The 57,020-nt window shown below is 61.5% G+C and carries 49 protein-coding genes (2 of these 49 only partly in view); 19 read left to right on the top strand and 30 right to left on the bottom strand.

Annotated features, from left to right (window positions below; all coding sequences use genetic code 11):
* Positions 1 to 1,530, bottom strand: the 5' portion of a protein-coding gene (locus H143_RS0105975; RefSeq protein ID WP_019937324.1) for an aldehyde dehydrogenase family protein. Its footprint begins 51 nt before the window's first position; 1,530 of the gene's 1,581 nt are visible here — the first part of the coding sequence; the start codon lies at positions 1,528 to 1,530; the stop codon falls past the left edge of the window.
* A 162-nt stretch (positions 1,531 to 1,692) separates the two neighbouring features.
* On the opposite strand from H143_RS0105975, the gene H143_RS0105970 reads away from it, so the two are divergent.
* The gene (locus H143_RS0105970; protein WP_019937323.1) at positions 1,693 to 2,742 is read left to right on the top strand and encodes an LLM class flavin-dependent oxidoreductase; all 1,050 of its coding nucleotides are present in this window, start codon (positions 1,693 to 1,695) and stop codon (positions 2,740 to 2,742) included.
* A 47-nt stretch (positions 2,743 to 2,789) separates the two neighbouring features.
* Here the strand turns inward: H143_RS0105970 and H143_RS0105965 are convergent, their stop codons facing one another.
* Complete coding sequence (locus H143_RS0105965; RefSeq protein ID WP_019937322.1) at positions 2,790 to 3,587, bottom strand: fumarylacetoacetate hydrolase family protein; 798 nt, start codon at positions 3,585 to 3,587, stop codon at positions 2,790 to 2,792.
* A gap of 169 nt (positions 3,588 to 3,756) precedes the next feature.
* Between H143_RS0105965 and H143_RS0105955 the strand changes: the two genes are divergently transcribed.
* Positions 3,757 to 4,695, top strand: coding sequence for a glyoxylate/hydroxypyruvate reductase A (locus H143_RS0105955; protein WP_019937320.1), 939 nt, complete (start codon positions 3,757 to 3,759; stop codon positions 4,693 to 4,695).
* A gap of 36 nt (positions 4,696 to 4,731) precedes the next feature.
* On the opposite strand, the gene H143_RS0105950 is transcribed toward H143_RS0105955, so the two are convergent.
* Entirely contained in the window at positions 4,732 to 6,909 is a 2,178-nt protein-coding gene (locus H143_RS0105950; protein ID WP_019937319.1) for a malate synthase G, read from the bottom strand.
* Positions 6,910 to 7,181: 272 nt separating this feature from the next.
* Between H143_RS0105950 and glcC the strand changes: the two genes are divergently transcribed.
* Positions 7,182 to 7,946, top strand: coding sequence for a transcriptional regulator GlcC (gene glcC, locus H143_RS0105945; protein WP_019937318.1), 765 nt, complete (start codon positions 7,182 to 7,184; stop codon positions 7,944 to 7,946).
* A 77-nt stretch (positions 7,947 to 8,023) separates the two neighbouring features.
* Here glcC and H143_RS20070 read toward each other — a convergent pair whose 3' ends face one another.
* The 4 genes from H143_RS20070 to H143_RS0105925 all read right to left on the bottom strand — a co-directional run bounded on the left by H143_RS20070 (position 8,024) and on the right by H143_RS0105925 (position 11,355).
* Complete coding sequence (locus H143_RS20070; RefSeq protein ID WP_019937317.1) at positions 8,024 to 8,455, bottom strand: phosphate-starvation-inducible PsiE family protein; 432 nt, start codon at positions 8,453 to 8,455, stop codon at positions 8,024 to 8,026.
* Positions 8,456 to 9,046 (bottom strand): bifunctional 2-polyprenyl-6-hydroxyphenol methylase/3-demethylubiquinol 3-O-methyltransferase UbiG, encoded by a 591-nt coding sequence (locus H143_RS0105935; protein WP_019937316.1) that lies wholly within the window; start codon positions 9,044 to 9,046, stop codon positions 8,456 to 8,458.
* Between the two features lie 16 nt (positions 9,047 to 9,062).
* Positions 9,063 to 9,989: a 4-hydroxybenzoate octaprenyltransferase gene (gene ubiA, locus H143_RS0105930; RefSeq protein ID WP_019937315.1), complete on the bottom strand. Its 927-nt coding sequence runs from the start codon at positions 9,987 to 9,989 to the stop codon at positions 9,063 to 9,065.
* Between the two features lie 166 nt (positions 9,990 to 10,155).
* Complete coding sequence (locus H143_RS0105925; RefSeq protein WP_019937314.1) at positions 10,156 to 11,355, bottom strand: PLP-dependent aminotransferase family protein; 1,200 nt, start codon at positions 11,353 to 11,355, stop codon at positions 10,156 to 10,158.
* Positions 11,356 to 11,519: 164 nt separating this feature from the next.
* Between H143_RS0105925 and H143_RS0105920 the strand changes: the two genes are divergently transcribed.
* Both H143_RS0105920 and H143_RS0105915 read left to right on the top strand, forming a co-directional pair.
* Positions 11,520 to 13,148 (top strand): GMC family oxidoreductase, encoded by a 1,629-nt coding sequence (locus H143_RS0105920; protein WP_019937313.1) that lies wholly within the window; start codon positions 11,520 to 11,522, stop codon positions 13,146 to 13,148.
* A gap of 5 nt (positions 13,149 to 13,153) precedes the next feature.
* A complete protein-coding gene (locus H143_RS0105915; protein ID WP_019937312.1) occupies positions 13,154 to 14,449 on the top strand; it encodes a putative Na+/H+ antiporter in 1,296 nt (431 codons plus the stop codon).
* A 30-nt stretch (positions 14,450 to 14,479) separates the two neighbouring features.
* Here H143_RS0105915 and H143_RS0105910 read toward each other — a convergent pair whose 3' ends face one another.
* On the bottom strand, positions 14,480 to 14,773 hold the full coding sequence (locus H143_RS0105910) for a DUF1330 domain-containing protein (protein WP_019937311.1): 294 nt from the start codon (positions 14,771 to 14,773) through the stop codon (positions 14,480 to 14,482).
* Positions 14,774 to 14,939: 166 nt separating this feature from the next.
* On the opposite strand from H143_RS0105910, the gene H143_RS0105905 reads away from it, so the two are divergent.
* The 7 genes from H143_RS0105905 to clsB are packed head-to-tail and all read left to right on the top strand — an operon-like array spanning position 14,940 to position 21,514.
* Positions 14,940 to 15,269 carry an FmdB family zinc ribbon protein gene (locus H143_RS0105905; RefSeq protein ID WP_019937310.1) on the top strand — a complete coding sequence of 110 codons (330 nt, stop codon included), beginning with the start codon at positions 14,940 to 14,942 and terminating at the stop codon, positions 15,267 to 15,269.
* Positions 15,270 to 15,285: 16 nt separating this feature from the next.
* On the top strand, positions 15,286 to 15,924 hold the full coding sequence (locus H143_RS0105900) for a DUF502 domain-containing protein (RefSeq protein WP_019937309.1): 639 nt from the start codon (positions 15,286 to 15,288) through the stop codon (positions 15,922 to 15,924).
* Between the two features lie 37 nt (positions 15,925 to 15,961).
* Positions 15,962 to 17,752 carry an aspartate--tRNA ligase gene (gene aspS / locus H143_RS0105895; protein ID WP_019937308.1) on the top strand — a complete coding sequence of 597 codons (1,791 nt, stop codon included), beginning with the start codon at positions 15,962 to 15,964 and terminating at the stop codon, positions 17,750 to 17,752.
* Positions 17,753 to 17,783: 31 nt separating this feature from the next.
* The gene (locus tag H143_RS0105890) at positions 17,784 to 18,503 is read left to right on the top strand and encodes an endonuclease/exonuclease/phosphatase family protein (RefSeq protein ID WP_019937307.1); all 720 of its coding nucleotides are present in this window, start codon (positions 17,784 to 17,786) and stop codon (positions 18,501 to 18,503) included.
* A gap of 53 nt (positions 18,504 to 18,556) precedes the next feature.
* A complete protein-coding gene (locus H143_RS0105885; RefSeq protein ID WP_019937306.1) occupies positions 18,557 to 18,898 on the top strand; it encodes a helix-turn-helix domain-containing protein in 342 nt (113 codons plus the stop codon).
* Positions 18,898 to 20,259 carry a type II toxin-antitoxin system HipA family toxin gene (locus tag H143_RS0105880; RefSeq protein ID WP_019937305.1) on the top strand — a complete coding sequence of 454 codons (1,362 nt, stop codon included), beginning with the start codon at positions 18,898 to 18,900 and terminating at the stop codon, positions 20,257 to 20,259. The genes H143_RS0105885 and H143_RS0105880 overlap by 1 nt, the downstream gene beginning before the upstream one ends.
* The gene (gene clsB / locus H143_RS0105875) at positions 20,252 to 21,514 is read left to right on the top strand and encodes a cardiolipin synthase ClsB (RefSeq protein ID WP_019937304.1); all 1,263 of its coding nucleotides are present in this window, start codon (positions 20,252 to 20,254) and stop codon (positions 21,512 to 21,514) included. Before H143_RS0105880 ends, clsB begins: the two co-directional genes overlap by 8 nt.
* A 2-nt stretch (positions 21,515 to 21,516) precedes the next feature.
* On the opposite strand, the gene H143_RS0105870 is transcribed toward clsB, so the two are convergent.
* Complete coding sequence (locus H143_RS0105870) at positions 21,517 to 22,086, bottom strand: carbon monoxide dehydrogenase subunit G (RefSeq protein WP_019937303.1); 570 nt, start codon at positions 22,084 to 22,086, stop codon at positions 21,517 to 21,519.
* 209 nt (positions 22,087 to 22,295) lie between these two features.
* Here H143_RS0105870 and galE point away from each other — a divergent pair, with 209 nt between their 5' ends.
* The 3 genes from galE to H143_RS21575 all read left to right on the top strand — a co-directional run bounded on the left by galE (position 22,296) and on the right by H143_RS21575 (position 25,917).
* Positions 22,296 to 23,294 carry a UDP-glucose 4-epimerase GalE gene (gene galE / locus H143_RS0105865; protein WP_019937302.1) on the top strand — a complete coding sequence of 333 codons (999 nt, stop codon included), beginning with the start codon at positions 22,296 to 22,298 and terminating at the stop codon, positions 23,292 to 23,294.
* 98 nt (positions 23,295 to 23,392) lie between these two features.
* Entirely contained in the window at positions 23,393 to 24,844 is a 1,452-nt protein-coding gene (locus tag H143_RS0105860) for a mannose-1-phosphate guanylyltransferase/mannose-6-phosphate isomerase (RefSeq protein WP_033365391.1), read from the top strand.
* A gap of 59 nt (positions 24,845 to 24,903) precedes the next feature.
* Positions 24,904 to 25,917 carry a glycosyltransferase family 2 protein gene (locus H143_RS21575; protein WP_196801289.1) on the top strand — a complete coding sequence of 338 codons (1,014 nt, stop codon included), beginning with the start codon at positions 24,904 to 24,906 and terminating at the stop codon, positions 25,915 to 25,917.
* Here H143_RS21575 and H143_RS20060 read toward each other — a convergent pair.
* The 21 genes from H143_RS20060 to H143_RS0105730 form a co-directional block, all read right to left on the bottom strand.
* On the bottom strand, positions 25,879 to 27,021 hold the full coding sequence (locus H143_RS20060; RefSeq protein WP_019937299.1) for a glycosyltransferase: 1,143 nt from the start codon (positions 27,019 to 27,021) through the stop codon (positions 25,879 to 25,881). The genes H143_RS21575 and H143_RS20060 overlap by 39 nt on opposite strands.
* A 43-nt stretch (positions 27,022 to 27,064) precedes the next feature.
* Positions 27,065 to 27,829: a hypothetical protein gene (locus tag H143_RS0105845; protein ID WP_155803333.1), complete on the bottom strand. Its 765-nt coding sequence runs from the start codon at positions 27,827 to 27,829 to the stop codon at positions 27,065 to 27,067.
* Positions 27,830 to 27,942: 113 nt separating this feature from the next.
* Positions 27,943 to 29,220, bottom strand: a complete 1,278-nt coding sequence (locus tag H143_RS0105840; protein WP_019937297.1) for a glycosyltransferase family 4 protein — start codon at positions 29,218 to 29,220, stop codon at positions 27,943 to 27,945.
* Entirely contained in the window at positions 29,217 to 31,127 is a 1,911-nt protein-coding gene (gene asnB / locus H143_RS0105835) for an asparagine synthase (glutamine-hydrolyzing) (RefSeq protein WP_019937296.1), read from the bottom strand. Before asnB (H143_RS0105835) ends, H143_RS0105840 begins: the two co-directional genes overlap by 4 nt.
* Positions 31,128 to 31,143: 16 nt before the next feature.
* The gene (locus H143_RS21965; protein ID WP_081627010.1) at positions 31,144 to 32,325 is read right to left on the bottom strand and encodes an acyltransferase; all 1,182 of its coding nucleotides are present in this window, start codon (positions 32,323 to 32,325) and stop codon (positions 31,144 to 31,146) included.
* Positions 32,322 to 33,305, bottom strand: coding sequence for an SDR family NAD(P)-dependent oxidoreductase (locus tag H143_RS0105825; protein WP_026349774.1), 984 nt, complete (start codon positions 33,303 to 33,305; stop codon positions 32,322 to 32,324). Before H143_RS0105825 ends, H143_RS21965 begins: the two co-directional genes overlap by 4 nt.
* A gap of 37 nt (positions 33,306 to 33,342) precedes the next feature.
* On the bottom strand, positions 33,343 to 35,235 hold the full coding sequence (gene asnB / locus H143_RS0105820; RefSeq protein WP_026349773.1) for an asparagine synthase (glutamine-hydrolyzing): 1,893 nt from the start codon (positions 35,233 to 35,235) through the stop codon (positions 33,343 to 33,345).
* A 169-nt stretch (positions 35,236 to 35,404) separates the two neighbouring features.
* Positions 35,405 to 36,382, bottom strand: a complete 978-nt coding sequence (locus H143_RS0105815) for an IS5 family transposase (RefSeq protein WP_019937292.1) — start codon at positions 36,380 to 36,382, stop codon at positions 35,405 to 35,407.
* A gap of 82 nt (positions 36,383 to 36,464) precedes the next feature.
* Entirely contained in the window at positions 36,465 to 39,284 is a 2,820-nt protein-coding gene (locus H143_RS20055) for a glycosyltransferase (protein WP_081627009.1), read from the bottom strand.
* A gap of 69 nt (positions 39,285 to 39,353) precedes the next feature.
* Entirely contained in the window at positions 39,354 to 41,165 is a 1,812-nt protein-coding gene (locus tag H143_RS21570) for an ABC transporter ATP-binding protein (RefSeq protein WP_019937290.1), read from the bottom strand.
* Complete coding sequence (locus H143_RS0105780) at positions 41,158 to 41,943, bottom strand: ABC transporter permease (protein ID WP_019937289.1); 786 nt, start codon at positions 41,941 to 41,943, stop codon at positions 41,158 to 41,160. Before H143_RS0105780 ends, H143_RS21570 begins: the two co-directional genes overlap by 8 nt.
* A gap of 37 nt (positions 41,944 to 41,980) precedes the next feature.
* Entirely contained in the window at positions 41,981 to 43,891 is a 1,911-nt protein-coding gene (gene asnB, locus H143_RS20045; RefSeq protein ID WP_019937288.1) for an asparagine synthase (glutamine-hydrolyzing), read from the bottom strand.
* A gap of 3 nt (positions 43,892 to 43,894) precedes the next feature.
* Positions 43,895 to 45,178, bottom strand: a complete 1,284-nt coding sequence (locus H143_RS0105770) for a glycosyltransferase (RefSeq protein WP_081627008.1) — start codon at positions 45,176 to 45,178, stop codon at positions 43,895 to 43,897.
* A gap of 28 nt (positions 45,179 to 45,206) precedes the next feature.
* Positions 45,207 to 46,259 (bottom strand): NAD-dependent epimerase/dehydratase family protein, encoded by a 1,053-nt coding sequence (locus tag H143_RS0105765; RefSeq protein WP_019937286.1) that lies wholly within the window; start codon positions 46,257 to 46,259, stop codon positions 45,207 to 45,209.
* Positions 46,260 to 46,276: 17 nt separating this feature from the next.
* Positions 46,277 to 47,212 (bottom strand): NAD-dependent epimerase/dehydratase family protein, encoded by a 936-nt coding sequence (locus H143_RS0105760; RefSeq protein WP_019937285.1) that lies wholly within the window; start codon positions 47,210 to 47,212, stop codon positions 46,277 to 46,279.
* A gap of 3 nt (positions 47,213 to 47,215) precedes the next feature.
* A complete protein-coding gene (locus H143_RS0105755; protein ID WP_019937284.1) occupies positions 47,216 to 48,160 on the bottom strand; it encodes an NAD-dependent epimerase/dehydratase family protein in 945 nt (314 codons plus the stop codon).
* Between the two features lie 30 nt (positions 48,161 to 48,190).
* Positions 48,191 to 49,276: a non-hydrolyzing UDP-N-acetylglucosamine 2-epimerase gene (wecB, locus tag H143_RS0105750; protein WP_019937283.1), complete on the bottom strand. Its 1,086-nt coding sequence runs from the start codon at positions 49,274 to 49,276 to the stop codon at positions 48,191 to 48,193.
* The gene (locus H143_RS0105745; RefSeq protein ID WP_033366115.1) at positions 49,273 to 50,376 is read right to left on the bottom strand and encodes a DegT/DnrJ/EryC1/StrS aminotransferase family protein; all 1,104 of its coding nucleotides are present in this window, start codon (positions 50,374 to 50,376) and stop codon (positions 49,273 to 49,275) included. Before H143_RS0105745 ends, wecB begins: the two co-directional genes overlap by 4 nt.
* Positions 50,377 to 50,378: 2 nt before the next feature.
* Entirely contained in the window at positions 50,379 to 50,960 is a 582-nt protein-coding gene (gene wbpD, locus H143_RS0105740) for a UDP-2-acetamido-3-amino-2,3-dideoxy-D-glucuronate N-acetyltransferase (RefSeq protein WP_019937281.1), read from the bottom strand.
* Positions 50,961 to 50,963: 3 nt separating this feature from the next.
* Positions 50,964 to 52,022 (bottom strand): Gfo/Idh/MocA family protein, encoded by a 1,059-nt coding sequence (locus tag H143_RS0105735; protein ID WP_019937280.1) that lies wholly within the window; start codon positions 52,020 to 52,022, stop codon positions 50,964 to 50,966.
* A 20-nt stretch (positions 52,023 to 52,042) separates the two neighbouring features.
* Positions 52,043 to 53,338, bottom strand: coding sequence for a nucleotide sugar dehydrogenase (locus H143_RS0105730; RefSeq protein WP_026349771.1), 1,296 nt, complete (start codon positions 53,336 to 53,338; stop codon positions 52,043 to 52,045).
* A 252-nt stretch (positions 53,339 to 53,590) separates the two neighbouring features.
* Here H143_RS0105730 and H143_RS0105725 point away from each other — a divergent pair, with 252 nt between their 5' ends.
* The 4 genes in view from H143_RS0105725 to H143_RS0105710 are tightly spaced (at most 4 nt apart) and all read left to right on the top strand, a layout consistent with a single transcriptional unit that may run on beyond the window.
* Positions 53,591 to 54,577 (top strand): glycosyltransferase, encoded by a 987-nt coding sequence (locus H143_RS0105725; RefSeq protein WP_369751077.1) that lies wholly within the window; start codon positions 53,591 to 53,593, stop codon positions 54,575 to 54,577.
* Positions 54,578 to 54,581: 4 nt separating this feature from the next.
* Entirely contained in the window at positions 54,582 to 55,520 is a 939-nt protein-coding gene (locus tag H143_RS0105720; protein WP_019937277.1) for an SDR family oxidoreductase, read from the top strand.
* Entirely contained in the window at positions 55,517 to 56,071 is a 555-nt protein-coding gene (locus tag H143_RS0105715) for a sugar transferase (protein WP_019937276.1), read from the top strand. Before H143_RS0105720 ends, H143_RS0105715 begins: the two co-directional genes overlap by 4 nt.
* Positions 56,068 to 57,020, top strand: the 5' portion of a protein-coding gene (locus H143_RS0105710; protein WP_019937275.1) for a nucleoside-diphosphate sugar epimerase/dehydratase. 880 nt of this gene lie beyond the right edge of the window; the window shows 953 of its 1,833 coding nt (coding positions 1–953); the start codon lies at positions 56,068 to 56,070; its stop codon lies beyond the right edge, outside the window. The genes H143_RS0105715 and H143_RS0105710 overlap by 4 nt, the downstream gene beginning before the upstream one ends.

The following is a 57,020-nucleotide window of genomic DNA, read 5'->3' as shown; positions in this document are numbered from 1 at the left end:
GCCGTCCTGCAATGCCTGCGGCAGCAACTCGGCCGGCAGGTCCTGATAGCAGACCGGGCGCAGGAAGCGCTCGATCGCCAGGGTGCCTACCGAGGTCGTGCGCGAATCCGAGGTGGCCGGGAACGGCCCGCCGTGCACCATCGCGTGGCATACTTCGACGCCGGTCGGATAGCCGTTGGCCAGGATGCGTCCGGCCTTGCGCTCGAGCACGGGCAGCAGGCGCCTGGCCTGCGCCGTGTCGTCGGCCTCCAGGTGCAGCGTGGCCGTCAACTGGCCTTCCAGGCGCTCGGTCAGCGCGATCATCTCGTCCATGTTCTTGCACGTGACGATCAGCGAGGAGGGGCCGAAGATCTCGTCTTCCAGGTGCGCGTCATGCTCGAACGCGGCTTGCGTCGTCGCGAACAGCGCGGGGCGCGCGGCGTTCAGCGCTTCGGTCTGCGCGCCTTGCGCCAGCGTGTTCACGTTGCCCGATGCGGTACGGCTGGCCACGGCATTCGAGTAGGCCGTGGCGATGCCGCGGGTAAGCATGGTTTGCGAGTCCTTCTGTGCCAGCGCGTCCGCGGCCGTTTTGGCGAAGGCCTGTGCGTCCGGGCCGTCGAGCATGACGACCAGGCCGGGGTTGGTGCAGAACTGGCCCACGCCCAGCGTCAGCGACTCGACGAAACCGCGCGCGATCTGGGCGCCGCGCCTGGCCAGTGCGCCGGGCAGCACGAAGAAGGGGTTGATGCTGCTCATCTCGGCATACACCGGGATGGGTTCGCGGCGCTGGGCGGCGATGCCTGCCAGCGCCAGGCCGCCGCCGCGCGAGCCGGTAAAGCCCACCGCCTTGATGGCCGGATGCGCGACCAGCGTTTCGCCGATCAGGTTGCCCGCGCCCACCAGCAGCGAGAACGTGCCCTCGGGCAGGCCGCAGGCCTTGACCGCCTGCTGGATCGCGCGGCCGACCAGCTCCGAGGTGCCCAGGTGCGCCGGGTGCGCCTTGACCACCACCGGACAGCCGGCGGCCAGGGCGGACGCGGTGTCGCCGCCCGCGACCGAGAAGGCGAGCGGGAAGTTGCTCGCGCCGAACACGGCCACCGGACCCAGCGGGATCTTCTGCAGGCGTAGGTCCGAGCGCGGCAGCGGTTTGCGCTCGGGCATGGCGGGATCGAGCGTGGCGGCCAGCCAGCGCCCCTCGCGCACGAAGGAGGCGAACAGCCGCAGCTGCCCGACCGTGCGGCCGCGCTCGCCTTCCAGGCGCGCGACCGGCAGCGCCGATTCCTGGTGCGCGCGCTGGATCAGCGTATCGCCCAATGCCAGGATGTTCTCGGCGATAGTTTCGAGCAAGCGCGCGCGCGTCTCCAGCGGCGCGCAGCGCAAGGGGTCGAATGCCGCCTGGGCCAGCCGGCACGCGTGGTCGACGTCGCCCGCGCTGCCCGAGCCGAACGCGGGCTCCAGGGCGAGGCCGCGCGCCGGATCGAAGGCGTAAAGTGTGCCCTGCGTGCCGCGCACGCACGCGCCGCCTATCAGCATTTCTCCAGTGATCTGCATATTTTCTGCTTGCCTGTTAAGTAGGGGTGTCCAGTTCGACATGACGTATCCTGGCCGCATTGCCGAGCCATATCGCGCGGCGCGCCCAGGATCGAAAACCGCCTCGTCGATGATACGACGGTTCCCGGCCCCGTTCCCTGCGCACCCTTTATAGTTGAGTCCATGACGACAGCTCCCATTCTCGAATTCGGCGTGGACACCTTCGGCGATGTGACCGACGGCGCGCCGGGCACGCCCCTGCCGCACGCGCAGGTTTTGCGCAACCTGATCGAGCAGGCCGTGCTGGCCGACCAGGTCGGCCTGGACTTTATCGGCGTGGGCGAACACCATCGCCCCGATTTCGCGGTGTCCGCGCCCGAGGTGGTGCTGGCGGCGATGGCCGCGCGCACCGAACGCATACGCCTGGGTTCGGCCGTCACGGTGCTCAGCTCGGACGACCCGGTGCGCGTCTTCCAGCGGTTTGCCACGGTCGACGCCCTGTCCAACGGCCGCGCCGAAGTCATACTCGGCCGCGGCTCCTTTACCGAATCCTTTCCGCTGTTCGGCTACGACCTGCAGCAATACGAGGCGCTTTTCGAAGAAAAGCTCGATCTGTTCGCGGCCCTGCTCGAGCAAAAGCCGGTGACTTGGCAGGGGCGGCTGCGTGCCTCGCTGGACCGGCAGTCGGTGTATCCGACCGTCGAACACGGCACGCTCAAGACCTGGGTGGGCGTGGGCGGCAGTCCGCAGTCGGTGGCGCGCGCCGCGCGCTACGACTTTCCGCTGATGCTGGCCATTATCGGCGGCGACCCGCGGCGCTTCGCGCCCTATGTCGATCTCTATCATCGCGCCTTTGCGCAATACGGCCGCCCGGTGCAGCCGGTGGGCGTGCATTCGCCCGGCTACGTGGCCAGGACCGACGCGCAGGCGCGGGAGGAATTCTGGCCGGGCTTCAAGGCCAATCGCGACCGCATCGGCAAGGAGCGCGGCTGGCCGCCGATGCGACGCGAAGAATACGAAAGCGAGATCGAGCACGGTTCGCTTTATGTGGGCTCGCCCGAGACCGTGGCGCGCAAGATCGCGGCCACCGTGCGGGCGCTGCGGGCCAGCCGTTTTCAGCTCAAGTATTCGGCCGGCCCGACGCCGCACGACACTCTGATGCGCGGCATCGAGTTGTATGGCCGCGAGGCGGTGCCGATAGTGCGCGAAATCCTGGCCTCGGACAGCGCCTAGCAGGCTCGGGAGCTTTTGCCGTCGCAACTCCTGCCGCGCCGGGTGGTTTAGCCGGCAAAACGCACGGCCATCGTCCCCAGTTCGCCGTAGCCGATCTGCAAGTCCATGCCCGCGGGCACGTCGATATAGCCGGCGTAGGAGCCGGTAATGACGTGCTGGCCAGCCTTCAGGCCCAGGCCGGCGCCGCGCAGGAACTCCACCAGCCAGTACAGGCCCGCCTTGGGCGCCTTGTTCGGATGCACGCCGGCGTAGCTCTGCGCGGCTTCGTGGCCGGCCTGCACGGTGATGTCCATTTCCACGGGCGCCGCGTCGGGCGAGGCGATGTCCGGACCCAGCACCAGGCCGTGGTTGAACATATGGTCGGCCAGCAGTTCGCTGGCGCTGGCCTCGTCGGGTCGGGCATAGCGGCAGCCCAGTACTTCCAGGGCCAGGCAGGCGCGGCCGATGGCGGCATCGACCTCGGCTTCGCTGTAGGGCAGGGACCGGGCCGGCAGGTCGCGCCCGATCTCGAACGCGATCTCGGGTTCGATGCGCACCTTGCCCTCGACCACGGGCATGCGCAAGGCGCCGGCATCGGCCCGCATGATGGTCGATGCATAAATGGGCGCGGTGCTGGCGCGGTCGGCCGAGGGCAGGGCGCTTTTCCAGGCCAGGGCCGGGTCCTGGTGCTCTTTTTCCAGCAATTGGGCGGTGCGCAGTTGCACGGCAAAGCCCTGGCCCAAATTGCGTGGGCGCAGGTCGGTGGGCAGGCGCTCGCCCGCCACGCCGGCCTGGCGGGCCGTGATCAGCAAGCGGGCCGCTGCGTCGCAGCCGGCGTAGGATTCGGGTTCAATGCGCGCAGTCATGTCGGGTGTTCCTTCAGGTGGCCGCCGCAAGCGGCGATCCGGGAAGAAAGGAAAATATCACGGCGATGGGCGTCAGTCTGTGCCGGCGCTATCGGCCGCTGGCGCGGCGCCCGGAATTTTTCATGGAAAATTCAATCAAAATGCGGCATCAAACTTTGGACGGACAATTATGCGACTGATCGTGAAATCGGGAGGCCCCCAGGCCTATGAGGAATGGCGCAGCCTGTTTGCGGAAATCTCGCCCGGGATCGAAGTCCTGGACTGGTTCAATCCGCCGGCGGACCTGAGCGGCATCGAATATGCCCTGGTCTGGGCGCCCGACGCCGGCCGCCTGGCCGAACTGCCCGACCTCAAGCTCATCGTCAGTTCCGGCGTGGGCGTCGATCACATCCTGGACGATCCGCAACTGCCGGCGCATCTGCCCATCGCGCGCCTGCTGTTGGACGTCACGGCCATCGAAATGGGCGAATACGTGCTGATGTCGGTGATGATGCTGGTGCGCGACATGAAGCGCATGATCATCAACCAGGCAAACCGTCATTGGGAGGATTTCTTCCCGCCGCGGCGTTCGACCACGACGCGTGTGGGCATCATGGGCCTGGGCAGTCTGGGCGCCGTCACGGCCGACCTGCTCGGGCGCGTAGGTTTCAGAGTGTCGGGCTGGTCGCGCCGGCGGGCCGATCTGCCGGGCGTGCGGTGCCATGCGGGCGAGCAGGAACTCGATGCCTTCCTGGCCGAGACCGACATCCTGGTCTGCCTGCTGCCCGCGACCGACGCCACCCGCGGCGTTCTCAACGCCCGGACCTTCGCCGGCCTGCCGCGCGGCGCCTGCCTGGTCAACGCGGCGCGAGGCTCGCACATGGTCCAGGCCGATTTGCTGGCGGCGCTGGACAGCGGCCAGATCCGCCAGGCCGTGCTGGACGTGTTCGAACCCGAGCCCCTGGCCGCCGATTCGCCGCTCTGGACGCATCCGGGCGTGATCGTCACGCCGCATATCGCATCGACGCCCAGCCGGCGCGACCGGGCCGTGCGCGCGGCCGAACTGGTTGGCATGCACCACCGCGGCGAGCCGCTGCCCAATCTGTACGATCGGGCAAGAGGCTACTGACGCGCGTCAGGTCGGGCCGCGCCAGGCCGGGCCGCGTCAGGCCGCGGCTTTGACCTGCGTGCGGTAGTTGTGCAGCAGCGGCTCGGTGTAGCCGTTGGGCTGCGATTGGCCCTCGAACACCAGCGCGCACGCCGCCTTATAAGCAAGCGAGGTGTCGAAGTTGCCGGCCATGGGCCGGTAGTTCGCGTCGCCCGCGTTCTGCTTGTCCACCACGGCGGCCATGCGCCGGAAGGTTTCCTCGACCTGGGCCCGGGTCACCACGCCGTGGCACAGCCAGTTGGCAATGTGCTGGCTGGAAATGCGCAGCGTGGCGCGGTCTTCCATCAGGCCCACATCGTGGATGTCGGGCACCTTGGAGCAGCCCACGCCCTGGTCGACCCAGCGCACCACATAGCCCAGAATGCCCTGGGCGTTGTTCTCGATTTCGGCGCGGATCTCATCGGCAGTCCATTGCGGCGCAGCGACCACCGGCACGGTCAGCAGGCCTTCCAGCAGTTCGTCGCGCACGCTGGCATAGGACGTCTTTTCCAGTTCCTGCTGCACGGCCTGCACGTCGACCATGTGATAGTGCAGCGCGTGCAGGGTGGCCGCCGTGGGCGAGGGCACCCAGGCCGTGTTGGCGCCGGCCTTGGGATGGGCGATCTTCTGTTCCAGCATCGCGGCCATCAGGTCGGGCATGGCCCACATGCCCTTGCCGATCTGCGCGTGGCCGCGCAGGCCGCAGTCCAGGCCCACCAGCACGTTGTGGCGCTCGTAGGCGGCGATCCAGGCGCTGGACTTCATGTCGCCCTTGCGCATCATGGGGCCGGCCTGCATGGCCGTGTGCATTTCGTCGCCGGTGCGGTCCAGAAAGCCGGTGTTGATGAACGCCACGCGCTCGCTGGCGGCCTGGATGCAGGCCTTGAGATTGACGCTGGTGCGCCGCTCCTCGTCCATGATGCCCATTTTGAGCGTGTTGCGCGGCAGGTCGAGCAGGTCTTCGACGCGCGAGAACAGCTCGTTGGCGAACAGCACCTCGGCCGGACCGTGCATCTTGGGCTTGACGATGTAGATGGACCCCGTGCGCGAGTTGCGCTTGAGCGTGAGATCGCGCATGGCGGCCAGCGAGGTGACCACGGCGTCCAGGATGCCCTCCGGCAGTTCGCGCCCCTGCTCGTCTAGGACGGCCGGAGTGGTCATCAGGTGGCCCACATTGCGGATCAGCATCAGCGAACGCCCGTGCAGGACGAGGTTGCCGCCCTGCGGGGTGACGTAGCTGCGATCGGGGTTCATGCGCCGGGTGATGGTTTTGCCGTTCTTGACCAGGTCTTCGGTCAGCTCGCCCGTGATCAGGCCCAGCCAGTTGCGGTAGAGGTGCACCTTGTCCTGGGCATCGACGGCGGCCACCGAATCTTCGCAGTCCATGATGGTGCTGACGGCGGCTTCGACCAGCACGTCCTTGACGCCGGCCGCGTCGGTCTTGCCGATGGCGTGGCCGCGGTCGATCTGGATCTCGAAATGCAGGCCGTTGTTCACCAGCAGGACGGCCGAGGGCTGCGCCGCCTCGCCTTGGTAGCCGGCGAATTTGCCGGGCGATTGCAGGCCGGTCTCGCCCTGCGCGGTCGCCACGATCAGACTGCCGTCGCGCACCGCGTAGCCGGTGGCCTGGGCGTGCGAGCCCTGGGCCAGCGGCGCCGCCTGATCCAGAAATGCGCGCGCGCGCGCAATGACGGCCTGGCCGCGCTTGGGGTTAAAGCTGCCGGTCGCGGCCAGCTCGCCGCTCTGGGCGATGGCGTCGGTGCCGTAGAGCGCGTCGTACAGGCTGCCCCAGCGCGCATTGGCAGCGTTCAGTGCGTAGCGCGCGTTGGAGATGGGCACCACCAGCTGAGGCCCGGCCTGTACGGCGAATTCGGCATCGACCTTGGCGGTATGGATCCTGACCTGGTCCGGCACGGGCACCAGGTAGCCGATCTTTTCCAGAAAGGCGCGGTAGGACGGATGATCGGTGATCGGACCGGGATGGGCGCGGTGCCAGTCGTCCAACTGCTGCTGGAAGCGGTCGCGCTGGGCCAGCAGTTCGCGGTTGCGCGGCGCCATGTCGTGCACCAGAGCCGCAAAGCCCTTCCAGAACGTGGCGCTGTCCAGTCCGGTGCCGGGCAGGGCTTGTTGTTCGATGAAATCGTACAGGGGCTGGGCCACCTGCAGGCCGTGTTGATTGATGCGGGAGGTCGTCATGGCGCGTTTCGCAAGAGGGAGTCGTGGTGTGGCGCCAGGCATGGTGCCGGCGCGCGTGGGGAACGATACAAATGATGGCCGCGCGGCACAGGCCTGTCTATACCAAAACCGGATGGTCATACCAGTTTTTCCGGCGACGGATTGGGGGGCGCTCGAATTTCCCTTTATATTTCATTGAATTGAAGAATGTCATTTGCCGCGTTTTGGCTCATGCGGATATTGGTCATACCAGCAATGACATTTCCCTCCCACGCCCGATCTTCGGAAAAGCCATGGACATGAAAGCCGTGCAGCCCGCCCGCCTGGTGGCCGACATCGTCGCCGAGCGCATCGAGGGCCTCATCGCCGACGGCGTGCTCAAGAGCGGCCAGATCCTGCCGTCCGAACGCCGTCTGACCGAAAAGCTCGGCGTATCGCGCACCGCGCTGCGCGAGGGCCTGCATCTGCTGCGCGCGCGCGGCATCATCCATACCGAGCAGGGCAGGGGGTCCTACGTGGCCCAGATTGCCAAAGTCGACGCCGAACCCCTGGTGCACCTGTTCCAGTCCCAGCCGCGCACGCTGTACGACCTGCTCGAAGTGCGCGCCCTGCTCGAAGGCGAATCGGCCCGCCTGGCCGCCCTGCGCGGCACCGAGGCCGACTTCATCATGATCCGGCGGCGCTACGAAGCCATGCTGGCCGCGCACGACCGGACCACCGACACGGCCACGCACGCCCATCTGGACCATGCCTTTCACCTGTCGGTCTGCGAGGCCTCGCACAATCCGGTGCTGGTGCACACGCTGCAGGCGCTCAACGACCTGATGCTCGGTTCGGTGTTCGCCTGCGTCAACAACCTCTATCACCGTGAGCCGCTCAAGCGCGAGATCGACCGGCAGCACGCCGAGCTGTTCCAGTCCGTCGTCGGCCGCCAGCCCGAGCAGGCGCACCGCGCCGCGACCGCGCACGTGGACAAGGTGCGCCAGAGCCTGAGCGATATCGAGCAGGAAGAGCAGCGCCTGGTGCGCGCGACGCGGCGCCTGGAGGGATGGGCCTAGCCGGGGGCGCCTAGCCGGGGGCGCCTAGCCGGGGGCGCCGAGCCGGGGGCGCCGAGCCGGGGGCGCCGAGCCCGGGCTCACATCGTTGTCGGCGGCCTGGGCTGAAAATAGTTCGTGAGGGTTCTCGCGATGACCATCACGATCAGCAGCAAGGCCAATACCAGCAGGGTGTTGGCCGGGAAGTTCGCGGCATAGATCTTGATCAGCATGTCCCTGAGAATGAAGACGGCGACCACGTCGATCAGCGCGGACAGGCGGACGCGGTGGTAGCGGACGTAGCCGATGATCGTGCCGAAGAGTTCGATGATGACGAATACATCCAGGACGCTGGTCACCAGTTCACGAAACTCGACGTCGTCCAGGGCGATGCGGGCCAGGCCGGGAGCCAGGTGAACGACATTTGCCGCGACATCAACGAAAGCGAATATAAGCGTTGCAAGCATGACCAGCAGCAGGCCTGCAATGATCACATGGACGATCGTGTCGTAGGTCTTGAAGATTTTTTCCATTCAGAGCCGTTCGGCCACGACGCGGCAGACGCGCTTGCCCGAGGATTGATTGACGGTGTCTTCGGTGAACACAATGCGCGTGCCCGGCAGGTTGCCCAGGACGAGCGCCGAGTCGAAGGCAGTGTACAGCCTGCCGGCCTTGTCCCGCAGATCGGCGCCTTCGGTCACGCGCCAGCTCAGGTAGAGCATGCCGCCCGGCTTGAGGATGGCGGCCAGGCGCCGGCAGGCGGCAGCGATCTGCTCGGGCGGCAGATGCATGATCACGGTCTCGCACAGCACGTTGTCGAAGGCGCCGTCCTCGATGCCGCGCAGCTCGGGCAGCGCGGCGGCCTTGAAAACGCACTGGGCATGGGCTGCCCGCGCCCGCTCGAGCAGGCCTTCGGACGCATCGTAGCCTACCGCCGGATAGCCGTTGGCCTGCAGCCAGGCGGTATCGCGGCCCGCGCCGCAGCCGATGTCGGCGGTCATGCCGCCCGGCTTGAAGAAGCGCCGCAGCCGCTCGTACAGGTCGTCCGGCGCGGGCTGGCCGAGCCATTCGTCGGCGTACTGGCCCGCCGAGGCGCTATAGGTGTCGACGGTCGTCTTGTCCATGTCAGTCGTGCCGGATTTACAGCAACGCGCCGCCCAGCGCCGCGGCGATCAGGACCACGCCCACCCAGAGATTGGCGCGGAACAGCATGAAATTGCGGTCGGGCCGCTTCAGGTCGAACACTGCCAGCTGCCAGCAGAAATGCGCGGCCAGCACGGCCATGCCCGCGTAATAGAACCGGCCCGCGCCCAGGCTGTGCCCCGCCCAGGTCCACAGCAGCAGCGTGGCCAGATAGAAGCCGCCTATCCACGTCTTGCCCTGCTCGGCGAAACGCAGGGCCGTGGAATGCAGATTCAGGCGCTGGTCGTCGCGCACGTCGACATACGCGTAGATGCTGTCGTAGCCGATCTGCCACAGCACCGCGCCCAGCCACATCGCCACGCCGGCCAGGGGCAGCGCGCCGCGCGTGTCCGACCAGGCCATCAGCATGCCCCAGTTAAAGCAGATGCCCAGCACGGCCTGCGGCCAGTAGGTCACGCGCTTGCAGAACGGGTAGATGAAGACGAAGGGCAGCACCGCCAGCGCCAGCCAGCGGCTATGGCCGTTGATGAAAAACAGCAGGCAGGCACAGACCGCCAATTGCCCGACGAGAAAAGCCACCGCCTGCCGCATGCCGAGCTGCCCGCTGGTCAACGGCCGGAAACGCGTACGCTCGACGTGCTTGTCGATGTCGCGGTCCCACATGTCGTTGACGGTACAGCCGATGCCGCGCATGAGCAGCGCGCCCAGCGAGAACACGATCAGGCGTTTTAACGAAGGGAAGCCGCCCGCCGACTGCACCAGCGCCGCAATGCAGGGCAGCAGCGTCAGCCACGTGCCGATGGGCCTATCCAGCCGGCACAGCCGCGCATAAGGCCGCCACGGCCGCGGCAGCCAACGCTCGACCCAGTCGTCAAAGACGATGTCGTTCAGGTCAGGGGAGGGCGTGGACGCCGAGGAAGTCATGGTCGGAATGGCATTTACTTGATAAGTCCCCTTGCGCGTGGGGTAGAGAGTCCGGGTTTCCTGCGTTTGGGTTCTTGAGCCGTCTGCGGGCCGCCCTCGCGCCAAGGTCCAGGCAGGCATGGCCGGACACCCCGCAGACTCGCCGCTTCGTCTGTGCAGCCGGCGCTCAAACCTTCTGCTTGAGCAACTTCCCCAACACCGCGATCCCCGCCCGGATCTTTTCTTCCGGCACCGTCGCAAAACTCAGGCGCAGGGTGTTGTGCTGCGGCTTGCCGGCAAAGAACGGCCCGCCCGGCACGAAGGCCACGTTCTGCTCCACCGCCTCGGCCAGCAGCTGCTGCGTGTCGATGTGTCCGGGCACCGTCACCCACAGGAACATGCCGCCCTCGGGCTGGGTCCAGGTGACGCCGGCCGGGAACTCGCGTTCGAGCGCTTCCAGCATGCAGTGGCCCTGCTTGCGGTAGATCTCGCGCACATGAGGCAGGTGCTCGGCCAGGAAGCCGTCCTTGACCGTCTCGTATACCGCCATCTGCGTGAGCGTGGGCGTGTGCAGATCGGTGGCCTGCTTGGCCTGCACCAGCTTGTGGATGATCTTGCTGTGCGCGGCGATATAGCCCAGGCGCAGACCGGGCGCCAGCACCTTGGAGAAGGTGCCCAGGCGGATCACGTTGGCGCCGACCTCGGTGCCCAGTGCCAAGAGGCCCGGCTGGGGCTCGCCGGCATAGCGCAGCTCGCCGTAGGGGTCGTCCTCGATGATGGGGAACTTCAGGCTGGCGGCCTTTTGCACCAGCGTCTCGCGGCGCGCGCGGTTCAGCGTGCGGCCGGTGGGGTTCTGGAAATTGGGCAGGGCGTACAGAAAGCGCGCGCCGGCAGCCAGCTCGGGCGTGATGGCCTCGGGGACCAGGCCGCCCTCGTCGGTGGGCACCGTGGCGTAGGCGGGCTGGTACTGGCTGAACGACTGCAGGGCGCCCAGGTAGGTCGGGTCTTCCACCAGCACCTTGCTGCCCTTGTCGATCAGGATCTTGCCCAGCAGGTCCAGCGCCTGCTGCGAGCCGGACACGATCAGGATGTTGTCCAGGGTCAGGTTCGCGCCGGCCTTGTTCAGGTCTTGCGCCACCCACTCGCGCAGCGGCTTGTAGCCTTCGGTGGGGCCGTACTGCAGGGCGACCTTGCCGTTCTCGGCCAATACCTTGTCGAACGTCTCGCGCATCTTTTCCACCGGGAAGCCCGCGGGGGCGGGCAGGCCGCCGGCAAAGGAAATGACCTCGGGCCGTTCGGTGACCTTGAGGATTTCGCGGATGGCGGAGCTGGTGAGCTGATTGGCGCGTTCCGAAAAAACGCACTCGGGTTCGTAAGGTTTGTCCATGAGAAGCCTTGACCGGAAAAGAGCTGAAAAAACGGCGCGAAATACGTCGGCCGCATCGTGTCCATTGTCCCATACAGCCTGCGGGACGCCACGCCGGTTGGCCGATCACCCGGCACGAATTGCGCCAGTACGGTTACATTCACGCCATATCAGGAGACACGCACATGACGGACTCAAACACCTCCGCGCCCCTTTACGACTACGTCATTGTCGGCGCCGGCACCGCCGGCTGCCTGCTGGCCAATCGGCTGTCGGCCGATCCGGCCGTCAAGGTGCTGCTGCTCGAAGCCGGCGGCCAGGACGACTGGCGCTGGCTGCACATTCCGGTCGGCTACCTGTACTGCATCGGCAACCCGCGCACCGACTGGTGCTACCGCACCGAGCCCGACCCCGGCATCGCCGGCCGCAGCCTGGGTTATCCGCGCGGGCGCGTCCTGGGCGGCTGCTCCTCGATCAACGGCATGATCTACATGCGCGGACAGAAGGCCGACTACGACGGCTGGGCGGCGCTGGGCAACAGCGGCTGGAGCTGGGACGAGGTGCTGCCGCTGTTCAAGGCCGTCGAAGACCACCATGCCGGAGGCAGCGACTTCCATGGCGCGGGCGGCGAGTGGCGCGTCGAGCGCCAGCGCCTGTCCTGGTCGCTGCTCGATGCCTTTCGCGACGCCGCGGCGCAGGCCGGCATCGCCAAGGTGCAAGACTTCAACCGCGGCGACAATGAAGGCTGCAACTACTTCGAAGTCAACCAGCGCCAGGGCGTGCGCTGGAGCGCCTCCAAGGCCTTTCTGCATCCGGTGCGCCAGCGCCCCAATCTGCATGTGATCACCGGCGCGCAGGCGGCCGGCCTGGTATGGGAGGGTCCGCGCGCGCAGGGCGTGCGCTATCGCCTGGCGGACGGCACCGAGCGTGTTGCCCGCGCCGGGTGCGAGGTGGTGCTGGCGGCGGGCGCCATCGGTTCGGCGCAGTTGCTGCAGGTGTCGGGCATCGGGCCGCAGGCGCTGCTGCAGTCCCTGGGCGTGCCGGTGCTGCACGACCTGCCCGGAGTGGGCGGCAATCTGCAGGACCACTTGCAGCTGCGCCTGATCTACAAGGTCGGGGGCAATGCCCGCACGCTCAACACCATGGCCAACTCGCTGTGGGGCAAGGCCATGATGGGCCTGCAATACGCGCTGTTCAAGCGCGGGCCGCTGACCATGGCGCCCTCGCAGCTGGGCGCCTTCGCGCGCAGCAGCCCCGACTACGCGCGCGCCAACGTCCAATACCACGTGCAGCCCTTGTCCCTGGAGAAATTCGGCGATTCCCTGCACGACTTTCCGGCCTTCACCGCGTCGGTCTGCAACCTGCGGCCCGGCAGCCGCGGCACTGTGCGCATTACCTCTGCGGACGCACGCACCGCGCCCCAGATCCTGTGCAACTACCTGTCCACGGACGAGGACTGCAAGGTGGCGGCCGACAGCGTGCGCCTGACGCGGCGCATCGTGTCCCAACCCGCGCTGGCCCAATACCGCCCCGAGGAATACAAGCCGGGCGCGGCCGTGCAGACCGAGGCGCAACTGGTCGCCGCCGCGCGCGAGATCGGCACCACCATCTTTCACCCGGTGGGCACCTGCAAGATGGGCGCGGACCCGCTGGCCGTGGTCGATGATCAGTTGCGCGTGCGCGGCGTCCAGGGCCTGCGCGTAATCGATGCATCCGTCATGCCCACCATCACCTCGGGCAACACCAACTCTCCCACCCTGATGATCGCGGAAAAAGGCGCGCGCCTGCTGCTCGCCGCCCGCCGACAAGGTTAAAGCGCATGTCCGCCGCCATCGAAATCACCGCAACCCTGTGCTTCGCGCTGGCCGTGCTGCACACGTTCTCCGTGTCGATCTTCGCGCGGCTTGCGCACCGCGGCGGTCCGCACGCCGGGACATGGCATCTGCTGGCCGAGGTCGAGGTGGTGTTCGGCGCCTGGGCCTTCGTGCTGCTGTTGGCCATGGCCGCGCTGACCGACGTGCCCACGGCCGTGAAGTACCTGGACGACAGCAACTTCACCGAGCCGCTGTTTGTCTTTGCCATCATGGTGGTGGCCGCCAGTCGGCCCGTGCTGGAACTGGCGCGCCTGCTGCTGCAGGGCGCCGTGCGGCTGCTGCCGGTGCGGCGCGAGTTGGGCATGTTCTTGCTGATCATGGCGCTGGTGCCGCTGGTCGGTTCCCTCATCACCGAACCGGCGGCCATGACGCTGGCCGCCATCCTGCTGCGCGACGGCTACTTCCGCGCGGGCAGCGCGCGTTTCAAATACCTCACGCTGGGCGTGCTGTTCGTCAACGTGTCCATAGGCGGGGTGCTGACGGCCTATGCCGCGCCGCCGGTGCTGATGGTGGCCTCGGCCTTCAATTGGGATACCGCCTATATGCTCGCCCATTTCGGCGGCCGGGCCGCGGCGGCGGTGCTTGTCAACGCCGTCGCGCTGACCTGGATCTGCCGCGCGGACGCGATCGCCGCGGCCGCGGCGGGCCGGCCGTCCAGGCAGGAGCCGGGCGAACCAGGCGCTGCCGGCGGCCATACCGCCCGCCCGCCCGTGCCGGCCTGGGTCATGGCCGTGCATCTTCTCTTTCTGGCCGGCGTGGTGCTCGGCGCGCACCATCCGCCAGTGTTCCTGGGCCTGCTCATGCTCTTCATCGGTTTTTGCAGCGCCTACAAGCGCTACCAGAGCCGCCTGCTGATCAAGGAAGGCCTGTTGGTGGGCTTCTTCCTGGCGGGGCTGGTGGTGCTGGGCGGTCTGCAGCAGTGGTGGCTGCAGGACCTGCTGGGCGGCCTGCCGCCGCTGGTGCTGTATTGGGGCGCCGCGGCGCTCACCGCATTGACCGACAACGCCGCGCTCACCTACCTGGGCTCGCTGGTCCACGGCACCGGCGAGGCCTGGCGCGTCATGCTGGTGGCCGGCGCCGTCACCGGCGGCGGACTCACCGTCATCGCCAACGCGCCCAACCCGGCCGGTTTTGCCCTGCTCAAGGGCTCATTTCCCGGGGAGTCCATCTCCGCCGGCAAACTGCTGCTGGCCGCGCTGGCGCCCACCCTGGTCGCGGCGGCGGCGTTCCTGCTGCCTTAGGCCCCGGTGGCACGCCTTAACACCGGCGCATCATTCGGTGCCTTGCACGATGCGGAAATCCCGCTCCACGGCGTCGCCCAGCGCTTCGAGCGCGCGCCGGTAGGCTTGCCCCTCCCGGCAGGCGACGGCTTTTTCCGCGCTGTCGAACTCGACCACGGTGGTGCGCTGCAGCGCACCCAGTTCGTAGGCCTTTAGCGCCACGCCGCGGGCAACGAAGCGCCCGCCGCCCTCGGCCACGGCCGGACCCGCGAGCTGCGCGTAGGCCTCCAGCTTCTGCTGGTCCTTGATCTTGCGGTACGAGACAACCCAATACGCTTTCGCCATTTTCATCCTCTAGCGGTGATCCCACGTTAACAGGTCTAGAGTAACTGCATCGGGTGCCCGGCGGGGGGGCGCCGGCCGCCGTCCCGGCATTTGCGCCGGTTCGAGCTAAAATTGCCCGTTTTCCTCACATTTCCCGGCGCCCCGATTCGCGGGCGCATGGATCGACATGCCTATCTACGCCTACAAGTGCAGCGCCTGCGGCCATGCCGCCGACGTGCTGCAGAAAATATCCGATGCCCCCCTGACGGTCTGCCCCAGCTGCGGCCAGGCCGCCTATTCCAAGCAGGTCACCGCGGCGGGCTTTCAGCTCAAAGGCTCGGGCTGGTACGTCACCGACTTTCGCGGCAACGGCTCGGGCGGCAAGGCCGCGGCCAAGCCGACTGGCGAGTCCGATGCGGCCGCGCCGTCCGAAGCAGCCAAGCCGTCCACCGAAAGCGCCGCGCCCGCCGCCGCGCCGGCGCCGGCGCCGGCCGCCCCCCCTTCTTCGTCCACCTGATACAAGGCCGGGCCCCGTGCTCAAAAAATTCTTCATTACCGGGCTTTTGGTCTGGATCCCGCTGGTGATCACCATCTGGGTGATCGGCCTGATCGTCAACACGCTCAGCGGCGTCGTGCCCGACTTCCTCTCGTCGCAGTCGCTCTTTCACCGGCATATTCCCGGCTTCGGCTTCGTGCTGGTGATCGCGGTGATCCTGGGCACGGGCATGGTCACGGCCAATTTCCTGGGCCGTCGCCTGTTCGACCTGTGGGAGCGCCTGCTCAACCAGATCCCGCTGGTGCGTTCGATCTACAGCTCGGTCAAGCAGGTCAGCGATACCGTGTTGGCGCCCAATGGCCGGGCCTTTCGCCAGGCGGTACTGATCGAATACCCGCGCAAGGGCTCGTGGACCATCGCCTTTCTCACGGGCGAGCCCAGAGGCGAAGTGGCCGGCCACCTGCCGGGTGAGCACCTGAGCGTGTACGTGCCCACCACGCCCAACCCCACGTCGGGATTTTTTCTCATCGTGCCGCGCGCCGAGGTCATCGAGCTGCACATGTCGGTCGACGCCGCGCTCAAGTACATCGTCTCGATGGGTGTCGTGGCGCCGCCCGCGCCCATCACGCCTGCCGCCATGCCCGAGGCGTCCGACGCGCGCCTGGGCGCGCGCTGAACCCTCTTCACGTCTATACCCTATACGGAGTTTTTCCATGAGTCGCACCTGCTACACCGGTCAAGTTTGCCGCGATCATCTCGGCCAGACTGTCACCCTGTACGGCTGGGTGAATCGGCGCCGCGACCATGGCGGCGTCATCTTCATCGATATGCGCGATCGCGCCGGCCTGGCCCAGATCGTGTTCGACCCCGACAATGCCGCAGCCTTCAAGATCGCCGAGAGCCTGCGCAACGAGTTCTGCATCCGCATCACCGGCCTGGTGCGCAAGCGCCCCGAGGGCACGACCAACGCCGAGCTGGCCTCGGGCGAGGTCGAGATCCTCTGCCGTGAAATCGAAGTGCTGAACCCCTCGGTCACGCCGCCCTTCCACCTGGATGACGACAACCTGTCGGAAACCACGCGCCTGACGCACCGCGTGCTGGACCTGCGCCGCATGCAGATGCAGCGCAACCTGATGCTGCGCTATCGCGTGTCCATCGAGGTGCGCAAGTACCTCGACGCCCTGGGTTTCATCGACATCGAAACGCCCATGCTCACCAAGAGCACGCCTGAAGGCGCACGCGACTATCTGGTGCCCTCGCGCGTGAACGCGGGCCATTTCTTCGCGCTGCCCCAGTCGCCCCAGCTGTTCAAGCAGATGCTGATGGTCGCCGGCTTCGACCGCTACTACCAGATCACCAAGTGCTTTCGCGACGAAGATCTGCGCGCCGACCGTCAGCCCGAATTCACGCAGATCGACTGCGAAACCTCCTTCCTGAACGAAGTCGAGATCCGCGACATCTTCGAAGGCATGATCCGCCACGTGTTCAAGGTGGTGCAGGACGTGGACCTGCCGGCTTTCCCGCAGATGACCTGGACCGAGGCCATCAAGCGCTACGGTTCGGACAAGCCCGACCTGCGCGTGCAGCTCGAGTTCACCGACGTCACCGACGTGATGCGCGATGTGGACTTCAAGGTCTTTTCCTCGGCGGCCAATATGGACGGCGGCCGCGTGGTGGCCCTGTGCGTGCCCGGCGGCGGCGAAATGCCGCGCAGCGAGATCGACGCCTACACTCAGTTCGTGGGCATCTACGGCGCCAAGGGCCTGGCCTACATCAAGGTCAACGAACAGGCCAAGGGCCGCGAGGGCCTGCAGTCGCCCATCGTCAAGAACCTGCATGACGCTTCTATTGCCGAGCTGCTCAAGCGCACCGGCGCCAAGGACGGCGACATTATTTTCTTCGGCGCCGACAGCGCCAAGGTGGTCAATGACGCCATCGGCGCGCTGCGCGTGAAAATCGGCCACAGCGAATTCGGCAAGAAGACGGGCCTGTTCAACAGCGGCTGGCGGCCGCTGTGGGTCATCGACTTTCCCATGTTCGAGTACGACGAGCAAGAAGGCCGCTACACCGCCGCCCACCACCCCTTCACCAGCCCCAAGGACGGCCACGAGGACTACCTCGAGACCGATCCGGGCAAGGCCTTCGCCAAGGCCTACGACATGGTGCTCAACGGTTGGGAAATCGGCGGCGGCTCGGTGCGCATCCATCGCGAAGAGGTGCAGAGCAAGGTGTTCCGCGCCCTGAAGATCGGCGCCGAAGAGGCCCGCCAGAAGTTCGGCTTCCTGCTCGATGCGCTGCAGTACGGCGCCCCCCCGCACGGCGGCCTGGCCTTCGGCCTGGACCGCATCGTCACCATGATGACCGGCGCCGAATCGATCCGCGACGTGATCGCCTTCCCCAAGACCCAGCGTGCCCAATGCCTGCTGACCCAGGCCCCGTCCGAGGTCGACGAGAAGCAGCTGCGCGAACTGCACATTCGCCTGCGCAACACCGAAGTCAAATAGGCAAGGGTTTCACAAAAGAAAGGAGCGGGTGATGGCCAGGCTGCGCGTCGTCACCTACAACATCCACAAGGGCCGCTCGCCGCTGGGGCTGCGCGAGTCGCTCAACGGCTTGCGGCCGGCCTTGCACGGCCTGCGTCCAGATCTGGTCTTCCTGCAGGAAGTGCAGGGCCGCAACGAAAGCGTGATCCAGCTCGACGCGCAGCACGAATCCCTGGCCACCGCCCTGGACCTGAACATGGTCTACGGGCGCAACGCCGTGCGGCAACGCACCGATCACGGCAACGCATTCCTGTCGCGGCACGCCATCGTGCGCCACGAAAACCAGGACATCTCCGACCACCGTCTCGAGCAGCGCGGCCTGCTGCATGTCCTGATCGACCTGGAAGGTATCCCCGTACATTGCTTCGTGGTGCATCTGGGTCTTTTCGCCGGCGGCCGTCAGCGCCAGGCCCAGGCCCTGGCCGAGCGCCTGCGCGCCCACGTGCCCGATGACGCCCCCGTGCTGGTGGCGGGCGACTTCAATGACTGGGGTAACAAGCTCGCGTCCTTCTTCACCCAGGGTCTGGGCCTGACCGACGTCTTCGGCCAGACGCCGCGCACCTTTCCGTCGCTGTTCCCGTGGTTTCGCCTGGACCGCATCTACCAGCGCGGCTTCGACGTGCACGAGGCCCGCGTCCTGCGCGGCCCGCAGTGGGCGCGGCTCTCGGACCACGCGCCGCTGCTGGCCGAGCTCGAGCTGAGACTGTCTTGACAAGAATGTCTGTAATTCCGGACAATAAAACAATAAAGACCAGGATTACAGACATGAAGCGTGACGAAACGCCGCTTTTGACCGCGCAACGCCTGACTGAAGCCCGCGACATCGGTGCAAAGCTGGCACGCCTGCGCGTGGCGCGGCGACTGCGCCAGGAAGATGTGGCGCGGCGCGCCGGCATGTCGCGCAGCACGGCCGTCCTGATCGAGCAGGGCGACATCCGGCGCACGCAGGCCCAGCTGCTGCGCTACCTCGATGCAATCGCGCCCGGCCTGGCCTATGTCGACTTCCTCCTCGAAAAAGATCCCGCCTTGATCGCGCTGGCCTCGCGCGAGGCCACGCAGCGCGTGCGGCCCATGAGCGAGAGCGAGCTCAAGAAGCTGGACTTCTGATGTCCCGCGACACCGAACTCTACGTTTTTGCGCACCTGGGGGCGCATGCCCCGGCGTTTGTGCCTGCAGGGCGAGCCCTACTCACCGAGCAGGACGGCCTGGTGGCGGCCAGCGAATTTGCCTACGGCAGCCGCTACCTGGACCGGGCCGAAGCCTTCGACATCGATCCTGTCAGCCTGGGGCTGCGGGACTGGACAGCCCGGGCCGCACTCAAGGGACAGCGCCTACAACCCGTGGCAGGCCTGGCCGAGTTCGGCGGCCTGCGCGATGCTGCGCCCGACGCCTGGGGCCGCCGCGTCATCGAAGCCCGGCTCAAGGCGCCGGTCAATGGCCTGCCCGAGTCGGTCTACCTGCGCGAGGCAGGCAGCGACCGGGTGGGCGCGCTGGATGTGCGCAGCGCGCTGGACAGTCTGCCCCGGCCAGGCGCCAATCCCATTCACGATCTGCCGCACATCCTGCAAGCCGCCGATCTGGTTCAGGCCGGGGAGCCCATTCCCGCGCACCTCATGCATGTGCTCGGGGCGGGCCCCACCGCGGGCGGCGCCCGCCCCAAGGCGTCGGTGCGCGATGCCTACGGCCGGTTGTGGCTCGCCAAGTTTCCAGCTATGGGCGACAGGTTCGATTACGCACGCGCCGAGCTGTGCACGCTGGCGCTGGCCCGCCTGTGCGGCATCGTTGTGCCGGACACGCAACATCACGATGTTGGCGGACAGTCCGTCATGCTCATCCGGCGTTTCGATCGCTATTGGCGAGACCCCCAGGCATCGTTGCCGGCCCAGGGCATGCCGCATGATTATGTCGAGGGGGCGCTCGAGCACCGCTTGCCCTTTGTCAGCGGCCTCACGCTGGTGGGCTGCCAGGAAGAAGAGGCGCGGCTCAAAAGCTACGCAGACCTGGCCAATGCCATGCGCCGCACTTTGCATCCGGCTTGCATCGAACCCGACACCGAATCGCTGTTTGCCCGAATGGCATTCAATATTATCGTGAGCAACGACGATGACCACCTGCGCAATCACGGCTTCGTGCGCGATCCGCGCCTGGGCGGCTGGCGCCTGAGTCCCTTGTACGACGTGGTGCCGCGGCCGGGAATCGCGCGCGACCGTCATCTGCATTTGCAGGTGGGCGTCCAGGGCAAGGCCGCCACCCTGGACAACGCGCTGTCCCACTATGCCGCCTTTTGCGCCAAGCGCGATCGTGCCCTGTCCATCGTGCGCAGGGTATGGGGGCAGGCGCGGCAGTGGAAAAACGTGTTCGAAGACCATGGCGCGGACGGCCGGCTCATCGACCACATGGCAAGCGCCATTCGAGCGCTGGAAGACATCGCCAGTCCCGCCCTCGCCAAGGAAATCCGACATGGGTAGGGAAGCGACGAACCCGGCGCTCGACTTCCTCTCCTGGACCGACGGCAACGCCATCCGCCTGCTGCAAAACGGCGCCGATTTCTTTCCCGCGCTGTGCGCGGCCATCGATGCCGCGCAACGCAGCGTGCACCTGGAGACCTACATCTTCGCCTTCGATCCCGTGGGCGATCGCGTGCTCGATTGTCTCGTGGCGGCGGCCCGCCGGGGGGTGCATGTCTGCCTGGTGCTCGACGGCTTCGGCAGCCATGCCGTCATCGACCGCGTGCGCGGCCGCCTGGCCGCCGTCGATGCGCAGTGCCTGGTCTTTCGCCCCGAGCCGCGCTTTCTGGGCAGGTTCGTTCCCACGCGTAACCGGCTGCGCCGCCTGCATCGCAAGACGGCCGTCGTCGACGCGGCCGTGGCGTTTGTCGGTGGCATCAACATCGAAGACGACTACGACGAGGACAGCACCACGCCGCGGTTCGACTTCGCTGTCCAGATCCGCGGCCCGCTGGTCGCCGACGTGATGTATGCGCAGGATCTGCTGCACGTGCGCCTGAACTGGGCGCGCCTGCGCGGCAGCCTGCCCCGGCCGCAGGTCTGGCACCGCCTGCGGCTGGTCATGCCGCTGCTCAAGCCTCGCCGGGCCGCCATTGCCCAAGCCGTCGACACGGACTTGACGCTGCCCTCGCAATACGACCGCCTGCGCGCCGCGCTGGTCCTGCGCGACAATGTGCGCTACCGGCAGGTATTCGAGCGGGCCTATCTGTGCTGCATCCGCAGCGCCCGGCACGAAATCCTCATCGCCAACGCCTATTTCTTTCCGGGCCGGGATTTTCGCAAAGCCCTGCTCGATGCCGCCGCGCGCGGGGTGCGGGTGCGCATCCTGCTGCAGGGCAAGTCGGATCATCGCCTCCTTTACCACGCCAGCCGCGCGCTGTATGACGCGTTCATCGCCGGCGGCATCGAGATCTACGAATACCGCATCGGCTATCTGCACGCCAAGGCCGCGGTCTTGGACGGCATGGCCACGGTGGGCTCGTCCAACCTGGACCCTTTCAGCCTGCTGCTGGCGCGCGAGGCCAACGTCATTGTCGAGGACACCGCTTTCGCCGCGGACCTGAAGGCTCGCATCGAGCACGGCATGGCGCGCGGCACCCTCATCGCGCAACAGGACCAGCGCCGCCGCGGCTGGCTGCGGCGCGGCATCGAAACGCTGTCGTTCTTCCTGGTGCGGCTGGGCGTGGCGCTGACCGGCAAGGCCGATTCGTTCTGACCCTATTGGTACAGCAGATGAAAGCCCACCAACGCCACCACCACCAGGGCCGCCACGGCCCAGGACCAGGATGAGTTGGCCATGCCCGTGGCCTCGGACTCGGGCGGCGGCGGCGGGGGCGCGGTGCGGGGCTGGCGGGACATATGCTCGACGAAAGCCGCGAAGAACTTGTCCAGGATCTTTTCGCCCGCCTTCAGGATGACCGCCTCGCCCAGCTCGGCCAGCTTGCCGCCGGCCATGCCGGCCACGGTGTAGCTCACGCGCGTGCCGTTCTCTTTTTCGGCCAGCGTCAGCTGGGCTGTGCCGATGGCCAGGCCGGCGGCGGCGCCCATGCCTTCGAAGGCCAGCATGGCCCCGTGGCCCGGGTCCAGGTCCGAGAGCAGGATCTCGCCCTGGTAGTCGTGTTCCAGCCCGCCGATCTTGGTGCGCAGGGTCAGGGCATATTCCGTGGGGCTGAGCTGCCTGACCTCGATGCACCCCGGCAGGCACTTTTGCAGCACCTGCGGGTCGATGAGGGCGTCCCAGGTCTGGTGAGGCGTGGCAGGGATCCACTGGGCATCGGCTATGCGCATGGCTGTCTCCTTATTGGATTTGGTTTCATGCGGCAACGGGCTATGTGTTCATTTTGACTCTGTGATGCCGTTTTCACCAGGGGTGCGGCAGTTTCAAAAATTGACCGTGCCTTGCTGTGAGTTCCACCTGAATCGAAACCTGCGTGCAGACTATACTTTTGCCTCTAAAGCAGCCCGGTTCCCATGGCGGGCATAGGGATCAACGCCTCATGAACATTCTTCTAACGGGCGGAACCGGCTACATCGGTAGTCATACCGCCGTTGCGCTGGGCCAGTCCGGTCACGAAGTGACGCTGCTCGACAATCTGTCCAATAGCGACACCGCTGTTATCGATCGGATCGCCCAGATCATCGGAAAGCGCCCGTCCTTCGTGCATGGCGATGTACGCGACACCGCATTGGTACGGGAGCTGATTAAAGTCCACTCCATTGATGCGGTCGTCCACTTTGCCGGCCTCAAAGCCGTCGGCGAGTCGGTGGCGCACCCCGTCGACTACTACGCAAACAATGTCCAGGGAACGGTAAGTCTGCTGCAGGCCATGCAGGCCGAATCGGTGAAATCGCTGATCTTCAGCAGCAGCGCGACGGTGTATGGGGTCCCGCAATACCTGCCCTATGACGAGGACCACCCGACCCGCGCGATCAATCCCTATGGCCGCACCAAGCTTCACGTCGAAGAAATTCTGCACGACGTCGCGCAGTCGGACGCTTCCTGGCGTGTCGCCTGCCTGCGTTATTTTAATCCTGTGGGAGCCCACGAAAGTGGACTCATCGGCGAAAGCCCCCGTGGGATTCCCAACAATCTGATGCCCTTCATCGCGCAGGTCGCCATTGGCATGCGTAGCGAGCTGCAGGTGTTCGGAGACGATTACCCGACTCCGGACGGTACAGGGGTGCGAGATTACATCCATGTCATGGACCTGGCCGAGGGCCACGTGGCCGCACTCGATTATCTGAACGGGCGTCCCGGCTGGAGCGCCATCAACCTGGGTACGGGGCAGGGCTACAGCGTACTCGAGGTCATGCAGGCGTTCGAGCGGGCCAATGGCTGCGCTATTCCCTATGCGATCGCGCCGCGCCGTTCGGGCGATCTGGCGGCTTACTATGCCAGTGCCGAGCAGGCGCATAAATTGCTGGGATGGTCGGCGAAGCGTTCTCTGGACGAGATGTGCGCTAGCACATGGCGGTACTACCAAACAGGGGTATGAGTCTCCCGTGTCGCCAGCATGCTGTATAGGCTTGCGTCCTGTACTTTTACGTCTGAAACAGTCCGGCCCCGACAGGTAGGCATAATTTGGAGTCTCTCATGGTCGCAGTCTTACCCGTGATTCTTTGCGGCGGTTCAGGTACACGTTTGTGGCCGTTGTCCCGCGCAGGCTTTCCCAAACAGTTTCTTTGCCTGACGGGTGATGAAAGCCTGTTCCAGCAGGCTGCCCGTCGCCTGGCTGGGTTGGACGGCGATGGCCTGACCGTTGCCCCGCCTTATATCGTCAGCAATGAAGAACACCGCTTTCTCGCGATGGAGCAGTTGCGCGAAACGTGCATCGAGCCGGGCGCGGCGCTACTCGAACCGGTCGGACGCAACACGGCCCCGGCGCTGACGCTGGCGGCGCTCGCCGCCCAAGAGAGCAGCAACGACCCCGTGCTCGTTGTGACGCCTGCCGACCAATCTGTAGCAGATACAGTGGCGTTCACGGCGGCGATGCGGCAAGCGGTGCTCGCGGCGGCCGACGGCGCCATCGTCATCCTCGGCATCACACCGGATCGTCCCGAAACAGGCTACGGCTACATCAAGGCCCAAACGTCCAACGACGCGGCAACGGCGGGCATGATCGTCGAACGCTTCGTCGAAAAACCCGACGTGCAAACTGCGCAGGCCTACCTGGCCGAAGGCGGCTACTACTGGAACGCCGGCATGTTCGTGCTCAAGGCCTCGGTGTGGCTGGCCGCGCTGGCGCGCTTTCGTCCCGACATTGTCCAGGCCACGCGCGCCGCCTGGGAAAAACGCAGCACCGACCAGAAGTTCGTGCGCCCCGGCCGCGCCGAGTTCGAGGCCATACCCGGCGAATCGATCGACTACGCGGTCATGGAGCATTGCCCCGGCAGCGACTTTCCCATCCGCATGGTGGCGCTGGACGCCGGCTGGAACGACCTGGGCGCCTGGGAGGCCGTGTGGAACACCCTGCCCAAAGACGGGGCCGGCAACGCGCATCTGGGCGACGTAATCACCACGGGGAGCCGCAACACGCTGGTACAAGCTACCAGCCGCCTGGTCAGCCTGGTGGGCGTGAGCGACCTCGTCGTGATAGAAACACCTGACGCCGTGCTGGTTGCCGACCGCGCCCACAGCCAGGACGTGAAGATCATAGTCAATGCGCTGAGCTCAAGCGGCCGCGAGGAACACGTCCTGCACCGCAAGGTGCACCGCCCCTGGGGCTGGTACGACAGCATCGATGAAGGCAGTCGCTTCAAGGTCAAGCGCATCCAGGTCAAGCCCAAGGCGAGCTTGAGTTTGCAGAAGCATCATCATCGCGCCGAGCACTGGATCGTGGTCAAAGGTACTGCCGAAATTACGCGCGGCAGTGAAACGCTGCTGCTTACCGAAAACCAGTCTACTTATATTCCGTTGGGCGAGGCGCATCGTCTGGCCAATCCTGGCATCATTCCGCTGGAGATCATCGAAGTGCAGTCGGGCAGCTATCTGGGTGAAGATGACATTGTCCGCTTTGAAGACAACTATGGCCGCAGCAAAACATGAGCAAGTGGCCGATTTTCAGCAGCTGAGCAGGACTTAGCAGAAAAATGGGGATTGACGATATGCAAACTCTGCCTCGGCTATTGAATCCCGAGCTGCCTGTGGATACGACCGAGAAGCGGATTTTCATCCTGATGGCCTGCTATAACGGCGCGCGCTATCTCGAAGAGCAGATACGCAGTATCCAAGGCCAACGCTTTGCGAATTGGCGGCTAATCGCCAGGGATGACGGTTCCAAGGATGACACGGTAGAGATAATCGAGCGTTTCGCACGTATGGACTCCCGGATTGCGCTGTTCCAGGATGACTATGGCAATCTTGGTCCTATAGGGAATTTCTCGGCCTTGATCGCCCATGCCCTGCAGGAAAACGCTGGTTATGTTTTCCTCGCCGACCAGGATGACCGGTGGCATGCCGACAAGCTGGGACTCATGCTGGCCGGCATGTTCGAGTTGGAAAGACAGGCATCAGGTAAACCCTGTCTGGTTCACTGTGATCTGGCCGTGGTGGACGCGCAATTGAATGTGACAGCACCCTCGTTCACGAAACATGTGGGGCTTGTGCCTGCCGAGGCGTCACTGGGCATTCTTCTGCGGCAGAACCAGGTCACGGGCTGCGCGTGCCTCGTGAACCGGCAGGCGCTCGAATTGGCTTATCCGGTGCCCCCGGCGGTATTCATGCATGACTGGTGGCTGGCGTTGCTATGTGCGGCCACAGGCAAGATAGGGTATATCGCCCAATCACTCGTGGACTATCGGCAGCACGGGAACAATGTCATGGGCGCCGTTTCTTATTGGCGCCGCCTATTCAGGCTGCTTACCTCGCTCGACCGGTGGCGTTTCCAGGCGCAAACAGTAAAGCGCGGGATCCGCCAGGCTGGAGCGGTCCTGGATCGCATCAAGACAAGCGGGCAGTCGTTTCATCCCGCCGCGATGGAGCAGCTTTCCATTTATGCGACGATCCTGGATGTTTTCCCGGCCAGCCGGCAGCGGGTGCTCGAGCAATATGAACTATGCGATCCCGCGTGGACCGCGAACCTACTCTTCAAAGCCTTGATGCTTTGCATGCGCCGTTGACGGCGCGGCCTGGCACGCCTGCTTCATCAGCGCACGCTGCACGGCGGACACGAACTCCGAACTCTCCGCGACAATCAAGCGCTCGTGCGACGCAATACCTTCCGCGCCGACAGGCGTTGCCACGACCGTGGCCCCGGCGTCTAGCATTTGCAATACTTTGATTTTGACGCCGGCGCCATATCGCAGTGGCGCGATGCACAAGGACGCGGCCTGATAGACAGGAACCGGATCGTCCACCGCGCCGACGACCTCGACGCCGCCGATCAGCCGTGCAAGCCACCGCAAAGATCTGCGGGGAGCCAATCCGAGAACCCAGAGGCGGACATCGGGGCATGCTTTGCGCAGCTTGGGAAAATGGAAAACCAGAAAATGCATCAACGACCAATGATTTTCCGCGCGGCGCATGTTACCGAAGAAAACCAGGTTGTCGCAGGACGAGAACTCGCCGACGATGGATGCGGCTGTGCGTTCGACGTCTACTATTCCGGCTTTGATGTCTTGCGGTGGACATACCTCGACCTTGCCCGCATACCCCGCGGCCAGTAGCAGCGCTTTATCCTTTTCCGATAAGACATGGCATTGATAGCAGCATCGCAGCAATCGCTGCTCGGTAGCGGTTACCCATCCCGACAGCCATGCCAAAGCCGCGCGTCGAGCGATTTTCTGCGCGACGACATCATGGACGAAATAATCGATGGGGAGATTTTTTATGCGCGGAGCAAAACCCAGCGAAGAAGGAAAATCGATCCAGATGCGCGTGAATTTTCCCTCGCGCAGAATGCGCCCTACGGCGTCTAGATTGCGTGGGCTGCTTCGGGTGAAGAACCAGGGGGCAAGCAGGCTTCCCCAGCGCCATCCGCGCAATATGCCGAGCATTGTTTGCCATGTGCTCTGCCCGAACACCCGGTAAGACGCGCAAAGCGCCACGATTTCCGGATTGGCGCGCTGATGCGCTTTTGCAAAGCAGACCACATGCACCGCGTGGCCCGCGGCGACCAGGTCCCGCAGGCTGGCCGCGCTCAAGGATTCGCCCGCCCCGATGAAACCGGACCCGCCGGGATGGGCCGAGGTCAGGAACAGAACCGCGCCGGATTCCGCGCTCATCCTTGCCTCGGACAGTGCGTGCTGGGAGTTTGTCTATGCATTTTCAATGCAAACCGAATTTGCGCTTGAGGAGAACGATCTTCTCCGCGATATAGAGGCGCCACCTGGGCAGCGTCCGTTCGTTGATCGGGATCAGGCATCCCTCCCGGGCAATTTCTCCAGACAGGCGATGCTCCAGATAGATGCACCGCGCTTTGGTCGAAATTAGGCGGTCGTCGACGGCATAGCGCTTCAACCCTGGCCAGACGAACCAGGACTCGCCGTACGCGACAAAAGCGCGGATGAATTCCCGGAAATTCGGCTGTAGGCCAGTGCCCCATCGTGGATCGGTAACGGTGAGACTGCGGTCCAGGCCATCCGCGTCGGCCCAGCGCGATAGCGCGCCCAGGACATCGAACGCCGGGCGGTTAAGCAGAAAGCAGAACGAAGACACATAGAACGGCAAGCCGCTCCAGGGGCTGCGATGGCACATCGCCGCATAAGGGTCCGTCTTCCCGCACAGGGCGGGCACCACCAATTGCCGCACTAAGCCCGCATAGGCAATCACTTCGCGTGCATGGGCATACGCGCTGTGCAGGGTGAACAGGCTGTCGTTGATGAATAGAATCGTGTCGGGCGCTGCGCCGGCTTTTTCCACGCATCGGCTCAGGCCTTCCGCATAGGCCGAAAAATCGTGATCGCTGTTCGAGCCGGAGACATAGGCCCAGCTTTCATCGTCCGGCGGCAGATCGGAGCGCCGGTTATCGACGATGACGCCTTGAAACCGCACGCCCATCTTCCGGGCCAAGGCTTCCAGGCGGGTGCGCAAACCCTGCGCGGGATAGGCATACGCGCAGGCAACGACCCACAGGGCTTGTTCCGTTGAACGAATTTTTTCCATAGTCGAATTCACCCGCTTGATGAACGTGGCTGCATTTTCCGCTATCGGCGAACGACTTCCCGCACGAGTTTCGCCAACTGCGCCATCTGCTCGCTTCGTTCATAGGATTTGATGCGTGCCTTGTCCGGTTGGATAGTCAGGGTCAATTCTTGTGCGATCTGTCGAAGCAATTCGAGAATCTTCTGCGTATCGTCGGGAGCGATGACCCATCCCGCTCTGGTCTCCAGGATGATGGACTCCGCCGCCGTTCCCTGGGTCAATGCCAGTATGGGACGCCCCGAGGCCAGGTATTCGAAAAGCTTACCGGTTGCAATGCTGCGCTGCCCCGTGGCCGTCACGAGCAACAGCACATCCGCATGCTGCTGCAGCGCAAGCGCGTAAGCGCGGGGGACCAGGCCATGAACACGGACGATGCCTTGCTTGACGAACGGCTCGAACGCCTGCAATTCGTCCTGAGTGTATTCGCCGAAGAAATGGAGCAGCAGTCGGCTCCCGGCCGGCTCGCTTCCCAGTGCCGAAAGGGCGTGCAGCAGCGCATCGATGCGCGTGCCCGCCCGGGATCGATCCAGGCGGCCGGTATACACGATATTGATTCGATCCGGGTCGAGTTCGGCCGGCCGTTCTTTGGCGTTTTCGCTGAATTCGGCAGGATCGAACCCATTGGGAATAGTCTCGACCCGAACGACCCCCGCGTTGCGATAGTGCTCGGATATCGGTTCCGATATCGTGACGATCGCCGCCGCGTCGGAAATCACGCGCCGTTCCATCCTATTCAGATAGTTCATGGCGACGGCCGTCCGCTGGGATGCGGGCTCGAGCGGCTCGAAGATCATGCCGTCGCGGAAATCGGCAATCACGGGAATGCCGTGGCGCTGGCCGATATCGAGCGCGACATCGAGGGTCTCGGCAGGCGGGTATGAAGCGATCAGTACATCCGGCCTGCGCAGCGAGATCAATCGTTCGGCATGGCGGATCGCATTGCGCCGCCAAAGCGAATACCGCACGCCGAAGAAAGTCGCAGCGCGCCGGAACAGCCGGTAGGCCACATAGGCGATAAGCGGCAGGCTGTGCCGCGTCGTGGCATCGAATGCGCGCACGACACCGTCCTCGTGCGCTTGCCCGGCGCCGGCCGAAAGCTTGTCGCGGTACGTCAGCAAGGTGACATCCACGCCGTGTTGCGGCAGATAGCGCTTCATGGCGACCGCGCGCTGCACTCCGCCGTTGTTTTCGGGAAGGTAGTGGTATGCGACCAGAAGCGCGTTGAGCCGGCCGCTCTTGCTCGTTTCGCCGGCCTGGGGTGTCGAACTTGTTTGCTTCATGCGTTGCGCAGGGGTTGAAAGACCGAGGCGTGCCAGCGGTAGAAATTGATCCAGCGCCAGGCCTGCCAGGAGAAGGGCGTGCGTCCCGACAAGATGCGCTCGAACTCCTCGACGATGCGGCCCTGGTCGAGGAAGGCGATATCGGCGTATTCCTTGAGCCAGGCCCTGGCCTTGTCCGCCAGGCGGAACAGCCAGTCTTTTTCCGGCGTCGCGAAACCGATCTTGTCGCGCCGGTCCAGGATGGCGTCGGGAACGATGCCGCGCATCGCTGCCCGGAAAATATGCTTGGTCTCGCCCTGATCCGATATCAGGTAGTGCTCGGGCAGCGACAGCAGAAAGTCCGCGAGCCCGGGGGTAAGAAAAGGAACCCGGCTTTCAACAGAAAAACGCATGGAGTTGCGGTCGCCATGGCGCAGCAATCCGGGCAGGCCCCGGCGCGTGCAGCAAAACGCCAATTCAGCCATGAGCCGGCGCCCGCGCAGGTTCTGCGCGGGCCTTTGATGCGGGAAGCGGACATGTACGCCTTGCTCCCGCAACTGATCGGCGTCGATCCAGTTGGGCCGTGCGCGATCATCGCCCGCCAGATCGCGCGCCTTGCGGTACAGCGGGTACCACGGGCCGTCCGCGTACTCGGATATCGATGCCTTGATGCCGGACGACAAGGACCTGCCGGGCCACCGCGCCCAATTCCGAAGAAAATTCCCCGCCTGCAAGAAACCGAGGCTGTCCAGCAGGCTGTGCACTCGCTTGCCCGGATAGCCTTGGTAGCCGGCGAGCAATTCATCGGCGCCCTGGCCATCGAGCGTGACGGTGATTTCGTTGTCCTTGGCCAGCTTGAAGACGCGATATTGCGCGTAGATGCTTGTGCCGCCGAAGGGCTCGCCCTGCGCGAGAATCATGTCGTCCAGATCGGCGGCCAACTCGTCCGGCTCGACAAAGACCTTGTGGACCTGGGCGCCAACGCGGGCGTTCACGACATCCACCCATTCCTCCTCTGATACGGGAGACCCTTTCGCGATGAAGCTGAAAGTATGGATGGGAGCGTCCGGCTCGACGTGGCGCATTGCGCAGACCACCGCCGAAGAGTCGATGCCGCCCGAAAGAGCCGCGCCCAGCGGCACGTCGCTGCGCAAATGCTGGCGGACGCTATCCAGAAAAAGGCCGCGCAGCTGTTCAGCCGCGTCATTGAACGACAAGGTGCTGGTCTCGCGGATATCGGGCGCCCACCAGGTGACCGGGCTTCCCAACGCCCCGGTCCTCATGTCGAGCACGATATATCTGCCAGGCTCCAGCTGCTCTATGCCTGCTACAAAAGTATCGGGGCGGGAATCGTAGTCTCCATGCACCAGGTAGTCATAGCAGCGCTGCAGGTTGAGTTCCGCGCCGGTACCGCGCAGAACCACAGCGGCCGGCAGTTCCGAAGCGAAGCATAGGCCTTGTTCGGTGCGCGCATAGAAGAACGGCTTGATCCCGAACGCATCGCGCACGCAGGTCAGCGTGCCTTTCTCATGATCGGCAATCGCGAAGGCAAACATGCCGACCAGCTTGCGCAGGCAATCGCTGCCCCAGTGCTCCCAAGCGGCCAGCAAGACTTCCGTGTCGGACTGGGTATGAAACGGGACGCCCAGTTGCGCGAGCTCGCCGCGCAGCGCTTCGAAGTTGTAGATTTCGCCGTTGTAGATCAACGAAAAGCGCTTGCCCGCCGAATGCATGGGTTGATGCCCAGCGCTGGATAGATCGATGATGGATAGGCGCCGATGCCCCAGGCCGAGCTCTCCCGCGAAGGCATGCATTCTTTCGCTGCCCTGGTCGTCGGGGCCGCGGCGCGCCATTTTCAGCAAGGCGGCATCGAGGTTCGGATGCCATTTCTCTGATGACTTTGCCCAATAGCCTGCGATTCCGCACATATGGCTTTCTCGATGTTCAACGTAGCCCCGAACTGGCGCTCGACGCGGATGTGGGGTGTATGGCCGATGGCGGATTTTTGCTTGCGAGTCTCTTGCCGAACCTGTCTATTGGATGTTCGAAAATGTGATGCAGAACGAACCCGGCAGCCAATGCAAGAGGCACGGCGAAATGCCACGACAAACCAGCAATCAAACCGAGATATAGAACAGGCGCGTGAAATGCGTAGAGGCTGTAGCCGGCCCGACCGATAACAGCGCCGATCGAGGAAACCTTCCCTTCCTCTGCTGCTTTGATTATGGCAGTGATGAGGATCCCGAACAGAACGGCAAGAACTATTTGCTGGACTTGAGTAATACCGAACGCATGAAGGTGTTTCGTCAGAAAAGAAACAGCTATTACGACCCAGACGATTGCAAGCACGAGCCAGAAACGCCTTGCGATGGTAGATACGCGCTCGCTTACGAATAGCGCACCTATCCACCAGTAGGCCAGGAATGAAGGTAGGCTACCGTTGTTCCACCAGCCTGCCAAATCTGGATGGTTTGAAACCAGAATTGATCCTAGGACGAACATGCCGCCCACGGCGCAGAGAAAGGCGTTGCCATAGCCACGCTTGAAGAATAGGAAAACGGCTATAGCATAGACGACGTATAGCCATATCTCGACCATGACCGTTGTTAGAGGCGCGTTGCCTTCAAAACTGCATTGATGGAGTGTAGGGATGAATGCCGATACGCCGGAAAGCTTGGTAGCCATGCAAGCGAGGGAAATTCTGTCTGTTCCAGACAGCGCGCTTGCCGCGGTAGCATTGACTTTCTCTGACGCCAAGAATGCAATAGCGCCAACAAGACAGGCAAGAATGTACACAGGCCAAATTCTGAAAAATCGGCGTACTGCGTAGGTGCGCAGCTTCCCTCTGGATCGCCTGAATCCACCCAGATGTATGCAATATCCACTCAATACGATAAAACCAACGACCGCTGGATGCGTTTGACCGTTGGATTGAAATAGTGTGGTCAGAAACCCTGCCGTTGCATTCAAGAATTGGGATGGATGACCCAGGTAAATGACCCAGCCTTGTGCATGAGACAAGCATACCCAAATGGCGAGCACGCCTCGAAGTAGGTCTATGCCGTCGGATCGCCGTATGGGTGCGACAGGAAGGTCAATGAGGGTGAGCTTGGAATTGTTATTCATGAGCGTTTCGCGGACATGTCGCTTTTATGTGCAGTGCGCCACTCTATCAGTCGCCTCAGGCCTTCGCGCAGCTCGATCGTGGCGGTAAAGCCTATCTCTTTCCTGGCCTTTATGGGTGAACCAATGCGGTTCCGCACAAGGGTCGCCTCGCTTCGCGCCTCGTATTTGATGGGCTGCCTGCAACCGGTAAGCGCCACGAGAATATCGGCGAGTTCTTTCAGCGATGTACGCTTGCCGGTGCCGACGTTATAGAAACTATCGACCGTTTCCGCTTTCATCGCGTAAACATTGGCAAGGCCGCAATCTTCGACTGCCACGAAGTCGAATGCCTCGGATCCGTCGCCCAGGATGGTGGGGCTGCCGCCATTGTCGATGGCATCCAGCGTTTTCATGATGACGGCGATATAGGCGCCGTGATAGTCCTGGCGGGGGCCATAAACATTCACATAGCGCAAGCCGACATAATTCAGGCCGTAGCGATGGTGGAAGGCGCGCATCATGGCTTCCCCGGCGAGCTTGGTGGCCCCATAGAAATTCTTATTGTTAAACGGATGCTCCTCGTCCATGGACTCGTGGATGGCATCGCCGTAGACGGAGGCAGATGAAGAGTAAATCAGGCGCTTGACGCCTTTGGCTACGCAAGCCTCCATTACGTTGAAGGTGCCGTGCACATTGACGTCGAATGCAGCGCGAGGATATCCATGGCACTGGAGCAGCCACAACGCGGCAAGATGAAATACGCCGTTCGCCCCATCGAAGGCAGATTGCAAAATGTCCGTCTGCAGGATGTCGCCGCCCACATCGTAGATTTTGACGCGCGGATCCTTCAAGGCCTCTTGCAGATTCTCGCGGCTACCGCGGGACATGTTGTCGTAGACGATGATTTCTTCGACATCTTCCTTGACCAGATAATCCACGGTGTGTGAGCCGATCAAGCCCGCGCCACCTACGACTACAACTTTCTTACCCTTTAGATCCATAGTTGGACTCTTTTATGAACTTATGGCGCTGCGGAGTTCAATCGATGAACTGTTGGTGCCACAGCTCCAGGCCGAGCAAAGCCCACAGGTTTCGCCCGTAGATGCTCTGCGTATCCAGCACGGCATCCAAAGACATCCCCGGGTTGAGATACGGCCGCGAGCGCGCCTTGGCCGAACCCAGCAGGTCGCCGATCAGGTCCCGCGCTGGGCCGCCTTTCTTCAGCCACAGATTCAAGGGGACGGGGAATCCCATCTTGTCCTTTCTGTCTCGGATAGCCTGGGGCAGATGGCCGCTGAATACGGATTTCAACAGGCGCTTCAACTCCCCATTTTTGAACTTGATATCGGCCGGGATGGTCGCGGCAAATTCAATGAGCGGGTGATCGAGGAAAGGCACCCGGGATTCGACGCCATGCGCCATGCTCATCCGATCTTCCACTTGCAGCAATGCGGGGAGCAGCGTCTTGAAGTCAAAATGAGTCATCGAATCGAAGTACGATTCCTTGCCTACATTTTCGCCCCAGAAAATACTCTTGAACTCAGCCATGGTCGCGCGCTGATCCATGGCTTCGGTGTTCAAGATGCCGCCAAACGTGTTGGCGCGGTTGACCAATCTCCAGTAGCGGTCGTCTCGCTCTCCAAACAAGCCGCTTGCCCAGAACTCCCGCAGCATGGGTTTGTACTGGCGCAAGGTTTCGAGATTAGAAATGATGGATTCATAGGTGACGAGAAAATTTCCTGAATGCAAAGTCCCTTCGATGGCGCCTTTGATGCACTGCTCGAAGTAGGCCACCAGATAACGGGCATAGCCGCCGAATATCTCGTCGCCGCCCTGTCCGCCCAGTACCACTTTGATATTCTGGCCCACTTGCTTGGATACCATGTACTGCGGGAACGAACCCGGACCCGCGGTAGGCTGGTCCAGATGCCAGATTACTTTTGCGATGTTGTCGACAAAGTCCTGTTCGCCGATATCGGTGACATGTAACTGCATATCCCTTTCATCCGCGAGCGCCTTGGCATATTTCGACTCATCGAAGTCGGGACCATCGGTGAACCGGCCGTTGAAAATCTGAAACCTGCCCTCCGGGCGCTGTTCGCGGGCGAGCGCCGCAAGCAGGCTGGAATCCACGCCGCCACTCACATAGCTGCCGACTTCGACATCGGCGCGCAGATGCATGCGCACCGAGTCCGACATCAGTTCGACCAGACGTTCCCGGAACCAGTGTTCGGTATGGTCGTAATCGATGTTGTAGTGTACATCCCAATAGCGCCTGGGCTGAGGGGATTCTCCAGAACCAACGACAGCGTAATGCGCGGCCGGAATTTGCCGAACACCCTGTATTAAGCTTTTTTCACCCAGACAAAACTGAAAGGTGAAATAGTCCGCCAGCGCGGTATTGTTGACGGCACGCTGATCCAGGAAGGGCAAGAGCGCTTTTATTTCGGATGCGAAGTACAAGCCGCTTTTTGTTTCCGCCCAATAGAGCGGCTTGATGCCGAAACGATCCCGGGCGAGGAAAAGCCTCTGTTCCTGGGCATCCCAGATGGCGATCGCAAACATGCCTCGTAGACGCTCGAGGCAGGCGCTTCCCCATTTCCGATAGGCATGCAGAATGATTTCGGTATCGGACTGGGTCCGGAAGTGTTCAACGCCGAGTTCTTTGCGCAGCTCGATATAGTTGTAGATCTCGCCGTTGAATACGATCGTATAGCGGCCCTCGGAGCTACTCATCGGCTGAGCGCCGGTCTCGATATCGATAATTGCCAGCCGCACATGGCCCAATCCAGCCAAGCCATCCCGGCTGACCCAGACGTCGGAACCATCGGGACCTCGATGGCGTATCCTATCTAGCCCTTTTTCTAGCGTGCTTTTTGCGCTTTCAGAATTTATCGGGGCTTTGGCGATGAAGCCGAAAATACCGCACATGGCTATTTCCCAACGAACAATTTAAGGATGTTCTGATCAAAGCACGCGGCGAGCGGATTTATTCGAATCGACGCGCGTAAGTTTCATCATGCCGAAAGAGGGCTCGAAAACGCCGGCTTATCTGGTGCCCGCACGCCGGATTCGGCCCTTTCCTGGGCCTTTTGGCCCCTCATGGACGCACCTGTACCATTGCGGCCATCACCTGCCCGCGCGCCATCCACAGATTGGCCAGCGCAAACAGCGTCTTGAGCTGCGCGGTGTTCTTGGCCAACCCCCGGTAGCGCACCTTGGTGTAGCCGAACTGGCGCTTGGTCACCCGAAACGGGTGCTCCACCTTAGCCCGCAGGCTCGCCTTGGTGTGTTCGTAAGCCTGCTGCATTGGCTGCACCGACGCGCTCAACTTCTTGCGCAAACTCGGACGCAGCGCAATGTGCCAATCCACCGGACGGCCCTCATGCTCCGCGCGCTTGTCCACCCCCTGGTAGCCCGCATCGCCCAGCACCAGGTTTTCCTGACCATGCAGTAGCTTATCGACCTGCGTCACATCGGCCACGTTCGCCGGCGTACCCACCACCGTGTGCACCAGCCCCGTATGCAAGTCCACGCCGATGTGCGCCTTCATGCCAAAGAAGTAGTTCTTGCCCTTCTTGGTCTGGCGCATCTCGGGGTCGCGCGCGCCCGCTTCGTTCTTGGTCGAACTGGGTGCATCGATGATCGTCGCATCCACAATCGTGCCCTGGCGCACCACCAGACCAAAGGCCTGCAAAAACAGCGTCACGCCCTCGAACATCTCTTCGGCGATGTTGTGCGCTTCGAGCAAATGCCGAAAGTTCAAGATCGTTGTCTCATCGGGCACGCGCCCGCCCGGCAGCTGGGCAAACTGGCGCATCGACAAACTGTCGTACAGCGCTTCCTCCATCGCCGGGTCGCTCAAGGCAAACCACTGCTGCATAAAGTGAATCCGCAGCATCGTCTCGATCGGGTACGGCTGGCGTCCCACCTTGCTCGACAGCGGATAGTGCTTGGCCACCTCGCCTGCCAGGTAGTCCCACGGAATCGTCCTGTCCATCTCGCCCAGAAACTTCTCGCGCCGCGCCTGCTTGCGCTTGCCGACATATTCCGCTTCGCTAAAACTCAGTTGGCTCATGATCTGGTCCGTGGTGAGAGATATGCTTGATTTACGGCAGAACAAGAAAATTATTCAGAGCGTCCTTAAGTGTTCTTCGAATTTAAAGTCTTTTAACAAGAAAAATCAGAATACCGTGCACGCGGCCTCGAAATGCGTTACGGACACGGGTCGGGATCATTCTCCAGATTGCGCGTGCGCCACGCCACACGGGCCCGCTTACAAAAGCGGGCGGCTGGGCTTGCGATTCGGTTTCTTGTTTGAGCGTAATAATAGGAACTGCGGCGCGGATTCTCGAAGGTTCGTTCGCACTGACTCGTTTATCGATATCTTTGCGCGACTCCGCAAGCGCCAGTACGTCTGCATAAAATGTCTTGGCGACGGCGTTCCAGTTGTAATGTGCCGAAAAATGCACACGTGCATTTGCGCCCAATCTTTTGCGTAATGCCGCATCGGCCGTCAGTGTGTTGACACAATGGATCACATCGGCTAGATTCGTAAAATCCACAGCGAAACCACAGTCGCCCTCATGCAGCACTTCCGCAACCGACTCGAGTCGATTGCTCATTATCGGGAGTCCTGCGGCCATATACTGCGAGAGCTTGTTCGGGCCGCAATATCGATTATTGATACTTTTCGGCTCGTAAGGAATAATCCCCACATCGGCGTGAGATGCAGCGGCAACGAGGGCGGACTCCGGCACAGCGGCAGGAAACACAATTCGGGTGTCCAGCGATTCATTCGATCTTGCGCGTTCGATAAGCGACGCTTTGTAGCTCGAATCAGGGCCGCGCAGGAATAGTTTGGCTCGCTTGTCGACTTGGTTCCATATGTCGATCAATATTTCAAACCCGCGGCCTATCGCAAAATTTCCCTGAACGAGGAATGCCACCTGATCTTCCTCGCGCTCAAGTTCGAAGGCGCGATTCGATGAGGCTTGGCTCAATGTATCGACCGCTTCGAGAGGTTCGCAATTCGGCAGCGTGCCGAACTGACGACCATAAAAGCTGGACATGAACGATGCCAGGCCACGTGTAACGGTGACCGCATCGTCGACATAAGGCAAAAGCCGGCGTTCGAATTTTTGCCAAAGCTCGAATTCAGCCGGCATAAATGCATCATTCGAATCAGGCCAGAATTCATGCGCGTCGTACATGACCGGTACGCCGAGCCGGTGTTTGATCAGCGCGGCCGGCAGCAACGTCTCAAGGTCGCATGCAATGATTGCATCGATTCCCCGAATGCGTCCGCCCAAGTCTGCAAGCACGCCGGCAGTATTGAGAAAATAGCGGGCGATATCCCTGGTATTAGCAATGGAATAGATCCTGCTTATCCCATAGGCGTGAGATATATGTTCCGCCGGCATCGATTCCAGCCAACCAAGAAAGAGCGCCTCTTCAAAGGCTGTCCCTTCGGGGCGCTCTTCCGATAGTATGCTGTTCAACGTCAGCAAATGATTGTACGGGCGAGGCGCAACGATCGTGTAACCTATGCTTGCATCGCGCTCGACAATCACCTGATCGCGAGGTCCGCCATCGACACCGAGGACGTGGACCACAATCTCATCGGGCGCATTTTTTTGAAGCCACTTGATGCGCGGATCGCGATCGGGATAATGACTGCACAAAAGCAGAACATTGATGCGATCTTTACGCAAAGGCGCTAGCTGTATGGCCGGCTGCGCCCACGACTTTTTGGCGATCTGCGCTTCAATCCGCTCATCGAATCGAGCGACGAATGTTTCAATCCAGTAGGTCGGAGCTGCAATGATATCGCGCCAAGCAGCCTCGACAATTGCCGTTCTCGCGGCATCGTCTCGGAGAATGGCAACGACCTGTTCGACATTTGAGAAGTCGCGCTTGAGCTCGACATAGTGTTTGCCAGGCACCAGCACGTTCGAATATTCACCCTCAAACAGTATTTGCAGGGTCTTGGCGGCGGCTGCCTCAAGGTGCCTCGGAGAGATGTTGTTGTAGTAGACGTTGCCTTCGAATTGCACGATATGCTGGAGCAACCCTTCGGCGTACTCGCGGCTGGTCTTGTCCAGCGTCGATGTTACGTCGTACTCGGCGATTGCGCGTGCGACATCGCCATCGAGATCAAATATCGACGCTCCTGATTCCACGCCGAGCATAGCCTTGCATCGGCACATGAAGCGTAACCAGTCATCGCCGGAAAATCGATCTTCCCATCGGCTCGAGATATCCATCCGCAATCCCATGCCTTGCGTCGCCGTAAGAAAATCCCAGCCGATCGTTCTCTTTTCGTAGCACAGGCGGCCGAAATCGAGAGGCTGGAGGGACCCTCGATAGCCAACATCGATATCGCGCTCTTCGTTCCCGAAGCGGCTCACCAAATTGTCCCGCAGATCGGGGGTCACATACCCCGTGAGCATGCGAAAAAATTCGACATCGCCGACGACATCGCGCGGATAAACTTTTTCGCGTTCGTTTTCCGGCAAGCAGGTGAAGATCAGGTCGAAACGATTTTCTCCAAGATACCGTGCAGTACCTCGCACCTTGTAGTTCTCGTCTTGTTTGAAAACAACCTTGACGCCTTCATAGTCTTTGAATCGGACGGCAAGATTTTCATCGAGTTCGCGCAGGTTGTCGACGTTATATGCCAGTGAGTTGTGCAATACGATGCCAACATAAGCCGTGAGGTCGAACGACGCGGGCAGACGGAATGGCGCTTCACAGCCTGCGAAGTTGTAAACATCGACTTCGAATTTCGAGGTGCGTTGCAAGAACGAGATGTTCTGGGGCACGGTCGAAATGCCGCGATGGTCGAAATAGCAAAGTAAAAGCAGTCGCTCGGGCCGATCCTTTTCGGAGGTCGGAGTCAGACGAGGGAAGATGGATATACCAGGCATACAGCTCTCACTATAGACAGAATAACGACAACCGGCGTTGGTGTGCGCCATTCGTGCTTAGCCACGCATTTGCTCAAGTCTGTTCACTTGAAGCAGCGCATCCTCCGGGGTCGCTTACGGCTAAGCAGCCGAGGAAAAAGATTGGAGACTGGTGACGATATTTTGACGGGTCGTACCGAGTTCAATTGTGCCGATGTAGTTCTCGTTGACTTTGAAATGTACGCCACGATCGAGATGGCAGATGAAAGGCATGCGGGTGGTCTTTTCCCAGTCGAACCGGAATCCAGGTAGCACATCAATACTTATGGCGTAATCGCCGTGTCTGAGATTGGGAGACTCGATGATGGAGGTCACTTCATGAATGCCGCGCGAGCCACCGTGCTCGAAATGGTGGACATCGAAGCAGACACGCTCGCCTTTGTTATCAAAAACGATCACGGCGTACCAGAATTCGTCAACGGTCTGGCTCAATGCGAATTTTGTGCGAACAACAATATCTTCGCCTAGTGCGAAGATCAGTTTTTCCGTACTTGTATCGCGCGCATAAGTCATGCATTCGACAAACGACCCCACTTCGGTACGCCACCGATCTGTTTTTTGTTGAGGAGAATCTTCGAACGCCCTGGCAACGGCAGTCTCGACGTCCTTGTGTATTTCGAGTTCCTTCGCGTGTGAGTCGGAAAGGCTCCACGTAAGCGTGTCGCTGAGCCATGTCTTGGTATCGACACACTCGCTGAGGTTGCCCAAATGAAATACCTCTTTACCCGATACGAGGTCGACATGAATATGTTCCGATCCCAAACCGCAATGCTGGACCTCGAGTTTTAAGGGATGTTCGCGCCATCCGTATAAACCGTTGAAACAAATTGCCGCTTCGCTGCTCCCGTTAGATGGATTCAATGCACGCACGCGTTGCGAATCGTGCAGTATCGGCACCCCCCACGCGTTGGGGTCGGTTGCAAGATTTACGAGAAAAGCGGGATTCGTAACTTCTTCATCTCCAACTTTGCCGACATCGAGAGCAATGGGGGGTTGCCCCGCGATTTCTACACTGACCTTCCGAATGAGGTGATCGAGCTGCGCTTTAGCCGGCAATCTGAACCGGACATGGATCGTCGCGCCATCGATGGCATGCACTTGCCGCTGGCGTTGTAGAAGACGGGCCGTCTGATTGCGCAGCCGTTGTTCTTCCTGTTCAAGAATCGAGGCATAGTAGGCTTTGCTTATCGAACGAGCGGTATCGTCCATGCGGATCTTGCCTTTGTCGACCCAGATCGCCCTTTCGCAAAGACGCTCGACGGCCGAGATATCGTGGCTCACGAAGAGTACGGTCGCGCCGCTTTCGATGGTTAGCCGTTTCATCCGATCGGTGCTTTTCGCCGAAAAATAGGCATCGCCGGCGCCAAGCACTTCATCCACGATCAGAATATCGGGCTCTACAGCAGTCGATGTCGAAAATGCAAGGCGCGCGTACATGCCGGCCGAGTAGGTTTTAACCTGCTGATCGATGAACGCTTCAAGCTCGGCAAAATCGATGATTTCGTCGAGCATCGCCATTGCTCGCTTACCCGTGACGCCTTGATAAGCGAGCGACGCTAGGACATTTTCCCTGCCCGTGAACTCCGGATGAAAACCCGTGCCGAGTTCCATCAACGCCTGGATGCTGCCGTTTACGCGTACTTTTCCGCTTGTCTGCCGGAGTCGTCCGCAGATGATGCTCAGCAAGGTACTCTTGCCCGCGCCGTTACGGCCGATCAGCGCAAGACGTTCGCCGTGCTTGACTTCGAACGAAATGTCGTCAAGAGCCTGAAATTCATTGTAGCTTCCTTTGGGGGGCTTAAGCCCGAAGAGCTCCAAGGCGCGGTGCCGTGGATGCTGGAAACGCCGGAAGATTCGGCTGACGTTTTCGACTTGGATAGCAATATCAGACATATTCACCAAAAACAGGTTTCAGTCGAGAGAAGACGAAATGGCCCAGATAGAAGATCACGATCGTCATCAATGAAAACGCAGCGATCGATTTCCACGGAATCTGATGAAAAAACAGAATCTGCCGATAGATTTCTATAATGTAGAAAAGCGGGTTCGGATACATGATCGGCAACAGCGATTTCGGTATCATGTCGAGCGTATAACCGATAGGGGATACAAGCATCAGAAATTGGATCACGATGCCTATCATCTGCGCGATGTCACGGAAAAACACCGTCAGCGAAGAAATAAGCCATGCGAGTCCAATGCAAAATAATAATTGCATGACGAAAATAGGAATGATCAGAACATCGAGCAACGATCCTTCGCCAACGGCTGCATAAGCAATCAGCAGTCCAATGAGTCCCACTGCCATCGAAACCGACGACGACAACACACTCTTGATCGGGAGCAATTCAATTGGAAACACCGTATTTTTGATGAGCCCCTTGTTGCTGATGACGGCCGTCGTCGATGCGGAAAGCGCCTCTGAAAACCCGATAAAAGGGATCAGACCCGCGAAAATCATCAGCACATATTCGAACGACGTATGGCCGTTCAGACGCACACGAAAAACGAGCGTGTAGATACAGGCGTAGAGACCCAGATAGAAGAAGGGATAGATGACCGCCCATGCGGCGCCAAGCACCGAGCCGACGTAACGCGCACGGATCTCGTTGCGAGTCGTGGCATACAGCATATGCCGATAGCGATAGATGATTTGTATGGGTTCAAACATTGAAAGGGATATTTGCGAGAGTTTGAATTGAGAGTTTTTAGATCGTCACGCCGAATATCTTGCCCCAGATGCCGACGTTGACGATACGCCAAAGCGTGAAATCCACCTCGCCACGTCCATCGAGCGCATCGTTGACGCGTTGACGCGTACCCTGCGCATTAAGCAGGGTGGGGAAGCGCCGGAGCGTTTCTTCCATGCCGTCGAGAATTGCATTGCGCAGCGGGCCGCGGAACCATTCCTGCTCCGGCGTGGTGAAGCCGAGTTTGTCGCGGCGATCGCAGATCATGTCTGGCATCACTCCTCGCATAGCCCGGCGCAACACCGATTTCGTCTCGCCAGCATACATTTTGTGCTCGTTGCCCAAGCCGAGGTTGAACTCGACCAGGCGGTGGTCGAGAAATGGCACGCGGGCTTCGATGCTGTGCGCCATGCTGTTGCGGTCTTCGTATTTGAGCAGCATGGGCAGATTGGTTGCCTGCACCATCGCCTGACACCAGCTCCCCAGGTCGGTAACGGGCGGCAGGCCATCACGGTCGAGCGCCGTCTGCATTGCGCCTTGGGCCGGCGCAAGCGTGGCGAATGCTTCCGAATCGAGCCAGTTCGGGCCGCTTGCCGGCGTGCCGGCCACCGCCCGCGAGAGCGCGGCGCGAACGATGCGCGGCAGCTTGGGGCCGAACAAGGTCCGCAGCTGATCCTTCATGGGAAGGCCATGGTCACGCTGTCGTTCCTTGACGGTTTTCCAGAGTTCGGCATAGCGACGCTGCGCAAGCAGCATATTCGTATAGAACTGATAGCCGCCGTGATAACCGGCAAGCTGTTCGTCGGCTCCCTGGCCGTCGAGCATGACGGTGATTCCTCGGCTATGCGCCGCGGAGAAAACACTCCATTGCGCAAAAATACTTGTGCTGCCATAGGGCTCGTCTTGATGCCAGGTGATCTGCTCGGCAAGATTGAACGCATCTTCATACCGAGGATATACGTAGTGCGGCTCGCACGACCACCGATCGACGACGGACTCCATGAAAGGACGCTCATCGACGCGCTTTTCCGCGTAGCACGCGCTGATCGTGTGCGTGTGCTTGCCGTCGGCCTCGTTCGCGAGGCGTCGTGATGCCAGGCTCACGATGGCGGAGCTGTCCAGGCCGCCCGACAAGCAGGAGCCAACCGGAACGTCAGACCTCAGGTGCAATCCGATGGAAGTATCGAGAAGTTCGCGGAATCGTTCCGCCGCCGCCTCGGCGCTCAGGTGGATGCTGCCCGGCACTGGCACGCTGTACCACCGTTGCGGCGTAATCGGCTGGCCCGGCCTGTAAGACGCGAGCGACAGCGTCAGCTTTTCGCCGCCGCGCAGCTGGAATACATCGGCGAACAACGTTTCGTCGGTGTGATCGGTCATGCCCGACGAAATGAAGTCGTACAGGCGCGCTATGTTGCCGCGACGCGCCAATCCCGGCAATTCCAACAGCTGCTTGATTTCCGAGGCAAACGCCACGCCTTCATGCGTGCATGCATAGTAAAGCGGCTTGATGCCGAAACGATCACGCGCAAGAAACAGCTTCTGCGTTTCGCGGTCAAAAATGGCAAACGCGAACATGCCGAGAAAACGGTCCAAGCAGGCTTCGCCCCATTCGGAGTAGGCCGCCAACAATACTTCGCTATCGGAGTGCGTGCGAAAAACGTGCCCTTTCGCCGCGAGCTCATCGCGCAGTTCCCGGTAGTTGTAGATTTCGCCATTGAAAACGAGCCAATAGCGCTTTTCGGCGAATGCCATCGGCTGCAGGCCGGCATCGGAGATATCGATGATCGCCAGGCGACGATGCCCTAGCTCGACGGGTCCGGCAGGTGAATTGAAAACCTCCAGGCCATGTCCGTCAGGCCCGCGATGGCTGATGATATCGAGATATTTTTCCGATGGCTGGGGACCGACCGAAATCCAGATTCCGCACATGATTCAGCTCACAGTCGCGTCGTTATAAAGCTTGAGCATCCGCTCAGCTTCGTTGTCCCAGCACAAATCCTTCGATGCGAGCACCGCTTTGCGCTTCATCGCATCGATGACATCGCGAGTCAAACCATTGACGGTGTCGGCAATGTCTTGGGGATCGAGCCCCTTGAAAACCACGCCGTGTCCATACTGGCGGCACAAACGCGTCATCTCGGATAGATCGCTCACACACAATGCTAGCCCTGCCATCGTGTATTCGAAGAATTTATTCGGCAATACGTAATGATTTTGCAGCGAGTGCCCTTTCAGAGCAAAAAACCCAATATCGAATTCCCGCGCGGAAGCCACCAGTTCGATCATCGGCACGGGTGGCAACATTAATATCCTGTCCGCCAGATCCAGCGATTGGATTTGATCTCTTAGCGACTGCAGGTATTTTTCATCGCCAGGTCCGCGTATATGCAGCGAATATTCCGGCCGCCACAAGGGGACGCTCGCAATGGCTTCCTCCAATCCTCGTCCCGGCGCCACGATGCCGTGATACAGCAGGCGGATGGCTTCGCCGGTCGGACGAAAATCTGATTCCGAATACCGAGGCGCATTGCGGATCACGATCGGCTTCGTAGATAGCGAATACATACGCTCGAGGGCATCGGCAATGCCGGAAGACACCGTGGAGACAACCTTGGCACCTGCGATGTAGCGTCGCTCCAGCGCCTTGATGATGGGACGATTGAACAAACGCCAGCGCCATATTTGAGAATATTCATTGACCGCGAATTCGTGAGAGTCGTATACGAAGACCCCTTTTTCACGTTCCGCCATCCGCGCGGCAATAGGCAACGCTGTCCAGTCGTTGGCGAGCCATAGATCGGCTTTGACGGTTCCCGCGGCCTCCGCCATCTGGCGAATATTCGGCAAGGACCAATATATAGACTCACCATAGTCCGGAGCGAAATGGAGCTTGAAAATATGTTTCGCCCAACGCGCTTTTGCCAGCAACCTTAGCGTAGGTATCTTCTTCAGCGTCTTCTTTATTTGCTGGAGAACTCTTCTTGCTCCAGATGTTTGTGCTTCTGTGCTTTCGTTGCGCGTGCTTGTGCCTTCGGCGCGCACGAGGATCGGCCACCGGACTGTCGGATCCTGCGTGCCGGGTATGCCGACTGCGATCACATTCCAACCCGCGTCAAATAAAGCATCGCACTGACGACGCACCCGAGGATCGTTCGGAATATCGGAAAGTGCGATTACACAAGCAGTAGCTGCAGGTTTCGATGAGAAATCTGACATTGGAATATTTTTTCAATGGATAATTCGCTCAAGATTGCGACATCATCTTGTCGTGCTTAGTGATACTGCGTCTGATCAAATTAGCATTGGCTTTGGTCCATTCGACAGTGCGTCGGATCCCTTCGCTGATATCCACTTGTGCTGTAAATCCGAGTTTCGCCTGCGCTTTTTCAGTGGAAGCGAAACGTTTACCGGATCGGTCCCAGTCGCGGGCCGGCTTCAGATCCAATGGCGTGGAATTGCCCGTGAATTCATTGATCATCTTCGCTAGATCAAGGATGGTGGTTTCCTTGCCCGTAGCCAGGTTGTAGACCTCACCGATTTCACCCTTAAGAGCGCACGCCATCAGGCCGCAACCCATGTCTTCGACGAAGATGAAGTCGCGGCTGGCGTTGCCGCCGTTGTCCAGCGGCAGAGCCTCTCCGTGGAGCGCGCGCCAAATAAAAGTCGGCGTGACGTTGCGCCAGACAGTGTGGACGGTGCCGCGCCACTGGCCGGCCCCGAGAATTTCGCGAGGGCCGTAGGCGTTGGAAAAGCGCGCCTTGACGAAAGGTAGTTGGTGACGCTGGAAGTAGTAGTTCCCGTAAAGCTCGCCGATGATCTTGGAGATCGAATAGGGGCTGTCGTGATACAGGGTGACGGGCTGGTCTTCGGTGGTCGCGGTCGGTTGGTCGTAGGTTTTTTCCGCGACGGCGCAGGCTGCCGCGGCATAAACGACCTTCTTCAGGTTCTTGATGTCCTTGAGCCGATCGAACAGTTTGAGCGAGGTGTAGGTATTGTTGTCGTGGTCGACGAAGGGGTCCGCAATCGACGACTGGTTGCCGTGGAAGCAGGCCAGGTGAAACGCATAATCGAGGTCTTGCGGTAAATCCGCAAGAATCTTGTCGCTGGTAATCGGGCCGAATACGAATTTCACGCGCGGATCGCCTGGGATGTTGGCAACATCCGATGAAAGCAAGTTGTCGACGATGATGATTTGCTTAGGATCCTGGGCCAGGATCTGATGAACCAGATTGCTGCCGATGAAACCGGCTCCGCCGACGACGAGAACCTTGCTACCTTGAAAGCCGCCGTTGCTCATATCTATCTCCCTTCTCGTCACTTATTGGCCGAGGGGGCTTTGAGGTGGGAATACACGTCGGTGATTCCGTATTTGTCGTACCACGCCATTTGACGCTTGACGGTGTCGGAGAAACTAACCTTCGGCTTCCAGCCAAAGGCCTTCAGAGTTTCGCTGGCATCGAGCGCGACAATGGGCACATCGTCGGCTGCAGGTGGGGTGATCGGCACTTCCTGGCGACCAAGTCCCAGATAGTCCGTTACGATGTCGAAGATTTCCTTGATCGTATGGGCTTCGCCACTCGAGATATTGAACACACCCGTGGGCGCGTCTTCCTTGATGGCCAGATCCATGAAGGCAATGAAGTCGGACATGTCCAGGAAGTCGCGCGCCGTGTCGGAGCAGAAACAGCCTTGCCCGGCCTTCAGCCGTTTGTAGAACGTCGGGATGGGGCCAATGGCCAGGCGAGGGCCGGTGACATTGGCAAGTCGCAGCGACAGCGTGGGCACGCCGGAAAGCAGCATGTACTGTTCTCCCGCGGTCTTGGATATGCCGTAGCTGGTGAACGGTGCGCTGGGATGGCTGACCGGAATGGGCAGTTGAGTCGGGAGGCCGTAGTTCAGCGCAGTCTGAAAATTGATCAGGCGTTTTACGCCATGCGTCTTGGCGGCTTTGGCGATATAGGCGCTGCCAATTACATTGGTCCGGGCATCTTCGACCCAGTCGTCAGGATCTTTATAAGCCGCGGCGGAGTGTACGACGAGTTCAGGCTTGAGCTGCGCGAAGCAGGCTTCCACTAGTGCCGGGTCGGCAATATCCCCTTCCTGGACTGTCAGCCCGGGGACTTCCGGCACGACTTCGCGCTTGCCGGTGGCAAAGTTGTCGATGACGAAAATTTCATGGCCTTGGGGCAGCCAGTGTTCGATCAGGTTGGAACCAAGGCAACCTGCGCCGCCGGTGATCAGGATACGCATGGCTTACTTCTTGTCTTGCAGGCGCAGGTGGGTATATTCACCCAGCGTACCGTGTTGTTTGTAGTAGTTGATGGCGTCGGATACCGTCTCTTGCATCGGTGTGAACTTGATATCGCCGAAATCCGCGAACGTGCGACTGGGATCGAGCAAGATGGAAAAGACATCATCTGGCCCCAGCGCTTTGACTTCGGCCTGGGGCTTGTTGTCGCCGGTGAAACCCATGGCGTTTACGACAGCGTTGTAGAGTTCCTGGATGGTCACGTCCTTGCCGGACGAGAAGTGATAGGCGCCATGGCCGACACCGTCCAGGGCCTTGAGGACCACGCGGGCCAGATCCTTGACATACACGAAGTCGCGGCGGGCTTCGGTGACGAAGCATTGTTTGCCGTCTTTCAGGCGCTGATAGAAGATCGGCAGAGGGCCGGCGACATTGCGCGGGCCGACAACGTTGGCCAGGCGGAAAGTGACGAAATCGACGCCCGACAGCTCGATATAGTATTCATTGGTCGTCTTGGAAATGGCGTAGCTACTGCCGACCGGGTTGCGTGGATGGTCGAGCCGGATCGGCGACTGGCTGGGCTTGAGGCCATAGCACAGTGCGGTCTGGAAGTAGACGAAGCGCTTGACACCGAACTTCTTGGCGGCGTCGACCATGTTGGAGCCGCCGACGCAGTTGGTCAGCGTATCGTTGTACCAATCGTCGGGGTCTTTGTAGGAAGCGGCTGTGTGGACGATGGCCTCGGGACGGAATTCGCCGACCAGCTTTTCGACCAGTTCCTTGTTGGCAATCGTGTCGATGACAAGCTTGAGGTTTGGGTGGTCGCTCAGGTGCTCGCGTCGTCCGGTTGCCAGGTTGTCGATGGCAACGACCTGATCGCCGCGCTCAAGCAGCATCTCGACCACATGGGAGCCGATTTGTCCCAGACCGCCAGTAACCAATACCTTCATTTTTACCCTCTACTTAAATGTTGAATATGATTAATGCTGAGCAATCAGGTTAGCAATCCTGACCGCCGCATCGCCTTGACCGTATGGCATGGCCTTGATGTTGGGTTGGCCTTGGCGCATGGCAATTTCGAATGCGTTCAATATGGCATCGCGCGATGCGCCAACCAGTTGATTGGCTCCGGCTTCCACCGTTTCCACCCATTCCGTTTCTTCGCGCATGGTGATGCAGGGAACCCCGTAGAAAAAAGCTTCCTTTTGCACGCCGCCCGAGTCGGTAAGGACGAGGCGAGCCGCTTGCTCCAAGGCCACCATGTCGAGGAATGGCAGCGGATCGGTAAGCCGGATGCCGCCAAGTTTTTGATTCATGCCGTAGTCCGCGAGCAGTTTGCGCGTGCGCGGGTGTAAGGGCAGGATCACAGGTAGTTGCGTTGCGATCTCCGCCAGTGCGCCGATGATGGCGCCTAGGCGCTCTGGATCGTCCGTGTTTTCCGCGCGATGGCAGGTGGCCAGGGCGAATTCGCCTTCTGTCAATCCCAGGTCGCGCAGGCTGGTGCTTTGCTTTCTAGCGCGCTCGCGATAGAACAGCGCGACGTCATACATGACGTCGCCGATATTGTGCACGCTATCGACTATACCCTCGTGCTTGAGATTGGCTACGGCGGCATCGGTTGGGCAAAACAGCAGAGTCGATATGCGATCGGACAGGATGCGGTTGATCTCTTCCGGCATGCGCATATTGAAGGAGCGCAAACCGGCTTCGACGTGCGCCACGGGGATGTGCAGTTTTGCGGCCGCCAGCGCGCCGGCCAGGGTGGAATTGGTGTCGCCGTAGATCAGCACCCAATCGGGTTTTTCCTGCAACAGCACCTTTTCCACGCCTTCCAGCATGCGGCCCGTCATGGCGCCGTGGCTACCGCCTGATACTTCCAGATTAAAGCCGGGTTTGGGGATGTCGAGTTCTTCGAAAAACACCCCGGACATATTCTGGTCGTAATGCTGGCCCGTGTGGACAATGATCTCGTCGATCGTTCCCTTGTGTTCATCGCGCAGGGCGCGTGAAACGGCCGCTGCCTTGATGAATTGGGGGCGTGCCCCCAGGATAGTGATCAGCTTCATGCCGGTGCCAGCGATTTCGCGACGGCGGACACAATCCGGTCCTGATCATCCGCCGAAAGATCCGCGCTCATGGGCAGGCTCATGACGCGCTTGGCAATGGCTTCCGACTTCGGGGTCGGGATGGGGCTGACGCAAAGCTCGCGGTAGGCCGGCTGCTCGTTCAAGGGCACCGGGTAATGCACGGCGGTGGGGATACCGGCGTCCTTCAGTTTGGCCTGCAGGCCTTCGCGATCGTCGACCAGCACGGTGTATTGGGCAAAGACGCTATCGCGGTCCGCGCGCTGCACGATGCGGCGGATGCCGTGCTGGCCGAGCAGTTCGTTGTAGCGCTGGCCGACGGCCAGACGTTGTTCGATTTCCCACGCGAAGCGCTCCAGCTTGGCCAGCGTGATCGCGCATTGCAGGGTGTCCATGCGGCCACCCACGCCGATGCGGGTGTGGACGTAGCGCTTGCTTTGTCCGTGCACGCGGATTTCGCGGCAGGCCTGGGCCAGCGCGTCATTGTTGGTGAAGACGGCGCCGCCGTCGCCGTAGCAGCCCAGCGGCTTGCTGGGAAAGAAGCTGGTGCAGCCCAGCGTGCTCAGGTTGCAGCTCTTGCGGCCCTTGTAGGTGGCGCCGAAGCTTTGCGCGGCGTCTTCGATGACGGGGATGTTGCCGTGGCGCGCGGCGACAGCGTTGATCTCGTCCATGTCGGCGGCCTGCCCGTACAGGCTGACCGGCATGATCGCCTTGGTGCGCGGCGTGATCGCGGCTTCGATCAGGGAGGCGTCGATGTTGCCGGTATCGGGCTCGATATCGACCAGGACCGGCGTCGCGCCCAGGAGGACGATGACTTCGGCGGTGGCGACGAACGTGAACGGCGTGGTGATGACCTCGTCGCCGCGCCCGATGCCCAGCGCCATGAGGCTGATCAGCAGGGCTTCGGTTCCGCTGGCGACGGTGACGCAGTGCTTGGCGCCGGTGTTGGCGGCCAACCGCTCTTCGAGTTCCTTGACTTCCGGCCCCATGATGTATTGGCCGTGTTCGAGCACCTGGTTGATGCGGCGCTGGATTTCCGGTTGCAGCGCCCGGTACTGCGCCTTCAAGTCGATAAAGGGAATCGTCATTTCTGTGCTTTCCTGAGGGTCTTGCCGTTCAGCGTGTAGATCGAGCCGTCGTGGGGGCAGGTGTATTGCCCGCTGCCTTCGAGCGGCAGGTCTATCTGTTCTCCGTATTCGCTCATCCAGCCGATTTGCCGGGCGGGTACGCCCACCATCAGGGCGTAGGCCGGTACGTCTCGGTTGATCACGGCTCCCGCGCCGACGAAGGCGAATTCGCCGATGGTCGCGCCGCAGACGATGGTGCAGTTGGCGCCCAGGGTGGCGCCGCGCTTGACGAGGGTGTCGCGATATTCGTTCTTGCGCTCGATCAGCGAGCGCGGGTTGTACACATTGGTGAACACCATGCTCGGGCCGCAGAACACGCCTTCTTCCAGGGTGACGTTGTCATAGACCGAGACGTTGTTCTGGATTTTGCAGCGATCGCCGATGACGACCTTGTTGCCGACGAAGACGTTTTGTCCGAGCGAGACGCCCTGGCCGATGCGGGCGCCGCCGCAGACGTGCGCGAAATGCCAGACGCGGCTGCCGTCGCCGATCTGGGCGCCTTCGTCAACGATGGCGCTGGAGTGGATGGTGGCCGCCATGGATCAGTATTCCAGCGGCAGCGACACGGTCTTGCCATCGCGCGCGGCCAGATAGGCGGCGATCAGCAGTTCCAGCGACTTCAGGCCTTCGCGGCCGTCGGTCTCGGGTTCGGCCTCGCCGCGCAGCACGTCGACCACGTTCTTGTAATAGAGCGGATGGCCGAAGCCGTAGACCGAGGTGGTCTGGTAGTTTGCTTCCTTGATCTGGGCGTCGTAGTCCTTGGCTTCCGAGAACTGCCAGAGCTGGATGTCGTTGACGGCGACGCCGCCGATACGCACGGTGCCTTTCTCGCCCAGGATAGTGATGCTGCCTTCCAGGTTCTGCGGATAGGTGAGCATGGTGACGCTCATGGAGCCGAGCGCGCCGTTGCGCCATTTGATATTGAGCACGCCGGTGTCTTCGACCTCGATGTCGCGCGTGGTGCTCATCATGGCCTGCACTTTTTCGACCGGGCCGATCAGCCAGTCGAGCAGGTCGACGTAGTGGCTGGCCTGGTTCATGAAGGCGCCGCCGTCGAATTCCCACGTGCCGCGCCAGCCGTTGCCCTGGTCGTAGTATTCCTGCGGGCGCGTCCAGAACACGTTCAGGTGCACCATGTGGATGCGGCCGAAGCGCTTCTCGGTGACGGCGCGCTTGAGCAACTGCAGGGTGGTGTTGCGGCGGTTCTGCTTGACCACGAAGAGGCGCACGCCGGCTTCGTCGCAGGCGCGGACCATGCGCACTCCGTCGGCCCAGCGGGTGGCCATGGGCTTTTCGGTGATGACGCGCACTTTGTGCTTGGCGATCATCACGGCCTGGTCGGGATGGATGCCGCTGGGCGTGCACAGGGCGACGATGTCCAGCTTTTCGCGTTCTAGCATTTCTTCCAGGTCGAGGTAGGCCGGGACCTTGTATTTGGCTTCATGTTCGGCAAGCACTGCCGGGTCGATATCGCAGATGGCCGCCAGTTCGAGCTGATCGGCATGCTTTTCGATGGAGCCGAAGTGGTTGCGCGAAATGCGGCCGCAGCCGACGACGGCGATGCGTATCTTGCGGCCGGTGATTGACGCGTAATGCAGCATGGTGTGCCCTTTGGATGGGATTACAGGCGAAAGACGGTGAAGCCGGCCTCGCCTGCTTCGTTGCGGTCGAACAAGGCCTTCACGTCGGCGAGGACGGGCTTGTCGCCGCGGCACAGGGCGCGCAGCGCCGCCGGCGTGGATTGGCGAAATTCGTTGTGACCGACCGCCACGACCAGCGAATCGACCGGATGGTCGGCGTCAATGGCGCCGAGCTCGATGCCGTATTCGTGTTTGACTTCCTCGGTGTCGGCCCAGGGGTCGCTGACGACGACATTGACGTTCCACTGCCTGAGTTCTTTGATGAGATCGGCAACCTTGCTGTTGCGGATGTCGGGGCAGTTTTCCTTGAACGTGACGCCCATGACGCCCACGGTGCTGCGCGAGACGTCGATGCCGTTTTTCAGCATGAGCTTGATGACGTTGCGCGCGCAGTAGCGGGCCATGTTGTCGTTGATGCGGCGGCCAGCCAGGATGACCTGCGGGTGGTAGCCGACTTCTTCAGCCTTGTGTGTGAGGTAATAAGGGTCGACGCCGATGCAGTGGCCGCCGACCATGCCGGGCCTGAAAGGCAGGAAGTTCCACTTGCTGCCCGCGGCCTCGAGCACGTCGATGGTGTCGATGCCCAGGCGGTCGAAGATGACGGACAGTTCGTTGACCAGCGCGATATTGAGGTCGCGCTGCGTGTTCTCGATGACCTTGGCAGCTTCGGCCACGCGCAGGCTGGCGGCCGGAAAGGTGCCGGCCGTGATGATGCTGCCGTAAAGGGAGTCGACTGCCTTGGCGACTTCCGGAGTCGAGCCGCTGGTGATCTTGCGGATCTTGGTCAGCGTGTTGACCTTGTCGCCCGGGTTGATGCGCTCGGGGCTGTAGCCGCAGAAAAAGTCCTGGTTGAATTTCAGCCCGGATTTTTGTTCGAGGATGGGCACGCAGATTTCTTCGGTGCAGCCCGGATAGACCGTCGACTCATAGATGACGATGGCGCCGGCCTTGAGGGCGCTGCCGACGGTTTCGCTGGCCTTGACCAGCGGCGTCAGGTCGGGGCGGTTGGCCTGGTCGATCGGAGTCGGGACGGTGACGATGAAGATATCGCAGCTCTTGAGATCTTCGCGGTTGCTGCTATAGCTGAGCTGTCTGGCCGAGACCAGATCCGCGGGGGCGACTTCGAGCGTGTTGTCATGGCCGGCCTCGAGCTGGGCTACGCGCGCCTGGTTGATGTCAAACCCCAGAACTGGCCGATGCTTGCCGAACTCGACAGCAAGCGGCAAACCTACGTACCCTAGACCAACGATTGCAATCTTTTTATTGGAAATATTCATATTTATCAATAGGTTACGCATAAAATAACTGTGCCGCCGAGCGCAGCTAAGCTGGGCTAGTGTCCGACGTCAGCCACAACATGACCAAGCCAGGGCGATAATTGTAGTCCCTGACTAGGGTTAGATACGGCTTACGCTACGTGTTTCAGATTTTTGTCAGTTACATTGCTGCTTCTGTGCCCGGTACGCTACCGTTTCTTGCCGCAGAAATGCGGATTTCCTAATAGATTGTGAGTTTGGAATTAATTTCTCTTGCTTAATGATTTGGGTAGCTCGTTATCGTTGACCGTAAGAGGACCGGACGCGCGGCGTGAGATCGTTCCAAAGATCGCGGTCTGTCTCGCGGCCTATAACGGCGTGGGGTGGCTGCCGGAGCAGATGCGCTCAATCCTTGATCAGCGTGGGGTGGCGCCTACCGTATTCGTCAGTGTCGATGCGTCTTCCGATGGCACGGAAGCCTGGATCGATGCTTATGCCTCGCGGGATGCGCGTGTCGTGGTGCTGCCGCACGGGGACCGTTTCGGCAGTGCGGGCCGCAATTTCTTCCGCTTGTTGCGCGATGTCGATTTTTCGGATTACGACTATATGTGCTTCGCGGATCAGGACGATCTTTGGCTGCAGGACAAGCTCGAGCGGGCCTGCGCCAGCATTCGGGAGAGCGACGCCGATGCGTATTCGAGCAATGTCACGGCATTCTGGCCGGATGGCCGCCGGTTGCTGATAGACAAGGCGCAGCGGCAGCGCAAGTGGGATTTCCTTTTCGAGGCCGCCGGCCCGGGATGCACTTATGTGCTGTCGTCCAGGCTGGCCCAGGCTGCGCAGGCCAGAGTCCGGGCATGCTGGCCGGACATGCAGGCGGTCGCCCTGCATGATTGGTTCGTGTATGCGTTCGCGCGGTCCCAGGGGTTCCGGTGGGTAATGGATGCCTCCCCCGGCTTGCTTTATCGCCAGCACGGCAACAATGAAATGGGAGCCAATGCCGGCTGGGCGACGATCAAGCGCCGTCTGGCCAAGGTATTCGACGGCTGGTGGCTGGAGCAGGCCGCGCTGATCGCGCGGCTGGTCGGCCAGGACGATGCGCCTGTCGTGAGGCGCGGTTTGCACGGCGGCCGATTGGGGTTGCTGTGGCTGGCGATGCAGGCGGGTTCATGCCGCCGTCGGGCGATGGATAGGGTCGCTTTCTTTTTGTTCTGTGCAGTCTTGAGCGTGGTCGGCAGGCATGCGGGAAAGGGGTGTTGATCTGATGGGCCTTCGTGTATTGGTGACCGGCGCGTCCGGTTTTGTCGGCCAGGCGTTTTGCAGCGAGTGGGCGGCGCGCGGGGGGGAGGTCGTGGCCGCGCTGAGAACGTCGCGGACGTTTTCCAGGAAGATCACGCCGGTGGTTGTCGGCGACCTCGCGGAGGATGTCGATTGGCGCGGCGCCTTGCAGGGAGTGGATGTGGTCGTGCACCTGGCGGCGCGCGTTCATGTAATGCGCGATACGGCTAGCGATCCTCTCGCCGCGTTTCGCAAGGTCAATGTCGAAGGCACGCGTAACCTGGCAAGGCAGGCAGCCGAGGCCGGCGTGAAGCGCTTCGTGTTTCTGAGTAGTGTCAAGGTCAATGGGGAGTCCACGCCGCTAGGCCGGGCATTTACGACCGATGACGTCCCCGCGCCCGAAGACGCCTACGGCATGTCCAAGCTGGAGACCGAACAAGCCTTGCGGGAGCTGTGCGCGCGGACTGGCATGGAGTTCGTCGTGATCCGCCCGCCGCTGGTATATGGCCCAGGGGTCCGAGGAAATTTCCAGGCTATGCTGCGCGCCGTTCGGCGCGGCATTCCGTTGCCTTTGGGGGCGGTCGATAATCGCCGCAGTCTGGTCGCGCTGGACAATCTGGTCGACTTAATCGCGACCTGCCTGGCGCACCCGGCCGCGGCAAACCAGGTGTTCATGGTGTCCGATGCGGAAGTGGTCTCGACTACCGTATTGCTGCGTAAAGTCGCGGCCGCCTACGGCCTGCCGGGACGCCTAGTTCCGGTGCCCGCGAGCTGGCTGCGCTTTTGCGCCGCGTCGCTGGGAAAGTGTCCGGCGGCTGATCGCCTGCTGGGGTCGCTGGTGGTCGATGTGTCAAAAACGCGCGCTATGCTCGGCTGGACGCCTGTCGTATCCATGGATGATCAATTAAAAAAGATGGCCAAATGATCCGCGTTCTCGATGTGATATTTGCTTTTTTCGGCCTGGTTTTCGGCTCGCCTGTCCTGGTCGTCCTGACCGTTATGGGGTTGTTCGACACCGGTTCGCCCTTTTTTCTCCAGACACGGGTCGGGCGGCATCAGCGCCCCTTCACACTGTTGAAATTCAGGACGATGCGACCCGATACGGCTTCGGTGGCGACGCATCTGGCCGATGCTTCCGCCATTACGCCGCTTGGCGGATTTCTGCGCCGCTCCAAGCTGGACGAGCTGCCCCAGCTATGGAATGTCTTGCGTGGGGACATGAGTCTGGTCGGGCCGCGCCCCTGCCTGTTCAACCAGACCGAATTGATCGCCGCCCGCGCGGCGCAGGGCGTGTTTGAGGCTCGACCAGGCATTACCGGGCTGGCGCAGGTCAACGGCATCGACATGTCCACCCCTCAATTGCTGGCCGAGACAGACCGTAAAATGCTTGCTGAATTGAATATTGCTATGTACTTCCGCTATCTGCTGATGACAGTTCTCGGCAAGGGTAGCGGAGATCGGATTAGAAAATCTTGAATCCTCGATCTTTAGTCGCAACGCTGCACGATCTCTTTGCTGCCGCCATCGCGTGGCTTTTGGCTTATTGGTTCCGCTTCAATTTGGACGCGCCATACCAGTATGCGCAAATGATGTGGTCCTACCTTGTCTGGGTGGTGCCAGTTCAAGGCGTTGCGTTTTATGGTTTCGGCTTATATCGCGGTATTTGGCGCTTTGCCAGCATTCCGGATTTGCGGCGAATCGTGCTGGCCGTTGGTGTATCGGCGCTGGCGGTGCCTATGGTTTTGTTCATGGTCAACCGTTTGGTCGATGTTCCACGTTCGGTGCTGGTTCTCGATCCTATTTTGTTGGTTCTGATTATGGGGGGAAGCCGCTTCTTCTATCGAGCCTGGAAGGATGGGGCCTTGGTTTCGCCAGGCCAGCTGAATGCGGCTCCGGTAATCATTATGGGAGCAGGCACGGCGGCTGCGGCGTTGTTGCGCGATTTGGTTCGTAATCCGAATTGGCGGGCTGTAGCCTTGCTTGACGATGATCCGCGCAAGCTGGGGTCGAACATTCTCAATGTTCCCATCGTGGGCGGTTTTGCTGATATCGCGGCGCAGGCGAAGCGTTTCGGAACTGAACATGCCATCGTGGCGATGTCGTCGGTCTCTGCGGGCGTGCGCCGCCGCGCTACCGAGATGGCCGTCGATGCCGGACTCAAGGTAATGATCTTGCCACCGCCTAGCGATCTGCTCGATGGCAAGGTCTCGGTATCGCAAATGCGCCGTGTCGAACTGGAAGACTTGCTGGGGCGCGACCCGGTGCAGCTTGATGATGCTGGCCTTTCCAGTTTGTTTGTGGGGCAGGTCGTGTTAGTTAGCGGGGCGGGCGGTTCCATCGGTTCCGAGTTGTGTCGTCAGATCGGCCGTTATGCACCTTCTCGCGTTGTTTTCCTAGAGCTATCCGAGTTTGCCTTGTACCGGAT

The sequence above is a fragment of the Bordetella sp. FB-8 genome, from assembly GCF_000382185.1.
GTDB lineage: Bacteria > Pseudomonadota > Gammaproteobacteria > Burkholderiales > Burkholderiaceae_B > Bordetella.
This window is presented reverse-complemented; position numbering and strand designations above follow the sequence as displayed.

Excerpts from the sequence above, each read along its gene's own strand:
- H143_RS0105870 (WP_019937303.1), bottom strand. The coding sequence starts at position 22,086 with ATGCGCATAGCCGATGCCCAGTGGATCCCTGCCACGCCTCACCAGACC.
- H143_RS0105965 (WP_019937322.1), bottom strand. The coding sequence starts at position 3,587 with ATGACTGCGCGCATTGAACCCGAATCCTACGCCGGCTGCGACGCAGCG.
- H143_RS20070 (WP_019937317.1), bottom strand. The coding sequence starts at position 8,455 with ATGGAAAAAATCTTCAAGACCTACGACACGATCGTCCATGTGATCATT.
- H143_RS0105755 (WP_019937284.1), bottom strand. The coding sequence starts at position 48,160 with ATGAAGGTATTGGTTACTGGCGGTCTGGGACAAATCGGCTCCCATGTG.
- H143_RS0105905 (WP_019937310.1), top strand. The coding sequence starts at position 14,940 with ATGCCTATCTACGCCTACAAGTGCAGCGCCTGCGGCCATGCCGCCGAC.
- wecB (WP_019937283.1), bottom strand. The coding sequence starts at position 49,276 with ATGAAGCTGATCACTATCCTGGGGGCACGCCCCCAATTCATCAAGGCA.
- H143_RS0105910 (WP_019937311.1), bottom strand. The coding sequence starts at position 14,773 with ATGGCGAAAGCGTATTGGGTTGTCTCGTACCGCAAGATCAAGGACCAG.
- H143_RS0105950 (WP_019937319.1), bottom strand. The coding sequence starts at position 6,909 with ATGACGACCTCCCGCATCAATCAACACGGCCTGCAGGTGGCCCAGCCC.
- H143_RS0105765 (WP_019937286.1), bottom strand. The coding sequence starts at position 46,259 with ATGAGCAACGGCGGCTTTCAAGGTAGCAAGGTTCTCGTCGTCGGCGGA.
- H143_RS0105925 (WP_019937314.1), bottom strand. The coding sequence starts at position 11,355 with ATGGACAAACCTTACGAACCCGAGTGCGTTTTTTCGGAACGCGCCAAT.
- H143_RS0105825 (WP_026349774.1), bottom strand. The coding sequence starts at position 33,305 with ATGGATCTAAAGGGTAAGAAAGTTGTAGTCGTAGGTGGCGCGGGCTTG.
- H143_RS0105815 (WP_019937292.1), bottom strand. The coding sequence starts at position 36,382 with ATGAGCCAACTGAGTTTTAGCGAAGCGGAATATGTCGGCAAGCGCAAG.
- asnB (WP_019937296.1), bottom strand. The coding sequence starts at position 31,127 with ATGTGCGGAATCGCAGGCTATTGGGCAAAGTCATCAGAGAAATGGCAT.
- H143_RS21570 (WP_019937290.1), bottom strand. The coding sequence starts at position 41,165 with ATGTCTGATATTGCTATCCAAGTCGAAAACGTCAGCCGAATCTTCCGG.
- H143_RS0105720 (WP_019937277.1), top strand. The coding sequence starts at position 54,582 with ATGGGCCTTCGTGTATTGGTGACCGGCGCGTCCGGTTTTGTCGGCCAG.
- H143_RS0105880 (WP_019937305.1), top strand. The coding sequence starts at position 18,898 with ATGTCCCGCGACACCGAACTCTACGTTTTTGCGCACCTGGGGGCGCAT.
- H143_RS0105715 (WP_019937276.1), top strand. The coding sequence starts at position 55,517 with ATGATCCGCGTTCTCGATGTGATATTTGCTTTTTTCGGCCTGGTTTTC.
- H143_RS21965 (WP_081627010.1), bottom strand. The coding sequence starts at position 32,325 with ATGAATAACAATTCCAAGCTCACCCTCATTGACCTTCCTGTCGCACCC.
- H143_RS0105735 (WP_019937280.1), bottom strand. The coding sequence starts at position 52,022 with ATGCTGCATTACGCGTCAATCACCGGCCGCAAGATACGCATCGCCGTC.
- ubiA (WP_019937315.1), bottom strand. The coding sequence starts at position 9,989 with ATGACTTCCTCGGCGTCCACGCCCTCCCCTGACCTGAACGACATCGTC.
- H143_RS20060 (WP_019937299.1), bottom strand. The coding sequence starts at position 27,021 with ATGAGCGCGGAATCCGGCGCGGTTCTGTTCCTGACCTCGGCCCATCCC.
- H143_RS20055 (WP_081627009.1), bottom strand. The coding sequence starts at position 39,284 with ATGGCGCACACCAACGCCGGTTGTCGTTATTCTGTCTATAGTGAGAGC.
- H143_RS0105770 (WP_081627008.1), bottom strand. The coding sequence starts at position 45,178 with ATGTCAGATTTCTCATCGAAACCTGCAGCTACTGCTTGTGTAATCGCA.
- H143_RS21575 (WP_196801289.1), top strand. The coding sequence starts at position 24,904 with ATGCAAACTCTGCCTCGGCTATTGAATCCCGAGCTGCCTGTGGATACG.
- H143_RS0105920 (WP_019937313.1), top strand. The coding sequence starts at position 11,520 with ATGACGGACTCAAACACCTCCGCGCCCCTTTACGACTACGTCATTGTC.
- H143_RS0105780 (WP_019937289.1), bottom strand. The coding sequence starts at position 41,943 with ATGTTTGAACCCATACAAATCATCTATCGCTATCGGCATATGCTGTAT.
- H143_RS0105885 (WP_019937306.1), top strand. The coding sequence starts at position 18,557 with ATGAAGCGTGACGAAACGCCGCTTTTGACCGCGCAACGCCTGACTGAA.
- H143_RS0105730 (WP_026349771.1), bottom strand. The coding sequence starts at position 53,338 with ATGAATATTTCCAATAAAAAGATTGCAATCGTTGGTCTAGGGTACGTA.
- H143_RS0105955 (WP_019937320.1), top strand. The coding sequence starts at position 3,757 with ATGCGACTGATCGTGAAATCGGGAGGCCCCCAGGCCTATGAGGAATGG.
- aspS (WP_019937308.1), top strand. The coding sequence starts at position 15,962 with ATGAGTCGCACCTGCTACACCGGTCAAGTTTGCCGCGATCATCTCGGC.
- H143_RS0105840 (WP_019937297.1), bottom strand. The coding sequence starts at position 29,220 with ATGAAGCAAACAAGTTCGACACCCCAGGCCGGCGAAACGAGCAAGAGC.
- wbpD (WP_019937281.1), bottom strand. The coding sequence starts at position 50,960 with ATGGCGGCCACCATCCACTCCAGCGCCATCGTTGACGAAGGCGCCCAG.
- clsB (WP_019937304.1), top strand. The coding sequence starts at position 20,252 with ATGGGTAGGGAAGCGACGAACCCGGCGCTCGACTTCCTCTCCTGGACC.
- H143_RS0105970 (WP_019937323.1), top strand. The coding sequence starts at position 1,693 with ATGACGACAGCTCCCATTCTCGAATTCGGCGTGGACACCTTCGGCGAT.
- asnB (WP_026349773.1), bottom strand. The coding sequence starts at position 35,235 with ATGTGCGGTATTTTCGGCTTCATCGCCAAAGCCCCGATAAATTCTGAA.
- H143_RS0105915 (WP_019937312.1), top strand. The coding sequence starts at position 13,154 with ATGTCCGCCGCCATCGAAATCACCGCAACCCTGTGCTTCGCGCTGGCC.
- H143_RS0105935 (WP_019937316.1), bottom strand. The coding sequence starts at position 9,046 with ATGGACAAGACGACCGTCGACACCTATAGCGCCTCGGCGGGCCAGTAC.
- H143_RS0105860 (WP_033365391.1), top strand. The coding sequence starts at position 23,393 with ATGGTCGCAGTCTTACCCGTGATTCTTTGCGGCGGTTCAGGTACACGT.
- asnB (WP_019937288.1), bottom strand. The coding sequence starts at position 43,891 with ATGTGCGGAATCTGGATTTCGGTCGGTCCCCAGCCATCGGAAAAATAT.
- galE (WP_019937302.1), top strand. The coding sequence starts at position 22,296 with ATGAACATTCTTCTAACGGGCGGAACCGGCTACATCGGTAGTCATACC.
- H143_RS0105760 (WP_019937285.1), bottom strand. The coding sequence starts at position 47,212 with ATGCGTATCCTGATCACCGGCGGCGCAGGTTGCCTTGGTTCCAACCTG.
- H143_RS0105890 (WP_019937307.1), top strand. The coding sequence starts at position 17,784 with ATGGCCAGGCTGCGCGTCGTCACCTACAACATCCACAAGGGCCGCTCG.
- glcC (WP_019937318.1), top strand. The coding sequence starts at position 7,182 with ATGGACATGAAAGCCGTGCAGCCCGCCCGCCTGGTGGCCGACATCGTC.